Source organism: Variovorax sp. GW823-FHT04F07 (assembly GCF_058795995.1).
In genome coordinates this window covers 1-41024 of record NZ_JBXAIG010000012.1, presented here as the reverse complement: position 1 = coordinate 41024, position 41024 = coordinate 1, and the positions used below count along the sequence as shown (strand labels likewise).

37 protein-coding genes and 1 riboswitch are annotated in these 41024 nt (G+C 66.1%); of the genes, 25 read left to right on the top strand and 12 right to left on the bottom strand.

Annotated elements, in window-relative coordinates; all coding sequences use genetic code 11:
* Window positions 1-20: 20 nt before the first annotated feature.
* The 5 genes from AC1RAA_RS30935 to hppD form a co-directional block, all read right to left on the bottom strand.
* Window positions 21-968 (bottom strand): MBL fold metallo-hydrolase, encoded by a 948-nt coding sequence (locus AC1RAA_RS30935; RefSeq protein WP_492730598.1) that lies wholly within the window; start codon window positions 966-968, stop codon window positions 21-23.
* Window positions 961-2652, bottom strand: a complete 1692-nt coding sequence (locus tag AC1RAA_RS30930) for an AMP-binding protein (RefSeq protein ID WP_492730600.1) — start codon at window positions 2650-2652, stop codon at window positions 961-963. Before AC1RAA_RS30930 ends, AC1RAA_RS30935 begins: the two co-directional genes overlap by 8 nt.
* Window positions 2653-2780: 128 nt before the next feature.
* Window positions 2781-3653, bottom strand: coding sequence for a phenylalanine 4-monooxygenase (gene phhA, locus AC1RAA_RS30925; RefSeq protein WP_139701333.1), 873 nt, complete (start codon window positions 3651-3653; stop codon window positions 2781-2783).
* Window positions 3654-3673: 20 nt separating this feature from the next.
* The gene (locus AC1RAA_RS30920; RefSeq protein ID WP_070062949.1) at window positions 3674-4486 is read right to left on the bottom strand and encodes a transporter substrate-binding domain-containing protein; all 813 of its coding nucleotides are present in this window, start codon (window positions 4484-4486) and stop codon (window positions 3674-3676) included.
* A gap of 29 nt (window positions 4487-4515) precedes the next feature.
* On the bottom strand, window positions 4516-5643 hold the full coding sequence (gene hppD, locus AC1RAA_RS30915) for a 4-hydroxyphenylpyruvate dioxygenase (protein WP_062482244.1): 1128 nt from the start codon (window positions 5641-5643) through the stop codon (window positions 4516-4518).
* Window positions 5644-5801: 158 nt separating this feature from the next.
* Between hppD and AC1RAA_RS30910 the strand changes: the two genes are divergently transcribed.
* The 6 genes from AC1RAA_RS30910 (at window position 5802) to AC1RAA_RS30885 (ending at window position 12176) form a co-directional block, all read left to right on the top strand.
* Window positions 5802-6275 carry an Lrp/AsnC family transcriptional regulator gene (locus tag AC1RAA_RS30910; protein ID WP_062482247.1) on the top strand — a complete coding sequence of 158 codons (474 nt, stop codon included), beginning with the start codon at window positions 5802-5804 and terminating at the stop codon, window positions 6273-6275.
* 109 nt (window positions 6276-6384) lie between these two features.
* Window positions 6385-7113 (top strand): GNAT family N-acetyltransferase, encoded by a 729-nt coding sequence (locus tag AC1RAA_RS30905; RefSeq protein WP_492730603.1) that lies wholly within the window; start codon window positions 6385-6387, stop codon window positions 7111-7113.
* 90 nt (window positions 7114-7203) lie between these two features.
* Window positions 7204-8082 (top strand): CorC family transporter, encoded by an 879-nt coding sequence (locus AC1RAA_RS30900; RefSeq protein ID WP_062482253.1) that lies wholly within the window; start codon window positions 7204-7206, stop codon window positions 8080-8082.
* Window positions 8082-9710, top strand: coding sequence for an apolipoprotein N-acyltransferase (gene lnt, locus AC1RAA_RS30895; protein ID WP_492730605.1), 1629 nt, complete (start codon window positions 8082-8084; stop codon window positions 9708-9710). Before AC1RAA_RS30900 ends, lnt begins: the two co-directional genes overlap by 1 nt.
* Before the next feature lie 36 nt (window positions 9711-9746).
* A complete protein-coding gene (chrA, locus tag AC1RAA_RS30890; protein ID WP_492730607.1) occupies window positions 9747-10994 on the top strand; it encodes a chromate efflux transporter in 1248 nt (415 codons plus the stop codon).
* 111 nt (window positions 10995-11105) lie between these two features.
* Window positions 11106-12176, top strand: a complete 1071-nt coding sequence (locus tag AC1RAA_RS30885; RefSeq protein WP_492730608.1) for an asparaginase — start codon at window positions 11106-11108, stop codon at window positions 12174-12176.
* A gap of 7 nt (window positions 12177-12183) precedes the next feature.
* On the opposite strand, the gene AC1RAA_RS30880 is transcribed toward AC1RAA_RS30885, so the two are convergent.
* Genes AC1RAA_RS30880 through AC1RAA_RS30870 form a run of 3 tightly spaced genes read right to left on the bottom strand, consistent with a single transcriptional unit; the run spans window position 12184 to window position 14824 of the window.
* Window positions 12184-12978, bottom strand: a complete 795-nt coding sequence (locus tag AC1RAA_RS30880; RefSeq protein WP_492730610.1) for a phosphatase PAP2 family protein — start codon at window positions 12976-12978, stop codon at window positions 12184-12186.
* Window positions 12979-13031: 53 nt separating this feature from the next.
* Window positions 13032-13859: a metallophosphoesterase family protein gene (locus tag AC1RAA_RS30875; protein ID WP_492730612.1), complete on the bottom strand. Its 828-nt coding sequence runs from the start codon at window positions 13857-13859 to the stop codon at window positions 13032-13034.
* Window positions 13856-14824 carry a diacylglycerol/lipid kinase family protein gene (locus AC1RAA_RS30870; RefSeq protein WP_492687425.1) on the bottom strand — a complete coding sequence of 323 codons (969 nt, stop codon included), beginning with the start codon at window positions 14822-14824 and terminating at the stop codon, window positions 13856-13858. The genes AC1RAA_RS30875 and AC1RAA_RS30870 overlap by 4 nt, the downstream gene beginning before the upstream one ends.
* 227 nt (window positions 14825-15051) lie before the next feature.
* On the opposite strand from AC1RAA_RS30870, the gene glyQ reads away from it, so the two are divergent.
* The 5 genes from glyQ to AC1RAA_RS30845 are packed head-to-tail and all read left to right on the top strand — an operon-like array spanning window position 15052 to window position 20505.
* Window positions 15052-15960 carry a glycine--tRNA ligase subunit alpha gene (gene glyQ, locus AC1RAA_RS30865; protein WP_056577308.1) on the top strand — a complete coding sequence of 303 codons (909 nt, stop codon included), beginning with the start codon at window positions 15052-15054 and terminating at the stop codon, window positions 15958-15960.
* Window positions 15961-15975: 15 nt separating this feature from the next.
* On the top strand, window positions 15976-18111 hold the full coding sequence (glyS, locus tag AC1RAA_RS30860; protein WP_447748859.1) for a glycine--tRNA ligase subunit beta: 2136 nt from the start codon (window positions 15976-15978) through the stop codon (window positions 18109-18111).
* Window positions 18112-18148: 37 nt separating this feature from the next.
* Window positions 18149-18727, top strand: a complete 579-nt coding sequence (gene gmhB, locus AC1RAA_RS30855; protein ID WP_070062939.1) for a D-glycero-beta-D-manno-heptose 1,7-bisphosphate 7-phosphatase — start codon at window positions 18149-18151, stop codon at window positions 18725-18727.
* Complete coding sequence (locus AC1RAA_RS30850; RefSeq protein WP_307590667.1) at window positions 18727-19506, top strand: lysophospholipid acyltransferase family protein; 780 nt, start codon at window positions 18727-18729, stop codon at window positions 19504-19506. Before gmhB ends, AC1RAA_RS30850 begins: the two co-directional genes overlap by 1 nt.
* 27 nt (window positions 19507-19533) lie before the next feature.
* Entirely contained in the window at window positions 19534-20505 is a 972-nt protein-coding gene (locus AC1RAA_RS30845) for a M48 family metallopeptidase (protein ID WP_492730614.1), read from the top strand.
* A 719-nt stretch (window positions 20506-21224) separates the two neighbouring features.
* On the opposite strand, the gene AC1RAA_RS30840 is transcribed toward AC1RAA_RS30845, so the two are convergent.
* From AC1RAA_RS30840 to AC1RAA_RS30825, 4 genes are all read right to left on the bottom strand, one after another.
* Complete coding sequence (locus AC1RAA_RS30840) at window positions 21225-21995, bottom strand: SDR family oxidoreductase (protein ID WP_062478757.1); 771 nt, start codon at window positions 21993-21995, stop codon at window positions 21225-21227.
* Between the two features lie 88 nt (window positions 21996-22083).
* Entirely contained in the window at window positions 22084-23013 is a 930-nt protein-coding gene (locus AC1RAA_RS30835; protein ID WP_492730616.1) for a pseudouridine synthase, read from the bottom strand.
* Window positions 23010-24326 carry a leucine-rich repeat-containing protein kinase family protein gene (locus AC1RAA_RS30830; protein WP_492730618.1) on the bottom strand — a complete coding sequence of 439 codons (1317 nt, stop codon included), beginning with the start codon at window positions 24324-24326 and terminating at the stop codon, window positions 23010-23012. The genes AC1RAA_RS30835 and AC1RAA_RS30830 overlap by 4 nt, the downstream gene beginning before the upstream one ends.
* A 23-nt stretch (window positions 24327-24349) precedes the next feature.
* Window positions 24350-25408 (bottom strand): MBL fold metallo-hydrolase, encoded by a 1059-nt coding sequence (locus tag AC1RAA_RS30825; RefSeq protein ID WP_492730620.1) that lies wholly within the window; start codon window positions 25406-25408, stop codon window positions 24350-24352.
* A 94-nt stretch (window positions 25409-25502) separates the two neighbouring features.
* Between AC1RAA_RS30825 and AC1RAA_RS30820 the strand changes: the two genes are divergently transcribed.
* The 14 genes from AC1RAA_RS30820 to AC1RAA_RS30755 all read left to right on the top strand — a co-directional run bounded on the left by AC1RAA_RS30820 (window position 25503) and on the right by AC1RAA_RS30755 (window position 40923).
* Complete coding sequence (locus AC1RAA_RS30820) at window positions 25503-25946, top strand: MerR family transcriptional regulator (RefSeq protein ID WP_070062936.1); 444 nt, start codon at window positions 25503-25505, stop codon at window positions 25944-25946.
* 12 nt (window positions 25947-25958) lie between these two features.
* Complete coding sequence (gene can, locus AC1RAA_RS30815) at window positions 25959-26693, top strand: carbonate dehydratase (protein ID WP_095947900.1); 735 nt, start codon at window positions 25959-25961, stop codon at window positions 26691-26693.
* Between the two features lie 43 nt (window positions 26694-26736).
* The gene (gene aceK, locus AC1RAA_RS30810; RefSeq protein WP_492730622.1) at window positions 26737-28557 is read left to right on the top strand and encodes a bifunctional isocitrate dehydrogenase kinase/phosphatase; all 1821 of its coding nucleotides are present in this window, start codon (window positions 26737-26739) and stop codon (window positions 28555-28557) included.
* A 69-nt stretch (window positions 28558-28626) separates the two neighbouring features.
* On the top strand, window positions 28627-29811 hold the full coding sequence (locus tag AC1RAA_RS30805; RefSeq protein WP_492730624.1) for an acetyl-CoA C-acyltransferase: 1185 nt from the start codon (window positions 28627-28629) through the stop codon (window positions 29809-29811).
* Between the two features lie 91 nt (window positions 29812-29902).
* Window positions 29903-31150: a glutamate carboxypeptidase gene (locus AC1RAA_RS30800; protein ID WP_159272768.1), complete on the top strand. Its 1248-nt coding sequence runs from the start codon at window positions 29903-29905 to the stop codon at window positions 31148-31150.
* Window positions 31151-31190: 40 nt separating this feature from the next.
* Window positions 31191-32321, top strand: coding sequence for an acyl-CoA dehydrogenase family protein (locus tag AC1RAA_RS30795; protein ID WP_492730626.1), 1131 nt, complete (start codon window positions 31191-31193; stop codon window positions 32319-32321).
* Between the two features lie 422 nt (window positions 32322-32743).
* Window positions 32744-33025 carry a hypothetical protein gene (locus AC1RAA_RS30790; protein ID WP_492730628.1) on the top strand — a complete coding sequence of 94 codons (282 nt, stop codon included), beginning with the start codon at window positions 32744-32746 and terminating at the stop codon, window positions 33023-33025.
* A 264-nt stretch (window positions 33026-33289) separates the two neighbouring features.
* Window positions 33290-34756 (top strand): dsDNA nuclease domain-containing protein, encoded by a 1467-nt coding sequence (locus tag AC1RAA_RS30785; protein WP_492730630.1) that lies wholly within the window; start codon window positions 33290-33292, stop codon window positions 34754-34756.
* The gene (locus tag AC1RAA_RS30780; RefSeq protein ID WP_492730632.1) at window positions 34753-35232 is read left to right on the top strand and encodes a hypothetical protein; all 480 of its coding nucleotides are present in this window, start codon (window positions 34753-34755) and stop codon (window positions 35230-35232) included. The genes AC1RAA_RS30785 and AC1RAA_RS30780 overlap by 4 nt, the downstream gene beginning before the upstream one ends.
* Window positions 35229-37013 carry an ATP-binding protein gene (locus AC1RAA_RS30775; RefSeq protein ID WP_492730633.1) on the top strand — a complete coding sequence of 595 codons (1785 nt, stop codon included), beginning with the start codon at window positions 35229-35231 and terminating at the stop codon, window positions 37011-37013. The genes AC1RAA_RS30780 and AC1RAA_RS30775 overlap by 4 nt, the downstream gene beginning before the upstream one ends.
* Before the next feature lie 174 nt (window positions 37014-37187).
* Entirely contained in the window at window positions 37188-37619 is a 432-nt protein-coding gene (locus tag AC1RAA_RS30770) for a YchJ family protein (RefSeq protein WP_062478721.1), read from the top strand.
* A gap of 27 nt (window positions 37620-37646) precedes the next feature.
* Window positions 37647-37752, top strand: a riboswitch (TPP riboswitch).
* Window positions 37753-37844: 92 nt separating this feature from the next.
* Window positions 37845-39728 carry a phosphomethylpyrimidine synthase ThiC gene (gene thiC / locus AC1RAA_RS30765; RefSeq protein ID WP_062478718.1) on the top strand — a complete coding sequence of 628 codons (1884 nt, stop codon included), beginning with the start codon at window positions 37845-37847 and terminating at the stop codon, window positions 39726-39728.
* An 89-nt stretch (window positions 39729-39817) separates the two neighbouring features.
* Window positions 39818-40510: an HAD family hydrolase gene (locus AC1RAA_RS30760; protein WP_062478714.1), complete on the top strand. Its 693-nt coding sequence runs from the start codon at window positions 39818-39820 to the stop codon at window positions 40508-40510.
* 86 nt (window positions 40511-40596) lie between these two features.
* On the top strand, window positions 40597-40923 hold the full coding sequence (locus AC1RAA_RS30755; protein WP_354348244.1) for a thioredoxin family protein: 327 nt from the start codon (window positions 40597-40599) through the stop codon (window positions 40921-40923).
* Window positions 40924-41024 lie beyond the last annotated feature (101 nt).

Genomic DNA, 41024 nt, shown 5'->3' with positions numbered 1-41024 from the left:
TTGCAGCAGACAACCGCCAATCAGGCGTTGTGAACTCCCGAAGCATCGGATTGTGCTGCGCCAACCGCAATCAGCTCCGACAACAGGTCTCCCGTCAGAGCCTCCAGCGACTCACCGGCAAAGAATCGAGCTCGAATCAGCTCGAAATAGGGCGTCCCAGCTAGCCACGCATCCCACTCTACGTGCGACACCGCATGCAGCTCCAGAAGCTTGAACTTCATCAGCACCTTCATCGCGTGACGCGCGTGCTTCACTGGGGCGCGCTGCAGCCCAGCTAAGCGCTTGCGCGCCGTCAGCAACGCGCGCTCGACATCGGTAAAAACGCCTCCATGCCCTGGAATCATCTGGCGCGGCGACAACTTCTCGATTAAATCGAGTGTTGCCGCAATGTCACCGAACGAGGGCTCGCCCATTAGCTCTGGAAATGCGATGCCAAACCCGTTCTCCCAGAGCGCATCCGCTGAAATCAGAGTCCGCGACACCGGGTCGAACAGGATCACCGAGTGCGGATCGTGACCTGGAGCTCCATGCACTTGCCACGCGCTGTCTCCCAACAGGCATTCAGTGCCAGGCTCGAGCAGTCCGGTGAAACCAAAACGCGGACAACTCTGCCCCGTCGCAAGAAAACTCAGACCTTGCGCATCCCATCGCTCGACCAGCGCAGCCTCTCCAGGCGGAATGTCCGTTCGCACCGACGGGTAACGTTCCTGTAATGCCGCGTTCCCTCCGCAGTGATCGCTGTGCAGATGCGTGTTCAGCACCCGATCAAGCGGACGTTCACCCAACACCGACTCCACCAGCGCCAGCGTCTGATCGGCATGCGTGGCATAGCCGGTGTCGACCAGCGCCGTTTCCTCGGCTCCGACGAAGAGGATGTTGTTCGAAGACAGCCAGCCCCGCTCGAACACGACGACATTCGCCGGCAGCCCGGCGCTGGCTTCCCCGTGATGCCCCACGCGCTCAGGCACTGGCGCTGGTGCGCAGTTCGCGCCGCAGGATCTTCCCCACGTTGGTCTTGGGCAGCGACTCGCGGAACTCGATGTGCTTCGGCCGCTTGTAGCCGGTGAGCTGTCCGTTGCAGTACTGGAGCACGGCGTCTTCCGTCAACGTCGGGTCCTTGCGGACCACGAAGACCTTGATGGCTTCGCCTTGCTTCTCGTCCGGCACGCCCACGGCCGCGCACTCGACGACGCCAGGGCACAGCGAAATCACGTTCTCCAGCTCGTTGGGGAACACGTTGAAACCGCTCACGAGGATCATGTCCTTCTTGCGGTCGACGATCCGGCTGTAGCCGTCTTCCTGCATCACGGCGATGTCGCCGGTGCGCATGAAGCCGTCGGCCGTGAAGGCAGCCGCCGTCTCGGCGGGCTGGTTGTAGTAGCCGGTCATCACGTTCGGGCCCTTGATGCACAGCTCGCCCGCCTGGCCGATCGGCAGCGATTGGCCTTCATCGTCCTTGATCGCGATCTCAATGCTCGGCAACGGCAGGCCGATGGTGCCAGTGAACTTCGTGTTCGACACCGGGTTATTGGTGCCGATCGCGCAGGTCTCGCTCATGCCCCAGCCTTCGATCATCGGGCAGCCGGTGGCTTCGAACCACTTGCGCGCCGTGCCTTCGGAGGCAGCCATGCCACCGGCCTGCGAGACGAACAGCGTCGAAAAGTCGACCGTCTTGAACTCCGGGTGCATCAGCAGCGCATTGAACAGGGTGTTCACCGCCGGAAGCATGTGGAAGGGCCGCTTCTTCAGCACCGCGACGAACTTGTTGAAGTCGCGCGGGTTCGGAATCAGCGTCATGTGCGAGCCCTGGCGGATCACCAGCAGGCACAGCGTCAGCGCGAAGATGTGATACAGCGGCAGCGCGGCGATGCTGTTGACCTTCGCCAAGTCGCCGGCCCGCGCCAAAGCGGGCGTGAACCAGGCTTCGGCCTGCAGCGTGGCGGCCACGATGTTGCGGTGGGTCAGCACCGCACCCTTCGACAAACCGGTGGTGCCGCCCGTGTACTGCAGGAAGGCGATCGAATCGAGCGTGCTCTGGTCGGGCCCGAGCGTGCGCCCGCGGCCTTCGGCAATCGCCTGCTTGAACGGCGTGACCGTGCGGCCGTCGCTCAGCGGCAGCTTGTAGGGCGGCACCATCTTGGCCAGGTGGCGCACGGCCACCGTGATCCAGGCGCCGTACAGCCCGCCGAGCAGGTCGCCCATGGCGGTCATCACCACGTGCTTGACGGGCGTGCGCTCGATCACCTGTTCGAGCGTGGCGGCAAAGTTCTCGAGGATGACGATGGCGGTGGCGCCGGAGTCCTTGAGCTGGTGCTCCAGCTCGCGTGCTGTGTATAGCGGATTGACGTTGACGCAGGTGTAGCCCGCGCGCAGCACGGCGCACATCGTGACCGCGAACTGCGGCACGTTGGGCAGCATGATCGCCACCCGCGCACCGGGCGCGAGGCCTTGCGATTGCAGCCAGGCACCCATCGCCTTGGAGAGCGTGTCGAGCTCGCCGTACGACATCCAGCGCTCCATGCAGACCGAGAAGGGCCGGTCCTTGTAGCGGCCGAAGGCCTCGTCGAACATGTGAGGCAGGGAGCGGTACTGCTCCGGATGAATCTCGTGCGGCACGCCGGCCGGGTAGTTCTGTCGCGCGGATGTCTGCATGCAAGCTCCTTTGGCGCGGATTGTGGGAGCCAATGCCTCCCACCCGCCAGCGGGCTTGTCCTAGGGGCGCATACCCGGTGTCGCGCAGGCGATAGCCGCCGTGCGCGCGGGAGTCACACAGATGCCGATCAGGCGTTGCCGGATTCGCCCGGCAGCAGCACGCCGGCCGGGATGTCGGGCTGCACCTCGAGCGCGCGGTACAGCGGCGTGAAGTCGGGTGCTGTGAGATCGAAGAGCTGCGCGAAGTTCTCGATCACGAAGTAGTTGGCCTGGTAGGTGTCGATCTTGTATTGGGTGCGCATGGTGCGCAGCAGGTCGAGCGGAAGGCGGTGCGGCTCGGGGCTGCGCACCGCGTGCTGCAGCTCACCGACCGAGCTCAGGATGCCGGCGCCGTAGGCACGCAGGCCCTCGGGCTGGCGGATCAGGCCGAACTCGACCGTGTACCAGTACAGCCGCGCCAGCTTCTCGCCGGCGCCCAGCTCGTGCGCCTTGATGCCGCCCTGGCCGTAGCGCTGCACGTAGTCGGCGAAGGTCGGGTCGAACAGCATCGGCACGTGGCCGAACAGGTCGTGGAACACGTCGGGCTCGACGATGTAGTCGAACTCTTCGGGCTTGCGGATCCAGTCGGTCACCGGGAACTTGCGGTTCGCCAGCAGCGTGAAGAAAGGCAGCTCGGGAATCAGCCCCGGCACCGCGACGATCTCCCAGCCGGTGGCGCGGTGCAGGCGCTCGTTGAGTTCCTCGAAGCGCGGGATGCGGTCCTTCACGCCGAGCAGCGGCAGCGCCTTGATGAAGGCGTCGCAGGCCAGGCCCGTCAGCTGCGCGGCCTGGCGTTCGTACAGCCGCTTGTAGGTGTCATGGTCGGCCGCCGTGTAGCTGGCCCAGTCCTGCGGGCAGGTGTAGTCGGCTTGCACCGAACCGCCGCGCGAGTAGTCGCCGCGCGGCGGGCGATCGGAGGCGCCATAGACGGCGGGGGTGACAACGGCGGCGGGGGAATCCATGGGGCGTTCGGTTTCTCGGGTTACTTGAGCCAGCGGTCCATCACGCGCTGGAAGTCGCCGCCGGCTTGCTGCAGGTGCAGCCATTGGTCGACATACGATTTGAAAGCCACGTCGTCGCGCGGCAGCATCCAGGCCATCTCGCCGTACTGCAGCGGCTTGTCGGGGTTCACCGCGCACAGCCCGGGCTTGAGCTTCTGCTGCGTGATGGCCTCGGCCGATTCGGTGACGAACACGTCGGCGCGGTTGGCCAGGATCTCGTCGAAGATCGTGACGTTCTCGCCGTGCAGCGTGAGCCTGGCCTGCTTGAAGTTGGTGCGGGCGAAGCGTTCGTTGCTGCCGCCCGGGTTGAAGATCACGCGGGTCGACGGCTGGTCGATGGCCGCCACGCTCTGGTACTTGGCGACGTCGGCGCAGCGCGCGATGGGCGTCTTGCCGTTGACCATGTAGGGCGCGCTGAAGAAGGCGCGCTTCTGGCGGTCGGTGGTCACCGACACGCCGCCCACGGCGATGTCGCACTTGCCCGCGGCCAGGTCGGGCAGCAGGTTGGCCCACGTCGTCTTGACCCACTCGGGCTTCGCGCCGAGGCTGGCGCTGAAGCCCGTCATCAGGTCGACGTCGATGCCTTCGAACGAGGCGTCGGCCTTCTGGAAGCTGAAGGGCCGGTAGTCGCCCGGCGTGCAGATGCGCAGCACCGCCGCCTTCTGCACCGTGTCCAGGTGCGAGGCACCCGGGCCGGCCGCGGGCGGCGCCGAGGCGCAGCCCGAGAGCACGACCGCAGCGGCGGCTGCCGCGACAAAGGAAGTGACGACAGTCGAAGAAGACGCGTGGCGCATGCCGGGCTCCAGAGCAGTGGTGAAGCGCCTTATTTTGCGGCGCTCAGCACGCCACGGCGCATCTGGTCGAGCTCGATGCTCTCGAACAGCGCCTTGAAGTTGCCGTTGCCGAAGCCGTCGTCGCCCTTGCGCTGGATGAACTCGAAGAAGATCGGGCCCAGCTGGTTCTCGCTGAAGATCTGCAGCAGCAGCGCGTCCTTCTTGCCGTCGATCAGGATCTTGCGGCTCTTCAGCTCAGCCACGCTTTCGCCGTGGCCGGGAATGCGCTTGTCGATCAGCTCGTAGTAGGTGTCGATGGTGTCCAGCAGCGTCACGCCGTTGGCGCGCAGCGCGTCGACGCTCTCGTACAGGTTGTCCGAACCCATGGCGATGTGCTGGATGCCCTCGCCCTTGTACATGTCCAGGTACTCCTGGATCTGGCCGGCCTGTTCCTTGCCTTCTTCGTTGATCGGGATGCGGATCTTGCCGCAGGGGCTGGTCATGGCCTTGCTCTTCACGCCCGTCACCTGGCCTTCGATGTCGAAGTACTTCACTTCACGGAAGTTGAAGAGCTTCTCGTAGAAGTTGGCCCACACGTCCATGCGGCCGCGGTACACGTTGTGCGTCAGGTGGTCGATGTAGGTCAGGCCGTTGCCCTTGCGCGCGAGCGCGTCCTGCGACGACACGCCCGGCAGCGCCTCGAAGTCCACGTCGTAGAAGCCGATGTTGCCGATGTCGCCCGGCTGCGCGCCGTTCTTGCCGGGCCAGCGGTCCACCAGGTAGATCAGGCTGTCGCCGATGCCCTTGATGGCGGGGATGTTCAGCTCGCCCGGGCCGGCCTTGTCGGCGAAGCCCCAGGCGCCCAGCGCGGTGGCGCGTTCGTAGGCCTGCTTGGCGTCCTGCACGCGGAAGGCGATGGCGCACACGCTCGGGCCGTGCTCGCGCGCAAAACGCTGGGCGAACGAATCGGGCTCGGCGTTCAGGATGAAGTTGATCGTGCCCTGGCGGTACAGCAGCACGTTCTTGTGGCGGTGCTTGGCGATGGCCACGAAGCCCATGCGCTCGAACACCTTGCCCATCGCGACCGGATCGGGTGCCGCGTACTCGATGAATTCGAAGCCGTCGGTGCCCATCGGGTTCTCCCAGGGCGTGAAGGCGGGGGCGTCGGCGTGGCTCATGGATGCTGTCTCCGAAAAGTGGGGGAAAGTTGTGCAGAAAGGAAAACAAAGGCCCGGATTCGGGCCGTGCTGCACTGTAGGGCGGAAGGCGTTCAGGTTTTCTGCGTTTCTGGGCGCCCTGGGTGGTCATGACGCAGTAAAACTGCAAAAATGGCGAAATGGAAGCACTCGACAAGATAGATCGGCTCATTTTGCGCATGCTGCAAGCAGACGGCCGCGCCACCTACGACCAGATCGCGGAGCAGGTCAGCCTGTCGCCCAGCGCCGTGCTGCGGCGGGTCAAGCGGCTCGAAGAGCACAAGGTCATCGACCGCTACGTGGCCCTGGTCCAGCCCGAGGCGGTCGGCCTGGGCCTCACGGCCTACCTGAACGTGCGGCTCGAAAAGCACACCGAAACCCACAAGCGCAACCCCATGGACCTGTTCCGCGCCAGCGTGCAGACCTGGCCCGAGGTGGTCGAGTGCGCGGCCCTCACCGGCGACATGGATTACCTGCTGCGCGTGGTGGTGGCCGACATGGCGCACTACAGCCGCTTCATCATGGACACCCTGCTGAAGCACCCCAGCGTCGAAGACTGCAAGACCAGCTTCGTGCTCGATCGTGTCAAAGCCACAACATCTGTGCCCGTTTAACCACAAATTGGTTGCGTAAACACCACGGACTCTGGTATCGAGTCACGAATGCGTCCAGAAAGTGTCCTTGCGGGCTTGGTGATTAAGGGAAAACCCTTACATTGGGGCCATGCTTACCGCCAAGACCCTCCTCAAAGCGTCTCTCGGCCTCGGCTCTTTCCTGAAGGCGCCGATGGTTGAGGCGCAACCGCGCGCCGTCAGCGCGCCCCCGCCCGTCATGGTGCCGATTCGCTCGATCGGCCCGCGCGAACGCGAACGCATCGCGCGCCACCTGCTGGACCTGACGCCGCACGACCGCTACCTGCGCTTCGGTTATGCCGCGGCCGACGAGCAGGTTCTGCGCTATGTCGAAGGCCTGGACTTCGACCGCGACGAACTGTTCGGCATCTACAACCGCCGCCTTAATCTGATCGCGATGGCGCACGTGGCCTATGCGCCCGGCGACCAGCACAGCGACTGCGCCGAATTCGGCGTGTCCGTGTCGTCGCACGCCCGTGGCCGCGGCTACGGCGCGCGCCTGTTCGAGCGCGCCGTGGTTGCTGCGCGCAACGAAGGCGTGGGCATGCTCTTCATCCATGCGCTGAGCGAAAACGCCGCCATGCTCAAGATCGCCCGCAACGCCGGCGCCACCGTGGTGCGCAGCGGCTCGGAGTCGGAAGCGCACCTGCAGCTGCCCACCGCCACCTTCGACAGCCGCATGAGCGAGATCGCGCTGGAGCATTACGCCGCCGTCGATTTCGCGCTCAAGAGCCGCGCCAAGCAGTTCTGGGCCTTCCTGGCGAGCCTGCAGGAAGTGCGCAGCGGCATGCGCGACGCCCGTAGCAAATCGGCGCCTTGAGCGGGCAGGGCCGGCCTACGCCGGCCGGACGGTAGAGCCTGTCATGCGCAATCCGTTATCCTTGTCTCTCTTCAACTCCGCCCTCCCGCAGTGGCCGACCCTCACCCTGAACGCGCTCCCGTTGAACGGGAAGACAAGCGTGGCTTTCTCCAGAAGCTCGCCGAATTCATCCACCCCGGCCCCGATTCGCGCGACGAGCTGATCGAAACCCTCGCCGATGCCGAGGACAACGAGGTGATCGGCGCCGAATCGCGCGTGATGCTCGAAGGCGTGTTGCGCATGGCCGACATGACGGCCGGTGACGTGATGGTCGCCGCCCCGCGCATGGACCTCGTGAACATCGACGCGCCCTTCGACGCGCTGCTGCACGCCGTGATCCAGACCGCGCACTCGCGCTTTCCGGTCTACGAGGGCGAAAAAGAAAACATCATCGGCATCCTGCTCGCGAAAGACCTGCTCAAGCTGCAGCGCGCGCCGGGCCTGAACATCCGCGCCTTGCTGCGTCCGGCCACCTTCGTGCCCGAGAGCAAGGGCCTGAACGACCTGCTGCGCGAATTCCGCGGCAACCGCAACCACCTGGCCATCGTCATCGACGAGTTCGGCCGCGTGGCCGGCCTCATCACCATCGAGGACGTGCTCGAGCAGATCGTCGGCGAGATCGAGGACGAGTTCGACATCGCCGAAGACGAGGGCGACATCTTCGGCCTGGCCGACCACACCTACCGCGTCTCGGGCGACACGCCCATCGAGCGCGTGGCCGAGGCCTTCGGCATCGTCTTCAATGAGGAACAGCTGAGCGAAGACTTCGACACCATCGGCGGACTCATCGCGCACGAGATGGGCCACGTGCCCAAGCGCGGCGAGCACCACGCCATCGGCGGCTTCGACTTCGTCGTGCTGCACACCAAGGGCGGCGCGGTGCGCTGGTTCCGGGTGTCGCCGGCGCGCGGCGGCGACGCGGCCGACTGATGCCGGCGCCCGCAGCAGCGGCCCCGGCCCGCGTCTCGCCCACCTCTCCCCCTTCCTCCGCCGCCTCCGGGCTGCTTCGCCTGCTCGGCTTCGGCCTGGCGGGCGTGGCGCAGGCCCTGTCCATCGCTTGGCCGGGTGAGGGCCGTCCGCTGTGGTGGCTGCAGTTGCTGTCGCTGGCCGGGCTGGTCTGGCTGCTCGACGGCCTGCGCGCGCAGGGCGCGGGCTGGCGCCGCGCCGGCCTGCACGGCTGGGTGTTCGCTACCGCCTGGCTCACCGGCAGCTTCTGGTGGCTCTTCATCTCGATGCACACCTACGGCGGGCTGCCGGCGCCGCTGGCGGTGATCGCCGTGCTCGCGCTGGCTGCGGCGCTCGGGCTCTACTACGCCGTGGCCTGCGCCTGGTTCGTGGTGCGCGGGCCGACGGGGCGCGTCGCGGGGGCCTTCGTGTTCGCGGCGCTGTGGACGCTGGCCGAGCTCGTGCGCGGCAGCTGGTTCACCGGTTTTCCCTGGGGCGCGGGCGGCTACGCCCATGTCGACGGCCCGCTGGCCGCGCTGGCACCGTGGGTCGGCGTGTACGGCATCGGCGCCGCGGCGGCACTGGCCGTGGCGCTGGTCGCGCGGCGCCTGCCGCTGCGCGGCGTGGTGCCGACGGCGCTGGCTGCAGCGCTGCTCGCCGCGGTCTTCGTGCTGCCGAATCGGGTCTCGCCATTGCCCGCTGACGCACGCGGCGCGCAGGGCGCGACCGGCACGCTGCAGGTCGCGCTGCTGCAGGGCAACATCCCGCAGGACGAGAAATTCATTCCGGGCGGCGGCATCGAAACCGCGCTGCGCTGGTACGCCGAACAGCTGCGCGACGCCAAGGCCCAGCTCGTGGTCACACCCGAAACGGCGCTGCCGCTGCTGCCGCGCCAGCTGCCCGCCGGCTACCTCGACGCCATCCAGGAACGCTACGGCCAGCCGGGCTCGCAGCAGGCCGCCATCGTCGGCCTGCCGCTCGGCGACGGGCCGGGCACCTACCGCAACGCCGTGCTCGGCTTCATGCCCGGCGGCGCGGCGCAGCCCTACGCCTACAGCAAGCACCACCTCGTGCCCTTCGGCGAATTCATTCCGCCGGGCTTTCGCTGGTTCATCCGCATGATGAGCATCCCGCTGGGCGACTTCGAGCGCGGCGGGCTGGCGCAGGCGCCCTTCGTCTGGCAGGGCCAGCGCATCGCGCCCAACATCTGCTACGAAGACTTGTTCGGTGATGAGATCGGCGCGAACTTCCGCGACGAGGCCACGGCGCCGACTGTCCTGCTCAACGTCAGCAACATCGCCTGGTTCGGCGACTCGGTCGCCATCGACCAGCACTTGGCCATCTCGCGCATGCGCGCGCTCGAGTTTGCGCGGCCGATGGTGCGTTCCACCAACACCGGCGCCACCGTGGTGATCGACGCCGCAGGCCGCGTCACGCACGAGCTGCCGCGCCTCACGCGCGGCGTGCTCGAGGCGCCAGTCGAAGGCCGTCGCGGGCTCACGCCCTTCGCGCGCTGGGTCGCGCCCTTCGGCCTGTGGCCGCTGTGGATCGCGGCGCTGGCGATCGTCGTGCTGGGCGCGGTCTTCTTCCGGCCCGGGCGCACCCGGGGCTGAGGCGCACCGGCGGATGCGCATTCGACGTCGTCGCCCATGAAGCACCACCACCGCCCCAAGCCCGCCGCGCCACCCGCTGTTGATGGCGCAGGCGACCTCCGTACCAGGGGCTCGGTGCTCGAAGTCTTTCTCGCTTTCCTGAAGCTCGGCCTGACCTCTTTCGGCGGTCCGGTGGCGCACCTGGGCTACTTCCGCACGGAGTTCGTGGAGCGCCGCAAGTGGCTCGACGACAAGCGCTATTCCGACCTCGTGGCGCTGTGCCAGTTCCTGCCCGGTCCCGCGAGCAGCCAGGTCGGCATCGCCCTGGGGCTCGGCCGTGCGGGCTGGGGCGGGGCGCTGGCGGCGTGGCTCGGGTTCACGCTGCCGTCCGCCGTGGCGCTCATCCTTTTTGCGGCGGGCGTCACGCATTGGTCGGGTCTCGCGCAATCGGGCGCGGTGCACGGGCTGAAGGTCGTCGCGGTGGCCGTCGTCGCGCAGGCGGTGTGGGGAATGGCGAAGTCGCTGTGCCCCGACCGGTTGCGCGCGGGCGTGGCCGTCGTCGCGGCGCTGCTGGTGCTTGCGGTGCCTTCGGCCATGGGGCAGATCGCCGCCATCGTCGCCGGGGGCGTCGTCGGCCGATGGGCGCTGCCGTCCGGCCACCTGCCCGCCGCGCAGCACCGCGACCACGGCGTGCGCAAGGCGACCGGCGCTGCGCTGCTGGGCCTGTTCGCCGCGCTGCTCGTCGCACTGCCGATGCTGGCCGCGGCGACGCAGTGGCCGCCGCTGTCCGTCATCGCGTCCTTCTACCGGTCGGGCGCGCTGGTGTTCGGCGGCGGCCACGTCGTGCTGCCCTTGCTGCAGGCGGGCGTGGTGCCGACGGGCCTGGTCTCGAACGACGTGTTCCTGGCGGGCTACGGCGCAGCGCAGGCCGTGCCGGGGCCTTTGTTCACCTTCGCGGCCTTCCTCGGCGCCGCCATGCCGGGGCCGTTCGGCGGTTGGGTGGGCGGCTTGGCGCTGCTGCTGGCCATCTTCCTGCCGGCCTTCCTGCTGGTGGCGGGTGCGCTGCCGTTCTGGGAGACGCTGCGCCAGCGCGACGGCGTCCAGCGCGCGATGGCGGGTGTCAACGCGGCGGTCGTCGGCGTGCTGCTCGCCGCGCTCTACGACCCGGTGTGGACGAGCGCCATCCACTCGAAGGCCGACTTCGGGCTGGCGCTGGCGGCGTTCGGCTTGCTGGTCTACGCGCGCCTGTCGCCGGTGTGGGTGGTCGGCCTGGCGGCGGTGGCGGGCTGGCTGCTGGCCCTCTAAGGCCGGCGCATGACCGCATGCCATGCCGGCATGCAGCGGCATGGCATGCGGGCATGGTTCATGTATCTTCCTCGCCGCCTCGAGAAATCATCCTCAAACCAAGGAGCCCGTATGTACTTTTCTACCCATTTCCGTGCCTTTGCGGCCGGTGCCGCACTGCTCGCGGCCAGCGCGCTCGCGCAGGCCCAGCAGGCGCTGCCCAACGTGGTGATCCTGGCGACCGGCGGCACCATCGCCGGTGCCGGCGCCTCGGCCGTCAACAGCGCGACCTACGCGGCCGCCAAGGTCGGCGTCGAGAAGCTCATCGCCGGCCTGCCCGAGCTTTCCAAGGTCGCCAATGTGCGCGGCGAGCAGGTGTTCCAGGTCGCATCGGAAAGCCTCACCAACGACAACCTGATGACGCTGGCCAAGCGCGTTTCGGCGCTGTCCAAGCAGTCGGACGTGGACGGCATCGTCATCACCCACGGCACCGACACGCTGGAAGAAACCGCCTACTTCCTGACGCTGACCGTGCACACCAACAAGCCGATCGTGGTGGTCGGTTCGATGCGCCCGGGCACGGCCCTGTCGGCCGACGGCGCGCTCAACCTGTACGACGCCGTGAACGTGGCGGGCAGCAAGGACGCGATGGGCAAGGGCGTGCTGGTGACGATGGGCGACAACATCGACACCGGCCGCGACGTGAGCAAGAACGTCAACATCAAGACCAGCGCGTTCTCCAGCCAGTGGGGTCCGCTGGGCATGATCGTCGAGGGCAAGAACTACTGGTTCCGCGCGCCGGTCAAGCGCCACACCACGAACTCGGAGTTCAACATCGACAGCATCACCGCGCTGCCGCCGGTCGAGATCGCGATGGGCTACGAAGGCGTGTCGTCGGTGGCCATCGACGCGATCGCCAAGAGCGGCGCCAAGGCGCTGATCCACGGCGGCACGGGCAATGGCTCGGTGGCCGACCGCATCGTGCCGAACCTGCAGAAGGCACGCACCGACGGCGTGATCGTCATCCGCAGCTCGCGCGTGCCCGAAGGCTTCGTGATCCGCAACGCCGAGCAGCCCGACGACAAGTACGACTGGGTGGTGGCGCACGACCTGCGTCCGCAGAAGGCGCGCATCTTGGCGATGGTGGCCTTGACCAAGACCAACAACACGAAAGAGCTTCAGCGCATCTTCTGGGAGTACTGATCGACGATCAGCGCGCGGTGCGGCGCTTGCGGTGCCGCGCGTATTCCAGGCTGCTCACGCACACCAGCAGCCAGCCCAGGCCGGTCAGCAGGCCGGCCGCGACATCGCTCGCGAAGTGCACCTGCAGGAAGATCCGGCTGCAGGCGATGGTGACGATGGCCGCCACCGCGGCCATGGCGGCCGGCACATGCCAGCGCGTCGGCAGCAGCCGCAGCGCCAGGTACAGCAGCATCCCGTAGCTCACGATCGCGCCCGCGCTATGGCCGCTGGGAAAGCTGAAGCTCGTTTCCAAGGCCAGCCCGTGGTCGTGCACCGGCCGGGCCCGCGCAAAGATGTGCTTGAGCGCAGGGTTCAGCACCACGATGCCGCCGAGCGCGGTCACCCAGCCCAGCGCCAGGCCGCGGTGCGCGTGGCGCCACAGCAGCAGCGCGACCAGCCCGCACACGGGCGCGAGCAGTTGCGCGTCGCCCAGGTGCGTGAGCCAGCTGAAGCTCACGAGCGCGCCCCACGGCACATGGGCGGCGATGGCGTCGGCCAGCGCCTGGTCGGCGCGACCCATGGTGCGGCCGTCGCCCAGGTGCGAGGCGATCCATGCAACCAGAAAAGCCGCTGCAAGGATCAGCACGAAGCCCAGGCCCAAGCCGAGCGCCAGGCGCGATTCGTCAGGCTCGCCGGTGTCGGGCAGCGGATGGCGCCGTTGCAGCATCCGGCAGGCGAGGCCGGCGCCGAGCACCGAGACGGTCAGCGCGAGCGCGAACCAGGCCAGGGCGTGTTCGCCCAGCTGCTGTGCAAGAAGAACCAAGGGGGCTGAAGAAGAAAGAAGAAGGGTGTCCGCAGGAGGCATGCGGCGCAACCCTAAGGGGCCGTCGCGCGGCTGGCAAGCGGAAGCCGCAATAGGTCGACGCGCGTGAAGGCTTTGTCTGCCGCCGAATGGTCCCAGCGTTCGACCACGCACACGCGCTGCGCGCCGTCGCCGGACGCTTCCGTGCGCAGCACGTTCACCGAATTGGGCGCATCCCAGCGCACGCGCGTCGACACGGCGGTGCCGGCCTGCACCGCCCAGGCCGTGGGCGGGCAGCCCGGAAAGCGCTCGTCCAGCGGGCGCACGAAAGGCAGGTGGATGTGGCCGCCGACGATCAGGTCGGCGCCCGCCGCCGTCCAGCGCGCGACCGCCGCCGCGCGCCCGTGCAGGCGGTTCTGCCGGTCTTCGGGCCGCGTCACCAGCACCGGCTGGTGCGTCACGACCACGCGCACCTGCCGGGGCGAAGCCTGTGCCAGCCGCGCCGCCACGCGCTCGACCTGCGCGGGTGACACCTCGCCGTCCTCGTGCCGGTACCAGCGCGTCGTGTTGACCGTGACCACCAGCCAGTCGTCGCAGGCGAACACCGGCTCCAGGTCGGCGCCGAAGGCCTCGGTGTAGCGGCCGTAGGGCGAGAAGACGCGCGCCGCCAGCTGGAACAGCGGGATGTCGTGGTTGCCCGGAATCGCGACCACCGGCGCCGCGAGCCGCTCGGCAAAGGCGCGCGCCGCCGCGAACTGGCGGCGCGTGGCGCGCTGCGTGATGTCGCCCGACAGCAGCACCGCCTGCGGCGCGAGCGCGTGCGCCAGGCGTTCGAGCGCCTGCAGCACCTCGGGCTGCTCGGTGCCGAAGTGCGGGTCGGACACTTGCAGCAGGCAGGTCATGGCCGCGCCGCCTCCAGCTCGGGCGCGCTGTCGGGCCGCACCAGCCACAGCGGGTCGGGCGCCACGCGGAACAGCAAGGGCATGTCGACCCAGTCGATCTCGCCGTCGGTGGCGATCTTCACGCGGCGCGGCGTGCGCAGCCGGCCGGCCTTCACCGTCATCGACTCGAAGGGAAAGCTCAGCACCTCGTCGGCATCGCCCAGCCGCCCGAGCGCACCGCGCACCAGCAGCCCCGGCATCGACAGCAGGCCGACCGGCTTGAGCGCCACCGCGGTCAGCCGGCCCTGCTCGGGCGCCTCGGCGTGGTCGACGCCCGCCTGCATCAGCTGCAACGGGTTGTTGCCCACGAACAGCGTGGGCGTGCGGATGTCGCGCTCGTGGCCGTGCGAGGCGATGCGCAGCTGCCAGTGGCGATGGCGCCCGCGCAGCACCGTGAGCAGGCCCGAATAGAAAGCGATCCAGCGGTGGCGGCCGAAGCGTGCCTTGTGGCTCTCGCGCTCCTCCAGCAGGTCGGCATACAGGCCCATGCTGGCATTCACCAGGAACACGCGGTCGTTCACCAGCCCCACCTGCACGGCCCGGGGCTGCTGCGCCAGCAGCACCTGCAGCGCCTGCGCCGTGTCGCGCGGGATGCCGTGGGTGCGGCTGAAGTAGTTGAAGGTGCCCTGCGGCAGCACGCCGAAGGGGCAGCCGCTGCCCAGCGTGGCCTGGGCCACGGCGTTGATGGTGCCGTCGCCGCCCGCGGCCACCACCACGCCACCCACGGCCCGGGCCCGTTCGACCGCCTCGCGCGCCAGCGCCTGCACGCGGCCGGGGCCGTCCACGAGGAACACGCGGTGCCGGCGGCCGTCCGCGGCAAAGGCGTCGTCGATGACCTGCCGGGCCTGCGCGGCGTCTTCGCTGCCGGAGCCGGCGTTGAGCACGATGAAAAACGGGGTGTCGGGGCCGATGTGGGGCGATGCCATGCAGTGAGAGAGGGGGAAAGCGCAGGAAAGTGCCGAAAGCGGCGGGAAACGCAAAAAAGCGTGCGGGGCCGGGCTTTGTCCCACAGCCGCACGGGCTGTCGCGGCAGCCGGCATCCCGAGCGGCTGTGGGAGAGATGCCCTCCCGCGAACGTAAAATCGTCGCCTTTCGCGGCGTGTGCCGCGCCACCGTCCCGTCCAATGTCCGGCCCCCGACGCCGGCCAGCTTCATGTTGACCTTCCAGCAAATCATTCTCAAACTGCAGTCGTACTGGGCCGACAAGGGCTGTGCGCTGCTGCAACCGTACGACATGGAAGTGGGCGCGGGCACCTCGCACACCGCCACCTTCCTGCGCGCGCTCGGCCCCGAGCCCTGGAAGGCCGCCTACGTGCAGCCCAGCCGCCGCCCCAAGGACGGCCGCTACGGCGAGAACCCCAACCGCCTGCAGCACTACTACCAGTACCAGGTCGTGCTCAAGCCTGCGCCCAGCAACATCCTCGAGCTCTACCTAGGCAGCCTCGAGGCCCTGGGCTTCGACCTGAAGAAGAACGACATCCGCTTCGTCGAGGACGACTGGGAGAACCCCACGCTCGGCGCCTGGGGCCTGGGCTGGGAGGTCTGGCTCAACGGCATGGAAGTGACGCAGTTCACCTACTTCCAGCAGGTCGGCGGCATCGACTGCAAGCCCATCACCGGCGAGATCACCTACGGCCTGGAGCGCCTGGCCATGTACCTGCAGGGCGTGGACAACGTCTACAACCTGACCTGGACCGACGGCCTGAGCTACGGCGACGTCTACAAGCAGAACGAGGTCGAGCAGTCGACCTACAACTTCGAGCACAGCGACGCCGAGTTCCTCTTCACCGCCTTCAATGCGCACGAAAAGCAGGCCAAGCACCTCATGACCGAGCAGCTCGCGCTGCCGGCCTACGAGCAGGTGCTCAAGGCCGCGCACAGCTTCAACCTGCTGGACGCGCGCGGCGCCATCAGCGTGACCGAGCGCGCGGCCTACATCGGCCGCATCCGCAACCTCGCGCGCAGCGTGGCGCAGAGCTACTACGACAGCCGCGAACGCCTGGGCTTCCCGATGGCCCCGCGCGAGTGGGTGGCGCAGATGCCCCCGAAGAAAGCCGCCTGAGCGATGACGACCCCCATGAACAACAAGAACTCCCTGCTGGTTGAACTGTTTGTCGAAGAGCTGCCGCCCAAGGCGCTGAAGAAGCTCGGCGAGGCGTTCGCGGGCGTGCTGCGCGACCAGCTCGTGGCCCAAGGCCTGGCCGAGGCCGGCTCGGTGCTCACGCCCTACGCGTCGCCGCGCCGCCTGGCCGCGCACCTCACGCACGTGGCCGAGCGCGCCGCCGACAAGGCCGTGTCGCAAAAGCTCATGCCCGTGGCCGTGGGGCTCGATGCCTCGGGCCAACCGACGCCCGCGCTGCTCAAGCGCCTGGCCGCGCTCGGCGCCGACGCCTCGGCCGTGCCCGGCCTCAAGCGCGCCATGGACGGCAAGGCCGAAGCCCTGTTCTACGAAAGCACCGCCAAGGGCGCCACGCTGGCCGAAGGCCTGCAGAAGGCCCTGGCCGAAGCCATCGCCAAGCTGCCGATCCCCAAGGTCATGAGCTACCAGCTCGAAAGCGGCTGCGAGCTGCCCGGCTGGAGCAGCGTGAGCTTCGTGCGCCCCGCGCACGGCCTCGTGGCATTGCATGGCGACACCGTGGTGCCCATCGAGGCGCTGGGCCTGAAGGCCGGCCGCGAGACGCACGGCCATCGCTTCGAAGCGGCGGTCGACCCCGTGGTGCTGCGCGATGCCAACAGCTATGCCCTGCAGCTGCAGGACGACGGGGCCGTCATCGCCAGCTTTGAAGCGCGCCGCGCCGAAATCGCACGCCAGCTCGCGGCCGCTGCCGTGACGGTGGGCGGCGGCTCGGTGCCGATCCACGACGATGCGCTGCTCGACGAAGTCACGGCGCTGGTCGAGCGCCCCAACGTGCTGGTCTGCAGCTTCGAGCGCGAGTTCCTCGAAGTGCCACAGGAGTGCCTCATCCTCACGATGAAGGCCAACCAGAAGTACTTCCCGCTGCTCGACGCGCAAGCCAAGCTCACCAACAAGTTCCTCGTCGTGAGCAACATCAGCCCCGACGACGCGAGCGCCGTGACCGGCGGCAACGAGCGCGTGGTGCGCCCGCGCCTGGCCGACGCCAAGTTCTTCTTCGACCAGGACCGCAAGAAATCGCTGGCCTCGCGCGTCGAGTCGCTGGGCAAGGTGGTCTATCACAACAAGCTCGGCACGCAGGGCGAACGCGTGCAACGCGTGATGCACATCGCGCGCGGCATTGCCGAAAAACTCGGCGACGCGACGCTGGCCGCGCAGGCGACCCAGGCCGCGCAACTGGCCAAGGCCGACCTCGTGACCGACATGGTCGGCGAGTTCCCCGAGCTGCAGGGCACCATGGGCCGCTACTACGCGCTGCACGATGGCCTGGATGCCGCGGTGGCCGACGCCATCGAAGACCACTACAAGCCGCGCTTCGCCGGCGACGAGCTGCCGCGCAACAGCGTGGGCCTCGTGGTCGCGCTGGCCGACAAGCTCGAGACGCTGGTCGGCATGTTCGGCATCGGCAACCTGCCCACCGGCGACCGCGACCCGTTCGCGCTGCGCCGCCACGCGCTGGGCGTGATCCGCATGCTGATCGAGAAAGACCTCGCGCTGGGGCTCGACGCCCTGCTGCAGGACGCCGCCGCGCAGTTCAGCGCCATCGACGGTTTCGACAGCAGCAAGGCCACCGTCGAGCTGCGCGACTTCATCCTCGACCGCCTCGCCGGCAGCCTGCGCGAGCAGGGCGCCAGCGCCCAGGAAGTCGACGCCGTGCTGGCCCCACTGCCGCAGCGCCTGGGCGAAGTGCCCAAGCTGTTGGCCGCCGTGCGCGCCTTTGCCGCACTGCCCGCCGCCGCCGCGCTGGCCGCCGCCAACAAGCGCATCGGCAACATCCTGAAGAAGGCGCCCGAGGCCGATGCGCACGTCAGCGAACTCCTGCTGCAGGAGCCCGCCGAGAAGGCGCTGCACGCCGCCATGGCGCAGGTCGTGCCCGCCGCCAACGCCCAGTTCGACGCGGGCGACTACACCGGCTCGCTGCAGACGCTGGCCGCGCTGCGCGAACCGGTCGATGCGTTCTTCACGGACGTGATGGTGAATGCCGAGCAGGCCGACCTGCGGCTGAACCGCCTGGGCCTGCTGATGTCGCTGCACAGCGCGATGAACCGCGTGGCGCAGCTCGAGCGGCTGGCTGTCTGACCCCGTGCCCCATCCCTCCACCAGGAGCGGTTCCGCCATGAAGCTCGTCATCCTCGACCGCAACGGCACGATCAACGTGCACCGCGAAGACTTCGTCAAGAGCGACATCGAGTGGACGCCGCTGCCCGGTGCGCTCGAGGCCGTGGCGCGCCTGAACCATGCGGGCTGGCACGTGGTGGTGGCGTCGAATCAGTCGGGCCTGGGCCGCGGGCTGTTCGACATGGCCTCGCTCAATGCCATGCACGCCAAGATGCACAAGATGCTCGCGGCCGTGGGCGGCAAGGTGGACGCGGTGTTCTATTGCCCGCACAGCCCCGACGAAGGCTGTGACTGCCGCAAGCCCAAGGAGGGGTTGTTCCTTCAGATCGGCGACCGCTTCGGCATCGACCTGAAGGGCGTGCCCACCGCGGGCGACAGCCTGCGCGACCTGCAGGCCGGCGCTGCGGCCGGCTGCGAACCGCACTTGCTGCTCACGGGCATGGGCGCGGCGTGCCGCGGGGTTCACCCGCTGCCTCCCGAATATCCGGCGGACACGAGGGTGCATGAAGACCTCGCCGCCTTTGTCGACTTTTTGCTCGCGCGCGAAGCGCGGGCTGCACTGCAGGTGGCTGTCTGATGGCGTTTATCCGTTCCGTTCTCCACGCCCTGTGGATGCTTGTCACCGTGGTGCCCTGGGGCATCATCATGTGCGTCAGCTCGCTCTGGAAGCGCGGCATTCCGCTGTACTGGATGGCCGAGCAATGGCTCAGCTGGGCCATCGGTGGCGCGCGCGTGCTGCTGGGCATCAAGACCCGCGTGACCGGCATGGAAAACCTGCCGACCGACCAACTCGCCGGCGCGGTGCTGCTGGTGAAGCACCAGTCCACGCTCGAGACTTTCCTCATGCCCACGCTGATGCCGCATCCGCTGGCCTTCGTTTTCAAGAAGGAACTGATCTACGTGCCGTTCTTCGGCTGGGCGATGGCGCGGTTGGACATGATCCACATCGACCGGAGCCAGCGCGCGCAGGCGTTCAACAAGGTGGTGAACCAGGGCCGCAAGCTGCTCGCGCAGGGCATCTGGATCATCATGTTCCCCGAAGGCACGCGCATCCCGCGAGGCCAGAAGGGCACCTACAAGAGCGGCGGCACGCGCCTGGCCTGCGAGACCGGTGTGCCCGTGATCCCGATTGCCGTCACCTCGGCCAAGGTCTGGCCGCGCAAGGCCTTCATCAAGCGTCCTGGCGTGGTCGACGTGTCGATCGGCCCGGCGATCTCGAGCGTGGGCCGCAAGCCCGACGAGCTGATGCGTGAAGTCGAAGCCTGGATCGAGGCCGAGATGCGCCGCCTCGACCCCGAGGCGTACAGCGACAGCCCGGCGCAGCCGCAGCAGACGTTGCCGCGCGAAGCGGGCTGACGCGCCACCCTCAGACCCGGGCCCGACATGCGGGGAATGCTGCAGTTCACGATGGACCTCTTCGAGGGGCTGGGGAGCACGCCGGCGCCTGCTGCTGCGCCGCCGCGGCGGCCGCGGAAGAAGGCGCCTGCGCCTGTGCCACCTGCTGCTCCCGTGCCGGTGGTGGATGCCACTCCTTCATCTATCGGGCCCATTGATCCGCGTCCTGCGGTGCCGTTGGCTGACACACTGACGTTGGCGAATTTCACACATCCGCAGGCCACGCGTGAAGTGGTACTGGGGTCGGCGCGGGTGGCCTACGAGTTCAAGCGGGGGCAGCGCAAGACCATCGGTTTTCTTGTGGGTGCCGAAGGTTTGTCGGTGCGTGCGCCGCGGTGGGTCACGTTGCGTGATGTCGATGCAGCGGTGCGTGAGAAGGCCGACTGGATTTTGCGCAAGCTGGCGGAGACGCAGCAGCGCAATGCGCGGGTCGAGGCGACGCGGATTGCCTGGGAAGATGGGGCGGAGTTTCCTTTTCTTGGCGAGCTGGTGGTGATCCGGCTGGATCCGAAGCACGGGTTCGCCAGCGTGGGTGGCACGCTCGATCCTGCTGTGGAAGGCGGTGGGCCACGCACTTTGCGGTTGGCTGTGGCGCAGAACGCGGCGCCTTCGCAGATTCGGGATGCGGCGCAGGCCTGGTTGATGCGGCAGGCGCGCAAGCTGTTCATCGAGCGGCTGGATCACTTTGCGCCGCTGCTGGGGGTGTCATGGCAGAAGCTGTCGCTCTCTAACGCTGCTACGCGGTGGGGGAGTGCGAGTGCGGATGGGTCGATTCGGCTGAACTGGCGGTTGATTCACTTTCGCCTGCCGGTGATCGACTACGTTGTTGCGCATGAGTTGGCGCATCTGCGGGTGATGGATCACTCGCATCGGTTTTGGGAAACGGTTGAAAGCGTTGTGCCTGACTATGGGGTGCTGAGGCAGCAGTTGAAGGATGAGGCTGTGCCTCGGTGGGGCTGACTTTTCTTGTTTGCTTCCCGGGGCCGGGAGTTCCGCCCGGCGGCGGACTCACTTTCTTTTGCTTCGCCAAAAGAAAGTAAGCAAAGAAAAGGCGACCCCACTGTCTGCGACCCTGCGCTTCGCTACGGGCAACCTGCGGTGCTCGCGTTTCGCGGGGTCTCGCAGAACTCGCTTCGCTCAAACAGCTGCGAGCCCTGATCCGCGAAACGCTGCGCTCCTCGGCGCAGCCAGAGGGGCTTGGATACCAGCGGGCCGTCGCTTCGCTCGGCCCGGGAATTTCCAGCAGCCAAATCCCGTGCCCGTGCCCGTGCCCGTGCCCGTGCTGGTGCTGGTGCTGGTGCTGGTGCTCGTAGGCACATCTGTACTCGCTCGCGTCTGTACTTGCTCGCGCTCCAACCAACGCCGCTATCAATCCCAGCCGCAACAGGCGCGAAGCGCCTGTTGCGGCCCACTGGCCGAGCGAAGCGATGGCCTGTTGGTATCCCAATCCCTTCTGTATGCGCCGAGGAGCGCAGCGTTTCGCGGATCAGGGCTCGCCCTTGTTTGAGCGAAGCGAGTTTGGGCGAGACCCCGCGAAACGTGAGCACCGCAGGTTGCCCGCAGCGAAGCGGAGGGACGCAGACAGCAGGGTCGCCTTTCTTTTGCCTACGTTTCTTTGGCGAAGCAAAGAAAAGTAGGTCGCCTGCCGGGGCGAGACCCGGCCTCGGAACCCAAACGAATCAGCGCGCGTGCGTAACGCCCCCGTCCACCACCAGCGTAGACCCCATCACATAGTCCCCAGCCCGCGAAGCCAGGTAGATAGCGGCACCAGCCATGTCCTCAGGCGTACCAATGCGCCCAGCAGGAATCCGTCCTTTGACCTCATCCCCGTGATCCCGCGCATCCTTGTTCATATCCGAAGCAAACGCCCCCGGAGCAATCGCACTGACCACGATCCGATCCTGCGCCAACCGCAGCGCCATCCGCCGCGTCAGCTGAATCAACCCCGCCTTGCTCGCCGCATACGAATAAGTCTCCTGCGGATTCACAGAAATCCCGTCAATAGAAGCAATGTTGATCACCTTTGACAGATGATCCGTAGCCGCCTTCTTGAGCATCGGCGTCAGTGCCTTCGTCAGGAAGAAGGGCGTCTTCAAATTCAGGTCGACGACCTTGTCCCACCCACTCTCAGGAAACTCCTCATAAGGTGCCCCCCAGGCAGCCCCAGCGTTGTTGACCAGGATATCGAGCGACCCTTCATGCTTCGCATAAGCATCGACCAGCGCCTGAGCCCCTTCCACAGTAGAAACATCCGCCGGCAGCGAAACGCAATGCCCAAACGCCGACAGCTCCTTCGCCGTCTGATCGCAAGCCGCCGCCTTGCGCGCCGAGATGTACACGCGCGCGCCCTGCGCCAGGAAGCCCTCGGCAATCATGCGGCCGATGCCGCGCGAGCCGCCGGTGATCAAGGCGCTGCGGCCCTTCAGCGAGAAGAGTTGGGTGGTGTCCATGTGCGTTTGTCTCCTGAGTGGTGGAAGAGAGGAAGTTCAATTCCCGTCAGGAGAAAGCTTAGTCCGCGACGCGCCCGCGCCGCGTCACCTAGGCGGCAGCAGGAGCAGAAGGCAGCGCCAGCCGGCGCGGGCTCTCGAAGGTGCGCAAGGCGCCGTTCAGCGGGTCGACAAAAGCCAGCGACCGCGCCAGCAGCTGCAGCGGCCTGTCGAAGTCGTCCTTCCCCGCAGGCTGCAGCGTGGGATAGAACGGATCGTTCACGATCGGCAAACCCAGCGCCTGGCAGTGCACGCGCAGCTGGTGCTTGCGGCCGGTGACAGGCGAGAGTTCCAGCAGCGCATGGCCGTCGCGCGCCTCCCGCAGCACGATGCGGGTCTCGGAATTCGGCTCGCCAGGCGCTTCGCGCATCCGCATGAAATGGTCGTCGTCCACCAGCCGGCTGCGGTACACGGCGGGCACCGACGACACGCCCTCGTGCCACGGCACCACAGCCTCGTAGTGCTTGTCGATGCGCCGCTCGGGAAACATCGCCTGGTACAGGCCGCGCGTCTCGGGGCGCACCGAAAACAGCACCAGCCCCGAGGTGTTGCGGTCGATGCGGTGCAGCGGCACGAGGTCGTCCAGACCGAGCTTGCGCTTCAGGCGCACCAGCAGGCTCTGCTGCACGTACTTGCCGGTGGGCGTGACGGGCACGAAGGGCGGCTTGTCGACCACCACGAGGTCGTCGTCCTGGTGCAGCACCAACTCTTCGAACGGGATGGGCGTCTCGGCGTCGAGCGCGCGGTAGTAGTACACGCGCAGCGGCGATTCGTAGCGCCGCGTGGCGGTGATGGGCACGCCGTGCTCGTCGCACACGTCATTCGCTTCGATGCGCGAGAGCCAGGCCTCGCGCGAGATGGCGGGAAAGCGCTCGACGAGAAAGTCGGCGATGGTGGGCCAGGGGCCGTAAGGCAGCGAGACACAACTCGGGCTCACGCCGTCGCGCGTGGGCATCGGAACGGGGAAGCGGGGGCGCGTCATGGCGCGGCGGCGTCCAGCACCGACAGCACCTCGGCGAACGATGGCCGTGCCGCCACGTCGGCTTGCAGGCAGCGCGCCGCGAGCGTGGTCAAAGTCGAAGAAGAAACCGCATCGTCACAGCGCTCGGCCAGTTCTTCGAGCAGGCAACCGAAGGCGCGCATCTCCACGCCTTGCAGTGCCTTCGCGTGCGCCGGGTCGAGCGCGCCGGTCATCCAGCCCGCGCCGAAGTCGCCGAGCCGCCCGCCGTCCTGCGCGTGCCAGAGGATGTTGTGGGCGTACAGGTCGCCATGCAGCAGGCCGCGCGCATGCAGGTGCGCCATGGCTGCCGCGATGTCGCGCGCGATGCGCAGGGCGGTGCGGGTGGTCCAGTGCGCATCGTCGGCGTAGACGTCGCGGGTGCACGAGGCCAGGCTCGGCGGGCCGGCCAGGGTGCGGAACGAGGGCGGCACCAGCGCCATCACCAGGCCTTCCGTGCCGTCGGGGTGGCCATCGATGCGGCCCTGTGCGGCGATCAGCGTCGGGTGCGCGCCGGCCGCGATGCAGGCCGCCATCTCGCTGTGCGGCCAGCCGTCGCTGGTGACGGCGCCCTTGAACAGCTTCACCGCCACGGGCAGCGCGGCGTCATCCGGGGTGGCCAGCGTGGCGCGATGGATCACGCCCGAAGCGCCTTCACCGAGCTTCGGGCCGAGCGTCAGGTCGCGCCAGTCGACGTGCGGCACGGTGGGGGCGTCGATGGCCGCGTCTTCGGTCGGCGCATCGAACGGATTGCCCGCACAGGCCAGCCAGGCCAGGCGCGGCAGCGTGGGCAGCCACTCGGGCAGCGCCTCGAAGCAGTTGGCCGACAAGCGCAGCAGCTCGAGCTGCCGGCAGCGGGCCACCGACGGCGGCAGGGCGCGCAGGCGGTTGCCGGCCAGCATCAGCTTCTGCATGCGGGTGCAGTCGCCGAGCGTGTCGGGCAATGCTTCGATGGCGTTGTCGGTCAGGATCAGCCAGCGCAGCGAGGGCGGCAGCGCCTCGGCGGGCACGTGGGCGATGCGGTTGGCCTTGAAGCCCACGATGTCGAGCTGGCGGCACTGACCGATGGAGGCCGGCAGTTCGGTGAAGCGGTTGTCGGAGCCGAACAGCACGCGCAGCTTGTGCAGCCGGCCGAGGTCCTCGGGCAGCGCACTGAGCGCATTGCCCGTGAGGTTCAGCGTTTCGAGGGTGTCGGCGAGCGCAAAAATCTCGCGCGGGAACTCGGTGAGTCCGCACGAGAGGTCCAGTCGTCGTGCGCCAGCCAGCCGGCCGGCGCGCAGCTCAGCCAGCGTGTCCATGCGGGAAGTCTACCCAGCTGACGCTACCTGGCGCCGAAGCGGTAGATGCCGTCGGCATCGAGCGTGCGCTTCACCTGCCCCGAGAACCACAGCAGGTGCAGGTGGGCCACGGTCTCGCCCATGGCGAAGGTGATCTGGTGCAGGTCGAGCTCGCGCTTGAACAGGATCGGCAGGCCCTCCGACGCCGTGATCGGCCGCGCGAGGCAGGCTTCGAGCAGCTCGGCCAGGCGGTCGCGGTGGTGCTCCTGCAGCTGGTCGACGCGGCGGTGGATGCCGGTGAAGGGCTTGCCGTGCGAGGGCAGGCCGAGCGTGTCGGCCGGCAGGGCCTTGAACTTGTCGATGCTGTCCAGGAACAGGCGCAGCGAATTGGACTCGGGCTCGCCCGCGTGCACGCTCACGTTGGTCGAGATGCGCGGCAGCATCATGTCGCCGCCCAGCAGCAGCTTCGGCTCGGCGCAGTACAGCGCGATGTGCTCGGGCGCGTGGCCGTAGCCACTGATGCAGCGCCAGTCGCGCCCGCCGATGCGGACGATGTCGCCGTCCATCATGCGCACGTAGCGGGCGGGCACGCTGGGCACCATGTTGGTGTAGTAGCTGGTGCGCGCGCGGATCTTGGCGATCGACTCGGGGTTGGTCAGGCCGTGCGAGGCGAAGAAGTCGGCCGCCGCGTCGCCGCCCGCGAGCGTGTCGCCGGCGCTGCACAGCACGCGTGCCACGTGGTAGTCGGTGGCGCTGATCCACAGCGGCACGTTCCAGCGCTTGCACAACCAGTCGGCCAGGCCGATGTGGTCGGGGTGCATGTGGGTCACGATCACGCGCAGGATCGGCAGGCCCTGCAGCTGGGTCTCGAAGATCTGCTCCCACTGCGCGCGGGCCTCGTCGTGCGCGATGCAGCAGTCGACCACCGTCCAGCCCTCGACGCCGTCGATCGTGTCGCGCAGCAGCCAGAGGTTGATGTGGTCCAGCGCAAAGGGCAGCCGCATGCGGATCCAGCGCACGCCGGGCGCGACTTCCAGTGCTTCGCCGGCGGCGGGCAGGGTGTCGCCCAGGGGGTAGTGGAGTTCGCGTTCGAGGAGGTTCATGTATGATTGACGTTTACGTAAACGTCATGGGTTGAGGCATCATTGTAGAGAATGCGCCGCCAACCTGCTGTCGCCCCCGCAACCCTTGCCGCCCATGCCCGCGCAGACCTTCACCATCAGCCAGCTCGCCAAGGAGTTCGACCTCACGACGCGCGCCATCCGCTTCTATGAAGACATGGGCCTGCTGTCGCCGGAGCGGGCCGGCCTGCAGCGCGTGTACAGCGCGCGCGACCGGGCGCGGCTCACGCTCACGCTGCGCGCCAAGCGCCTGGGCCTGACGCTGGTCGAGGCGAAAGACATCCTCGACATGTACGACAGCCCGCGCGACACCGTGCCGCAGCTGGAAAAATTCCTGGGCGTGCTCGGCGCCCACCGCGCGCAGCTCGAGGCGCAGCTGGCCGAACTGCAGGCCAACCTCGCCGAAGTGCGCGAGCACGAGAAAAAGGGCCGCGCCACGCTGACCAGGGCGCAGAAGGCCGCCAAGGCCGTCCAGGACGCCCGAGGTGGCGAAAACACGCCCGACACGACGACTCACTGACAATAGACCACCATGCCCTCCGACAACCTCGACGACCTCTTTGCCCACAACCGTGCCTGGTCCGCCCAGATGGAGCGTGACCGGCCCGGCTTCTTCACCGGCCTTGTCAAGCAGCAGACGCCGCGCTACATGTGGATCGGCTGTTCCGACAGCCGCGTGCCCGCCAACCAGATCACCGGCCTGGAGCCAGGTGAGGTGTTCGTGCACCGCAACGTCGCCAACATCGTGGTGCACTCCGACCTCAACGCGCTCTCGGCGATCCAGTTCGCGGTCGAGCACCTGAAGGTCGAGCACATCATGGTGGTCGGCCACTACGGCTGCGCCGGCGTCAAGGCCGCGCTCAGCGGCAAGCGCATCGGCCTGGCCGACAACTGGATCCGCCACATCCAGGACGTGCGCGACCGCCACAGCGTGATGCTCGACAGCCTGCCCGAAGACGTGCGCGTCGATGCGCTGTGCGAGCTCAACGTGGCCGAGCAGGTGGTCAACGTGGCCGTCAGCACCGTCATGGTCGACGCCTGGGCGCGCGGCCAGAAGGTGCGCATCCACGGCTGGACCTTCGGCGTGCACGACGGCCTGCTGCAAGACCTCGGCCTGAGTGTCGAGGGCGACAAGCCGCTCGACGCCATCTACAAGGCCGCCGTGCAGCGCATCCGCTACAAGTGGAGCAAGCCGGCCGGCGTTTCGCCGTCGGCGCAGGCAGGTGCCGACGGCACCGAAGGCACCGAGACGCCGCCAGCCGCCTGAGTTCGCTGCCGCTGCCATCGCCGCCCCCGTCGGTATTGCCGCCATGTTCCCGCAGCGCCTCGATTCCCCGCTGGCCTACGACATCGCGAAAGCGATGATCGACGGGTTCAACCGGCACTACCGGCTGTTCCGGGCCGAATCGGCGCGCGCCAAGCACCGCTTCGAGACCGCCGACTGGCACGGCCAGCAGCGGGCGCAGCGCGAGCGCATCGAGTTCTACGACCTGCGCGTGAACGAGGCCGTGGCCCGGCTCGAAAAAGAGTTCAAGGCCGGCGACCAGCCCATGGAGGTCTGGCACCAGGTCAAGCTGCACTTCATCGGGCTGCTGGTGAACCACCACCAGCCCGAGCTGGCCGAGAGTTTCTTCAACTCGGTCACCACGAAGATCCTGCACCGGGCCTACTTCCAGAACGACTTCATCTTCGTGCGCCCGGCCATCAGCACCGAGTACATCGAGCCGCGCGGCGCACCCACCTACCGGCCGTACTACCCCTCGCAGGCCACGCTGCCCGACATCATCGAGCAGATGCTCGACGACTTCGCACTGCAGGGCAGCTACGCCAACAAGCGGCGCGACGCCGAGCGCGTGGCGCACGTCATCCTGAACCGCTTCCACCAGGTCAAGCTGCGCGCCAACTTCCAGCTGCAGGTGCTGTCGGGCCTGTTCTACCGGAACAAGGGCGCCTACGTGGTCGGCAAGATCATGAACGGCTTCACCGAGATCCCGTTCTCGCTGCCCATCCTGCACGACACCCACGGCAAGTTCTACATCGACGCGGCGCTGTTCGGCGAAGACGACCTGCAGATGCTGTTCAGCTTTGCGCGCGCCTACTTCATGGTCGACATGGAAGTGCCCTCGGCCTGGGTGCAGTTCCTGCGCTCGCTCATGCCGCGCAAGCCGCGCGCCGAAATCTACAACGCACTCGGCCTGGCCAAGCAGGGCAAGACGCTGTTCTACCGCGACTTCCTGTCGCACCTGAACTACTCGAGCGACCGCTTTCGCATCGCGCCCGGCATCAAGGGCATGGTCATGCTGGTGTTCGACCTGCCCTCGTTCCCCTTCGTGTTCAAGGTCATCAAGGACTTTTATCCGCCGCAGAAGGACACCACGCGCGAGCAGATCAAGGGCAAGTACATGCTCGTGAAGCAGCACGACCGCGTGGGCCGCATGGCCGACACGCTCGAGTACAGCAACGTGGGCTTTCCGCTCGACCGCTTCGAGCCCGAGCTCATCGAGGAGATCCGCAAGTTCGCGCCCAGCCAGCTCGAGATCGGCGACCGCGACGGCAACGGGGAGATGGAGGTCGTGCTCAAGCACGTCTACATCGAGCGCCGCATGATCCCGCTGAACATCTACCTGCAGGAAGCCTTCGACACGCTGGCCCACCCCGAGAGCCCGGCCCAGGCCCGGCGCGCCAAGGACCAGCTGGAGCATGCGGTCATCGAGTACGGCAACGCCATCAAGGACATGGTGGCCGCCAACATCTTCCCCGGCGACATGCTGTGGAAGAACTTCGGCGTCACGCGCGGCGGCAAGGTCGTGTTCTACGACTACGACGAAATCGAATACGTCACCGACTGCAAGTTCCGCAAGGTGCCCACGCCGCGCAACGAAGAAGACGAGATGAGCGGCGAGGTCTGGTATTCGGTCGGCCCGAAAGACGTGTTCCCCGAGACCTTCGAGCCCTTTCTGCTCGGCAACAGCGACGTGCGCGCCGCCTTCATGGCGCACCACGCCGACCTGCTCGACGCCGCCTTCTGGCAGCACCACAAGGAACGCATCCAGGCCGGCCAGATGCTCGATGTGTTCCCGTACGAAGAGTCGCAACGCTTCCAGCACGAAGGCCACGCGACGCATTTCTGACCGCCCGTTCCCGATTCCTGTTTTCGTTTTGTCTTTGATTTCACTTTCACATTCCTGAAGGAGACCTCCATGTCCGAATCCATCGTCATCGTCGGCGCCGCCCGCACCCCCATGGGCGGCTTCCAGGGCGACTTTTCGTCCCTCTCCGCGCACGACCTGGGCGGCGCGGCCATCAAGGCGGCCGTCGAGCGCGCCGGCATCGCGCCCGAGAGCGTGGGTGAAGTGCTGTTCGGCAACTGTCTCATGGCCGGCCAGGGCCAGGCCCCGGCGCGCCAGGCGGCCTACAAGGGCGGTCTGCCCGACAGCGCGGGCGCCGTCACGCTCAGCAAGATGTGCGGCTCGGCCATGAAGGCCGCGATGCTCGCGCACGACCTGCTGCTGGCCGGCACGCACGACGTCATCGTGGCGGGTGGCATGGAAAGCATGACCAACGCGCCTTACCTCATGCTCAAGGGCCGCGGCGGCTACCGCATGGGCCACGACAAGATCTATGACCACATGATGCTCGACGGCCTCGAAGACGCCTACCAGCCGGGCCGCTCCATGGGCACCTTCGGCGAAGACTGCGCCGCCAAGTACAACTTCACGCGCGAGCAGCAAGACGCCTTCGCCATCGCCAGCGTGCAGCGCGCCCAGGCCGCCACCGAATCGGGCGCCTTCAAGGACGAGATCACGCCCATCACCGTGAAGGGCCGCGGCGGCGACACCGTCATCTCCATCGACGAAGGCCCGGGCAAGGTCAAGCTCGACAAGATCCCCACGCTCAAGCCCGCGTTCAAGAAAGAAAACGGCACCATCACCGCCGCCTCGAGTTCGTCGATCAACGACGGCGCCGCCGCGCTGGTCATGATGACCGAGTCGCACGCCAGGAAGATCGGCGCCAAGCCGCTGGCGCGCATCGTCGGCCACGCCACGCACGCGCAGCAGCCCGAGTGGTTCTCCACCGCGCCGGTCGGCGCCGTGCAGAAGCTGTTCGCCAAGACCGGCTGGAGCGTGAAGGACGTCGACCTGTGGGAAGTGAACGAGGCCTTCGCCGTCGTGCCCATGGCGCTCATGCACGAGCTCGACGTGTCGCATGACATCGTCAACGTGAACGGCGGTGCCTGCGCGCTGGGCCACCCCATCGGCGCCAGCGGCGCGCGCATCATGGTCACGCTGCTGCACGCGCTGAAGGCGCGCGGCAAGAAGCGCGGCGTCGCCACGCTGTGCATCGGCGGCGGCGAAGGCACCGCCGTCGCGCTCGAATTGCTATAACGCCAGGAGCCGCCGGCGCCCGGGAGAGGGCGCCGGCCGGTTTTCCACCCCGGACAGTTCAAACAAAACCATGCGTAGAGCAGGAGATTTCATGCGCCCATCCATTCACCGTACCGCCGTTGCCGCCGTGCTCGCTACCGCCTTCGTGGCAGGTGGCGCCTGGGCCCAGAAACGCGACAACGTGCTGTTCCAGGCCGCCACCGACGAGCAGCCGGCGGTGATCAAGACGCTCGAGAAGCTCGTCAACATCGAGACCGGCACCGGTGACGCCGAAGGCATGGCCGCCGCCGGCGCGTACCTCGAAGGCGAACTGAAGAACCTCGGCTTCACCGTCACGCGCAGCAAGTCGGTCGGCCTCGTGGTCGGCGACAACATCGTGGGCAAGCTCAAGGGCCGCGGCGGCAAGAACCTGCTGCTCATGTCGCACATGGACACCGTGTACACCAAGGGCACGCTCGCCAAGGCGCCGTTCCGCATCGAAGGCGACAAGGCCTACGGCCCCGGCATCGCCGACGACAAGGGCGGCAACGCCGTCATCCTGCACACGCTCAAGCTGCTGAAAGACTACGGCGTGCGCGACTACGGCACCATCACCGTGCTGTTCAACACCGACGAAGAAAAAGGCTCCTTCGGCTCGCGCGACCTGATCCAGGAAGAAGCCAAGCTGGCCGACTACGTGCTCTCGTTCGAGCCCACCAGCGCCGGCGACGAAAAGATGTCGCTCGGCACCTCGGGCATCGCCTACGTGCAGGTCAACATCACCGGCAAGGCCTCGCACGCGGGCGCCGCGCCCGAGCTGGGCGTGAATGCATTGGTCGAGGCGTCCGACCTCGTGCTGCGCACCATGAGCATCGACGACAAGTCGAAGAACCTGCGCTTCAACTGGACCATCGCCAAGGCCGGCAACGTGTCGAACATCATCCCGGCCAGCGCCACGCTGAACGCCGACGTGCGCTACGCACGCAACGAAGACTTCGACGCTGCCATGAAGACCCTCGAAGAGAAGGCACAGCAGAAGAAGCTGCCCGAGGCCGACGTCAAGGTGCTCGTCACGCGCGGCCGTCCGGCCTTCAACGCGGGCGAGGGCGGCAAGAAGCTGGTCGACAAGGCCGTGGTCTTCTACAAGGAAGCCGGTGGCACCGTGGGCGTCGAAGAGCGCACCGGCGGCGGCACCGACGCGGCCTACGCGGCGCTCTCGGGCAAGCCCGTGATCGAAAGCCTGGGCCTGCCCGGCTTCGGCTACCACAGCGACAAGGCCGAGTACGTCGACATCAGCGCCATTCCGCGCCGCCTGTACATGGCCGCGCGTCTCATCATGGACCTGGGCGCCGGCAAGTAAGCCTCGCACCCACCGACAAGAAAGAACTGGAGACAACGCCATGCTGCTCAGCGCAGACCAGGAAGCCATCCGCGACGCCGTGCGCGATTTTGCGCAAGCCGAGTTGTGGCCCAACGCCCCCAAGTGGGACCGTGACCACAGCTTCCCGAAGGAAGTGCACCAAGGCCTGGCCGCGCTGGGCGCCTACGGCATCTGCGTGCCCGAGGAGCATGGCGGCGCGGGACTCGACTACCTCACGCTCGCACTCGTGCTCGAAGAAATCGCGGCCGGCGACGGCGGCACCAGCACCGCCATCAGCGTGACCAACTGCCCTGTCAACGCCATCCTCATGCGCTACGGCAACGCGCAGCAGAAGAAGAAGTGGCTCGAGCCGCTGGCCCAGGGCCAGATGCTCGGCGCCTTCTGCCTCACCGAACCGCAGGCCGGCAGCGACGCCTCGAGCCTGCGCACCACCGCGCGCAAGGACGGCGACGGCTACGTGATCGACGGCGTGAAGCAGTTCATCACCAGCGGCAAGAACGGCCAGGTCGCCATCGTCATCGCCGTGACCGACAAGGGCGCCGGCAAGCGCGGCATGAGCGCGTTCATCGTGCCGACCGACGCGCCCGGCTACAACGTCGCGCGCTTGGAAGACAAGCTCGGCCAACACAGCAGCGACACCGCGCAGATCAACTTCGACAGCTGCCGCATCTCGGCCGAGAACCTCATCGGCGCCGAAGGCGAGGGCTACAAGATCGCGCTCGGCGCACTCGAAGGCGGGCGCATCGGCATCGCCGCGCAGAGCGTGGGCATGGCCCGCAGCGCCTTCGATGTGGCCGTGGCCTACGCCAAGGAGCGCCAAGCCTTCGGCGGCGCCATCTTCGACCAGCAGGCCGTGGGCTTTCGCCTCGCCGACTGCGCCACGCAGATCGAAGCCGCGCGCCAGCTCATCTGGCACGCCGCCAGCCTGCGCGACGCCGGCCGGCCTTGCCTGAAAGAAGCCGCCATGGCCAAGCTCTTCGCCAGCGAGATGGCCGAGCGCGTGTGCAGCGCCGCCATCCAGACCCTGGGCGGCTACGGCTACGTGAACGACTTTCCGCTGGAGCGCATCTACCGCGACGTGCGCGTGTGCCAGATCTACGAAGGCACGTCGGACATCCAGAAGCTGCTGATTCAACGCGCGCTCGCCTGAGATCGTCTGATCAAGTGAACCAACGCCGCGACCTGGGTGGGTGATGTTTCGGGTGGGGCGGTGCGTTCCAGTCGCTGACGCTTGACGGGCGTCCGAGCGACCGCGTACATTGCTTTTGCCTCGTGATGAGCGAGGCCGGGATTGGCGTCCCGCTGACATCCTGCGACGAAAGCCGCAGTTACCGCACAAGGTCTGCGGCTTTTTCATTCGCGCTTCTTTTTTAGGCGGCTCGAATGGGAGGGCTCGCGCCCTGCCGGTTTCCGCAAGGATGTCCCGGTACGCCAACCCGTTCGAGCTGCCGCCCCCGATTGGCGTCGGGTGCGTCGGTTGTTGCAAATCGACATCCTTGGAGGCCTATGGCCACTGCTTCAAATGCGGGTACCGACGCTGGTTGTTCTTGTGCGTCTCAACGACCCACTGCCTTGTTCAAACCCTTCGAATGGGTTGAAGGCGAACGGCTCTCTCCTTCACAGCAAAGTCACGCTGCCTTCCTCAACGATGCGCGTGATGTAGTGCAAGGCGCTCAGACGTTGGTGCAGTTGCTCGACTGGGATGAGGATCGGCGCGACGCTGCTGCTTCAGAGGCAGACCTTGCGCCGCTTTTCGACGCGAGCCAACGCAGTTCACTGCAGCGGCTTCTCGCGGTATCGCTAGGGCTTTTGCATGCGCGGATCGAAGTCCAATGCGATGCGTCGATTGAGTAGCAGACCGACGCCACGAGAAGAGTGACTCTTATGCCGTTCTTGCGTCCGCGGGCGTGAGGGCGGCCATTCTTCCCATTACAGAAGCGTCACGCAGTTCGTTGTATCGATCCTGCTTCCTCGGTATGGAGGCGGCGTCTGGTTTTCGTGAGGCACTGGGGTCTGGCTGCGAGGTGCAGTCGGCCAAAAGGCAGAACTTTGATTGGCGCCGTCGAATCCGCGAATCCCTGCGGGCACCACAATGATGCTGTATATTCATACAGTATCATGCTCTCCACCTCCTTCCGGGCAACTGCGGCAAGCGAACGAGTCCTGAGCGGGGGCATTGGCGCCTTCTTGCGAGCATCTGCAGATGGTTCTGGACTGCCCAGCCCGCGCTTGTCAGGGCATCCGATGGCCGCGGCCAAGGGAAAGTGTCGACGCAATGAAGACGCCGAGGGGCTTTCTGCGGTTAAGCCGGATGTGGCTCGCAGGCGTCATGGAAGACGACATGCGGCCCCGAATAGAAATCTGTTAAAAGTTGTTGCATCCGATCGAGGGGACGATAGCAACAACACGATGGACGAAATTCACGAGAAGCCGCCAAGGGAGACGGCCGGTCGCGAGACCATTCTTCGGTTCAGAATGCAGTTCCAGGCCGCCGCATTTGCCGCCTTAGAAATCCTGGGCGGAAACGAAGTCGACCGGGTGTACTGTGACTATCACGAAGATTTCGTGGTCCGCAGGACTACCGCGCAGGGCGTCACTTATCACTTCTTTCAAGTCAAGACCAAAGGTCAACTGAACAAGCAATGGACTTTGCTTGAGGTCTTTGCTTTGAAGAAGAAGGAAAAGAAAGGCGACACCGATGCCGCGGAGAAGCTCAAGGCGATGAAGGACAGCATCGCTGGAAAGCTGTTCGCTCACACAACTGAGTTTGGGGAACACTGCCACGCGGTGACGATTCTCTCGAACGTGCATTTCGACGACGATGTTCTTGATGCGATCAAGGACATCCGTGCCGGAACGAGTACCAAGAAGTACGTGTCTGATTTCATTGCCAAGTTTCACGAAGCATTCTCTGGCGATAGGGGGCTGACGGATGATGAAGTCAAAGTTGCCAGAGGCAAGCTAACTACTGAACCAGGTGTTCAGTACATCGGAGAAACGCTAGAACGATTCACGAGCTCAGCCCGTGATGCAATCTGGAAGCACAGCGAGATTGACCTGCGTCCGCACGAGGTAGATGAAATTGCTCGCAGCCTTGTTGACCTCATCACGAAGAAGTCCTGCACTCGAATTGCAGGAATGGGAAAGCAGAGTCTCGAGGAAGCGGTCTCGGTTGAGTTGAAGGACTTGCTAAAGGTCCTGAGCATCTCGACGCCCGTTTACGAGACTCTGAGTAAGGGCGAAGATCCCAACGTCATAAAGGCAGCATCGATCCTTCAGCGCCAGTTGAAGCAGGCGGGGGCCAGTGAGGCTGCCGTAGAGACTGCATCTCAGTTGAAGGTCGAGTGGGACGTATGGCTTCGTACTAATCGCCATGTCTTCACAGAGATGGCCCTCGCAATCCTTTGGCAAGAAGTAGAAGATGCTTGTCGGAACTGGCTCCTTGCAGGAGGGCGATTGGTCGATTTGCGTCAGCTTCTGATGAAAATGCGGCTGCAGCAATGGACGCAGGATTTCCCCTCCTTAACGGATGACTTGCTCTTCGGTGCGGTCATGGCTGCAATGGTTCGTAGAGGCGCAAGATGAGCCTTAGTCAGTTTTTTGCAGAGGCCGAACGCGCGGACCTGCGGGTGCAGCTCGGCACGGAAGACAACTCGGTCGCACACGCGTTGAGCAATGAAGCGCTATTTCAGTTGCCGTTGTTGGCCATGACCATTCTTGCAATTTCTAAGGGAAAGTCGAAGCCGAAGCTTCCAGAGATTGGTCAGTTGGTCGGGGAGTGTCTGGAGCGGACAGTGGTGGGGTTCAAGGGGTCCTCGCAAGACATAGGCTGGTCTGCAAACCTTCGCATCCGAACCATAAAAGCCCTGACCTTTCTCGAGGCGACGAAGCTTGCAGAAATCGATCTGCACACCAAGGAGATTACTGCCAGCAGTCTCGGTCGAAATGTCTATGAACGCGCGCTCGGTGACGAGACTCCGTTGTCCTTATCGCTTCGCGTCATTGAAACGAGTTATCAGAATATCCGCGCCGAGATGCGCTTCGAGGGGGAAGTGGAGTGAGATTCAAGCGACTGAAGATTGAGCCACTGGGACAAAACGGATGGGAGAGTCAAAACTTAGAGTTTGGCTACCGGACAACTCTCATCTATGCGGCGAACGGTAGTGGTAAGACTCCAGTAGTCCAGGCGCTTGCAAGTTGCCTCGGCTACCCGTCGAGGTTTCGCGAAGACATTCTGGAAAAATGCGCTGGCGCAACTTTGACTGTTGATGTGGCCGGGCAGGACGTCCTGCTTCATCGAACCTTTGTCAGCAATCCTCGAGATTTTGTTGCCGCCATCACAATCAACGGTCAATCGACCGAATACTTCGATGAGGCAAGCTTCTCAACTGCCGTGTTTCAGTTGTTCGAATTGGAGCCTCCAGCGCTAGTTTCTACGACCCGTCAGGCAACGCGCCCCTACATTTCCACCGTGTTGCCCCTGTTCTACCTGAATCAAGGTGACGGTTACACGGCCGCATATAAAGCACCAGCCTCGTTCATCGAGGATCAGTTTGTTGAGATGGTTCGCTTCGTTTTTGGCTTGAATCCAAAACACTCCTACAAGGTGAAGAAGGCCCTTATCGACGAGAGGACGGCACTAGAGGCCATCAATCGGAAGATCGTTGTTGTGCAGAGGTTGGTTGAGGTGCAAGGCCGTGGGCTCAATATGACGGCTGGCAATCGAGTTGCGTTGGACCATCGCGTTGCGGCACTATCTGGGCAGATTGATAGTCTCAGAGCATCTGTGGATGCAAATGGAGCTGCGAGCTCAGCGCTTGCAGATCTTCTCAGGCAGAAGGAGAACCAAGTCCAAGCAGTTCGCACCGAGATTTCGGAGCTTCGAAGTCGAGTCGCAGGAATTGGGACCATCCGTTCAGAAATTGAGGGTGAGATATCTACCCTTGGACTGAATGAGGAAGCCCGCCGAGTTTTCACGTCGTTTCAGGAAATCTGCCACGCTCCCAACTGCGGCTTGTTCATCGGAAGTTCCGAGTCTTACGGCAAGAACCTGTTGTATCTCCGAGACCAACTGAAGGACTTAGAAAGAAACACGACGCGGGCGGAGGTTCGTGTAGAGATGTTGGAACAGAGGCTTGACGAACTTCTTGATGAGCGCAACGCGCTTGCGTTGAAACTAGACTCGCCAGAAGCGGGTGCCATTGACAGACTCGTTTCTGCTGTAAAGGCGATCACTACGCAGCTTGTCGATACAGAAAATGAACGAGCATCAATTGATGCGCTGCAAGCAGAGCGCTCGAAGCTATTTCGTCTTGAGCAAGAGCGAGCCCGCATTCAAGAGCGCATAGATGAGCTCACGTCGAGCGGCCGGGCTGACACAGATTTCAACCGGATTCGCCTTCGTTTGAAAGAGCTTGCGGTCGCATGGATGGATGTCCTCGAGGCTCGGAATGTCTCGCGCAACGTTGACATTGATTTGGACTTTCGCTTCAAGTTCAACAATGAGCCGCTTGATGTCTTCTCCGGAAGCACCAAGATCCGGCTGGTGCTCGCTATCCATGCTGCAATGTTTGAACTGTATGTATCCGAAGCAGCTCGTCCATTCCGCTTCCTGATTCTGGACACGCCAAAGCAGCAGGAACTTCACACCAAGGACTTGGCGAAGTACCTCACCAAACTAGAGGACCTTTGTCATCGGAGTAACGCGCAACTCATCCTTTCGTCGACGGAATATGACCATCCGACAAACCCGCAGTTTGATAAGCGATGGTTGCCTGCGTATCCCGGCCCGACACAGCCTATGTATCTCGGTGTTGGCGCGACGGGTGGTGGAACCCGATGAGGCGCGGACCAACAGAACTGATAGCCCTCTAGTCGGCCTTGAGACCTAAATGACGCGCAATGCGCGCGCAACTCTGTCAACGTCTTGTCGATGGAGGGGGTGAAGCGGGGGCGTGAGTCTTCCCCCGCCCCACCTTCAGCCCCCGCCGCGCCAAGTGTTCCAATAGAGCCCTTCATGAGCGCCACCGACCCCACTCCCGGCCCCTGCCCCTGCGGCCGCACCGACCGTCGCGACAAGCCCATCGGCTACGCCCTGTGCTGTGGGCGCTACCTCGACGATTTCGAGAACACGCCGGCGCCCGACGCCGAATCTCTGATGCGTTCGCGCTACTCGGCCTTCGTGCTGGCGCGTGCCGACTACCTGCTCGCCACCTGGCATGCGTCGAAGCGGCCGGCGTCGGTGGAGTTCGAGCCGGGCGTCAAATGGCTGGGGCTGGACATCCGCTCGCGTTCGGTGCTCGACGCCGACCACGCCGAGGTCGAGTTCGTCGCCCGCCAGCGCGGCGCGACGGGCGTGGCGTTCCGCCTGCACGAGCGCAGCCGCTTCGTGCGCGAGAACGAGCGCTGGTATTACGTCGACGGCGACCTGCACCAGCCCCCGGGTTGACGGCGGCGGGCTTCGGCCCGCACAATCGGCCCCGCTCCGGGGTGCACACACGTGGTGTGCTGAGATGGCAAAGCTGCCGACCCGCGAACTTGATCCGGGTCATACCGGCGTAAGAAGAGCTGCACTCCCTGACTTCGGTCCGTCACTCCCTTTTTCGGTGGCGGGCCTCCCGAGGTCCACTGAGCGATTGCGGAGCACCCTTTCCCTCAACAAGGAGTGCCTCCGATGAATGCCCCCGACAAGTTCACCTCGCTGCTGTCGCTGACGCGCGAACCCTTTCCCGCCTCGCACAAGTGCGTCATTCCGGGCAGCCGGCCCGACCTGTTCGTGCCCGTGCGCGACGTGGCGCTGACCAACGGCGAAACCGTCTCCCTGTACGACACCTCGGGCCCCTACACCGACCCGAAGGTCGAGATCGACGTGCGCCGCGGCCTGCCCGACGTGCGCAGCGCCTGGGTCATCGAGCGCGGCGACACCGAAAGCTACGAAGGCCGCACGCACCACGCGCTGGACGACGGCGCCAAGAACGAAGACCGCGACGCGCAGCGCCTGGCCGAGCTGCGCGCCGGTGCCTCGGCGCTGCAACGCACGCCGCGTCGCGCCAAGTCGGGCGCCAACGTCACCCAGATGCACTACGCGCGCCGCGGCATCGTCACGCCCGAGATGGAGTACGTGGCCCTGCGCGAGAACGGCAAGCGCGAGTGGATGGCCGAGTACCTGGCCAACGAGGAGCGCGCCAAGCGCGTGGCGGGCAACCCGATGGGCGCGAGCATTCCGCGCATCATCACGCCCGAGTTCGTGCGCGACGAGGTGGCCCGTGGCCGCGCGATCATTCCCGCGAACATCAACCACCCCGAGGTCGAGCCGATGGCCATCGGGCGCAACTTCAAGGTGAAGATCAACGCCAACATCGGCAACTCGGCCGTTACCTCGAGCATCGAGGAAGAGGTCGAGAAGCTGGTGTGGGCCATCCGCTGGGGCGCCGACAACGTCATGGACCTGTCGACCGGCAAGAACATCCACACCACGCGCGACTGGATCGTGCGCAACTCGCCGGTGCCCATCGGCACGGTGCCGATCTACCAGGCGCTCGAAAAGGTGGGCGGCGTGGCCGAAGACCTCACCTGGGAAATCTACCGCGACACGCTCATCGAGCAGGCGGAGCAGGGCGTCGACTACTTCACCATCCACGCGGGCCTGCGCCTGCCGTTCATCCACCTCACGGCGGACCGCATGACGGGCATCGTGTCGCGCGGCGGCTCGATCATGGCCAAGTGGTGCATCGCGCACCACAAGGAGAGCTTCCTCTACACGCACTTCGAGGACATCTGCGACATCATGAAGGCCTACGACGTGAGCTTCTCGCTCGGCGACGGCCTGCGTCCCGGCTCGGGTGCCGATGCGAACGACGAGGCACAGTTTGCCGAGCTGCGCACGCTGGGCGAGCTCACGCAGATCGCCTGGAAGCACGACGTGCAGACCATGATCGAAGGCCCGGGCCACGTGCCGATGCACATGATCCAGGCCAACATGGACGAGCAGATCAAGCACTGCCACGAGGCGCCGTTCTACACGCTCGGCCCGCTGACCATCGACATCGCGCCGGGCTACGACCACATCTCCAGCGCCATCGGCGCCGCCATGATCGGCTGGGCCGGCACGGCCATGCTCTGCTACGTGACGCCCAAGGAGCACCTGGGCCTGCCCGACCGCGACGACGTGAAGCAGGGGATCATTGCCTACAAGATCGCCGCGCACGCGGCCGACGTGGCCAAGGGCCACCCGGGCGCGCGCTCGCGCGACGACGCGCTGAGCAAGGCGCGCTTCGAGTTCCGCTGGCAAGACCAGTTCAACCTGGGCTTGGACCCCGACACGGCGCGCGAATTCCACGACGAGACGCTGCCGAAGGACTCGAGCAAGGTGGCGCACTTCTGCTCGATGTGCGGCCCCAAGTTCTGCTCGATGAAGATCACGCAGGAAGTGCGCGAGTACGCGGCCAAGAAAGGCGTGGCCGAGGCGGCTGCCATGGCCGAGGGCATGGAAGAGAAGTCGAAAGAATTCATGGCCGGCGGCGGCGAGATCTACATCCCCATCCGCCCCGTCGCCTGAGGCGGTGAATGACCCGATAGCCTGAGTCTGCCCGTGCGGAAAGGGGGCGTTGCTACCATGGGGCCAGACCCCTGAACTCCAGCCTCGCAATGACCCCTTTCCCCTTTTCCGCCGTTCTCTTCGATTGCGACGGCGTGCTCGTCGATTCCGAGCCCATCACCAACCGCGTGCTCGCCGACATGCTCGGCGAGCTCGGCTGGCAGCTCACGGCCGAGGAATCGATGAACATCTTCACCGGCAAGGCCGTGAAGGACGAGACGGCGCTCATCGAGGCCAAGACGGGCTTCAAGATCACCGACGACTGGCTGCGCGGCTTCCGCGCCCGCCGCAACGAGGCGCTGGACCGCGACCTCGTCGCCATTCCCCATGCGCCCGCCGCCATCCGCGAGATCCACGCGCGGCTCAAGGGTCGCATCGCCTGCGCCTCGGGCGCCGACCGCCACAAGGTCGAGCTGCAGCTGGCCAAGGTCGGCCTGCTCGACTGCTTCGAGGGCCGCATCTTCAGCGGCCACGAGATGCCGCGCTCCAAGCCGCATCCCGACGTGTACCTGGCCGCGGCGGAAGCGCTCGGTGTCGATCCGAAGCGCTGTGCGGTGGTCGAAGACACGGTCACCGGCGCGATGGCCGGCGTGGCCGCCGGCGCCACGGTGTTCGGCTACAGCACGGGCGAATCGGGCCACAGCGGCCCGGGCGCGCTGCGCGCCGCGGGCGCCGTGGCCGTGTTCAGCGACATGACCGGGCTGCCCGCATTGCTGGCCGGCTACGGCCTGCAGGCGGCCTGAGTTTCTGGTGCAATGACGCCCGTCAGCGTGTGGCGCGCCCGTCGCCTTCACGCGCTCCTTCCCACGAATTCGCAAGGACCCTGCCCATGACCTCCGAGTACCAGACCGAGCAACCCGACCGCAGCGAGATCGACGCGCTCCAGGGCCCGGCCGTGGTGGAGTTCGGCACCAACTGGTGCGGCATTTGCAAGGCCGCGCAGCCGAACATTGCCGAGGCCTTTGCCAAGTACCCGAACGTGCGCCGCATCAAGGTGGAAGACGGCAGCGGCCGTCCGCTGGGGCGTTCGTTCAACGTGCGGCTGTGGCCCACGCTGGTGTTCCTGCGCGACGGGCAACAGGTCGCGAAGCTGGTGCGGCCGGAAGACAGCCAGTCGATCGCCGATGCGCTGGCTCTGATCGATTCGCCAGCCTGAGTTCAGGGCGACGCTCCCGCCGACGGGGCACCTTGCTCCGCGAATGTCCCCCGGCCTGCGGCCTCCTCCTTGATTTCGCTGCGCAAGGCACCCCATCGACG

Coding starts and splice junctions, on each gene's coding strand:
- AC1RAA_RS30800 (WP_159272768.1), top strand. CDS start 29,903: ATGCGCCCATCCATTCACCGTACCGCCGTTGCCGCCGTGCTCGCTACC.
- AC1RAA_RS30840 (WP_062478757.1), bottom strand. CDS start 21,995: ATGGACACCACCCAACTCTTCTCGCTGAAGGGCCGCAGCGCCTTGATC.
- AC1RAA_RS30830 (WP_492730618.1), bottom strand. CDS start 24,326: ATGGACACGCTGGCTGAGCTGCGCGCCGGCCGGCTGGCTGGCGCACGA.
- AC1RAA_RS30885 (WP_492730608.1), top strand. CDS start 11,106: ATGTACTTTTCTACCCATTTCCGTGCCTTTGCGGCCGGTGCCGCACTG.
- AC1RAA_RS30785 (WP_492730630.1), top strand. CDS start 33,290: ATGCTCTCCACCTCCTTCCGGGCAACTGCGGCAAGCGAACGAGTCCTG.
- can (WP_095947900.1), top strand. CDS start 25,959: ATGCCCTCCGACAACCTCGACGACCTCTTTGCCCACAACCGTGCCTGG.
- AC1RAA_RS30755 (WP_354348244.1), top strand. CDS start 40,597: ATGACCTCCGAGTACCAGACCGAGCAACCCGACCGCAGCGAGATCGAC.
- AC1RAA_RS30805 (WP_492730624.1), top strand. CDS start 28,627: ATGTCCGAATCCATCGTCATCGTCGGCGCCGCCCGCACCCCCATGGGC.
- AC1RAA_RS30825 (WP_492730620.1), bottom strand. CDS start 25,408: ATGAACCTCCTCGAACGCGAACTCCACTACCCCCTGGGCGACACCCTG.
- AC1RAA_RS30905 (WP_492730603.1), top strand. CDS start 6,385: ATGCTTACCGCCAAGACCCTCCTCAAAGCGTCTCTCGGCCTCGGCTCT.
- glyQ (WP_056577308.1), top strand. CDS start 15,052: ATGTTGACCTTCCAGCAAATCATTCTCAAACTGCAGTCGTACTGGGCC.
- AC1RAA_RS30910 (WP_062482247.1), top strand. CDS start 5,802: ATGGAAGCACTCGACAAGATAGATCGGCTCATTTTGCGCATGCTGCAA.
- AC1RAA_RS30820 (WP_070062936.1), top strand. CDS start 25,503: ATGCCCGCGCAGACCTTCACCATCAGCCAGCTCGCCAAGGAGTTCGAC.
- AC1RAA_RS30875 (WP_492730612.1), bottom strand. CDS start 13,859: ATGACCTGCCTGCTGCAAGTGTCCGACCCGCACTTCGGCACCGAGCAG.
- chrA (WP_492730607.1), top strand. CDS start 9,747: ATGAAGCACCACCACCGCCCCAAGCCCGCCGCGCCACCCGCTGTTGAT.
- AC1RAA_RS30835 (WP_492730616.1), bottom strand. CDS start 23,013: ATGACGCGCCCCCGCTTCCCCGTTCCGATGCCCACGCGCGACGGCGTG.
- AC1RAA_RS30870 (WP_492687425.1), bottom strand. CDS start 14,824: ATGGCATCGCCCCACATCGGCCCCGACACCCCGTTTTTCATCGTGCTC.
- AC1RAA_RS30780 (WP_492730632.1), top strand. CDS start 34,753: ATGAGCCTTAGTCAGTTTTTTGCAGAGGCCGAACGCGCGGACCTGCGG.
- AC1RAA_RS30930 (WP_492730600.1), bottom strand. CDS start 2,652: ATGCAGACATCCGCGCGACAGAACTACCCGGCCGGCGTGCCGCACGAG.
- AC1RAA_RS30760 (WP_062478714.1), top strand. CDS start 39,818: ATGACCCCTTTCCCCTTTTCCGCCGTTCTCTTCGATTGCGACGGCGTG.
- hppD (WP_062482244.1), bottom strand. CDS start 5,643: ATGAGCCACGCCGACGCCCCCGCCTTCACGCCCTGGGAGAACCCGATG.
- AC1RAA_RS30845 (WP_492730614.1), top strand. CDS start 19,534: ATGCGGGGAATGCTGCAGTTCACGATGGACCTCTTCGAGGGGCTGGGG.
- aceK (WP_492730622.1), top strand. CDS start 26,737: ATGTTCCCGCAGCGCCTCGATTCCCCGCTGGCCTACGACATCGCGAAA.
- AC1RAA_RS30795 (WP_492730626.1), top strand. CDS start 31,191: ATGCTGCTCAGCGCAGACCAGGAAGCCATCCGCGACGCCGTGCGCGAT.
- glyS (WP_447748859.1), top strand. CDS start 15,976: ATGAACAACAAGAACTCCCTGCTGGTTGAACTGTTTGTCGAAGAGCTG.
- lnt (WP_492730605.1), top strand. CDS start 8,082: ATGCCGGCGCCCGCAGCAGCGGCCCCGGCCCGCGTCTCGCCCACCTCT.
- AC1RAA_RS30770 (WP_062478721.1), top strand. CDS start 37,188: ATGAGCGCCACCGACCCCACTCCCGGCCCCTGCCCCTGCGGCCGCACC.
- gmhB (WP_070062939.1), top strand. CDS start 18,149: ATGAAGCTCGTCATCCTCGACCGCAACGGCACGATCAACGTGCACCGC.
- AC1RAA_RS30850 (WP_307590667.1), top strand. CDS start 18,727: ATGGCGTTTATCCGTTCCGTTCTCCACGCCCTGTGGATGCTTGTCACC.
- AC1RAA_RS30920 (WP_070062949.1), bottom strand. CDS start 4,486: ATGCGCCACGCGTCTTCTTCGACTGTCGTCACTTCCTTTGTCGCGGCA.
- thiC (WP_062478718.1), top strand. CDS start 37,845: ATGAATGCCCCCGACAAGTTCACCTCGCTGCTGTCGCTGACGCGCGAA.
- phhA (WP_139701333.1), bottom strand. CDS start 3,653: ATGGATTCCCCCGCCGCCGTTGTCACCCCCGCCGTCTATGGCGCCTCC.